Origin of the sequence: Streptomyces sp. RK9 (assembly GCF_045070545.1) — a bacterium.
GTDB classification, from domain to species: domain Bacteria; phylum Actinomycetota; class Actinomycetes; order Streptomycetales; family Streptomycetaceae; genus Streptomyces; species Streptomyces alboflavus.
Genome location: NZ_CP173704.1, coordinates 3991865 through 4049403, shown reverse-complemented (window position 1 = coordinate 4049403; position 57539 = coordinate 3991865). Strand labels below are relative to the sequence as shown.

The 57539-nt window shown below is 72.9% G+C and carries 46 protein-coding genes (2 of these 46 running past the window's edge); 16 read left to right on the top strand and 30 right to left on the bottom strand.

Translation table 11 applies throughout. The features are described 5' to 3' along the window. From AB6L24_RS37605 to AB6L24_RS37555, 11 genes are all read right to left on the bottom strand, one after another. Nucleotides 1-1581: the 5' portion of a PQQ-dependent sugar dehydrogenase gene (locus AB6L24_RS37605; RefSeq protein ID WP_405663146.1), read on the bottom strand. It extends 879 nt beyond the left edge of the window; the window shows 1581 of its 2460 coding nt (coding positions 1-1581); the start codon lies at nucleotides 1579-1581; its stop codon lies off the left edge, out of view. A gap of 243 nt (nucleotides 1582-1824) precedes the next feature. Next, entirely contained in the window at nucleotides 1825-2829 is a 1005-nt protein-coding gene (locus AB6L24_RS37600; RefSeq protein ID WP_405663143.1) for a sugar phosphate isomerase/epimerase family protein, read from the bottom strand. A 12-nt stretch (nucleotides 2830-2841) separates the two neighbouring features. Further along, on the bottom strand, nucleotides 2842-4191 hold the full coding sequence (locus AB6L24_RS37595) for a Gfo/Idh/MocA family protein (RefSeq protein WP_405663141.1): 1350 nt from the start codon (nucleotides 4189-4191) through the stop codon (nucleotides 2842-2844). 120 nt (nucleotides 4192-4311) lie between these two features. Next, nucleotides 4312-5355, bottom strand: coding sequence for a substrate-binding domain-containing protein (locus tag AB6L24_RS37590; RefSeq protein WP_405663139.1), 1044 nt, complete (start codon nucleotides 5353-5355; stop codon nucleotides 4312-4314). 13 nt (nucleotides 5356-5368) lie between these two features. Then, the gene (locus AB6L24_RS37585) at nucleotides 5369-6388 is read right to left on the bottom strand and encodes an ABC transporter permease (RefSeq protein WP_405663137.1); all 1020 of its coding nucleotides are present in this window, start codon (nucleotides 6386-6388) and stop codon (nucleotides 5369-5371) included. After that, a complete protein-coding gene (locus AB6L24_RS37580; RefSeq protein ID WP_405663134.1) occupies nucleotides 6385-7971 on the bottom strand; it encodes a sugar ABC transporter ATP-binding protein in 1587 nt (528 codons plus the stop codon). Before AB6L24_RS37580 ends, AB6L24_RS37585 begins: the two co-directional genes overlap by 4 nt. 192 nt (nucleotides 7972-8163) lie before the next feature. Beyond that, nucleotides 8164-9345: an ROK family protein gene (locus AB6L24_RS37575; protein ID WP_380860019.1), complete on the bottom strand. Its 1182-nt coding sequence runs from the start codon at nucleotides 9343-9345 to the stop codon at nucleotides 8164-8166. A gap of 792 nt (nucleotides 9346-10137) precedes the next feature. After that, nucleotides 10138-10815 carry a GntR family transcriptional regulator gene (locus AB6L24_RS37570; protein WP_405663621.1) on the bottom strand — a complete coding sequence of 226 codons (678 nt, stop codon included), beginning with the start codon at nucleotides 10813-10815 and terminating at the stop codon, nucleotides 10138-10140. A 146-nt stretch (nucleotides 10816-10961) separates the two neighbouring features. Beyond that, entirely contained in the window at nucleotides 10962-11909 is a 948-nt protein-coding gene (locus AB6L24_RS37565) for a beta-ketoacyl-ACP synthase III (RefSeq protein ID WP_405663130.1), read from the bottom strand. Between the two features lie 259 nt (nucleotides 11910-12168). Beyond that, nucleotides 12169-13554, bottom strand: a complete 1386-nt coding sequence (locus tag AB6L24_RS37560; RefSeq protein ID WP_405663128.1) for an OFA family MFS transporter — start codon at nucleotides 13552-13554, stop codon at nucleotides 12169-12171. 149 nt (nucleotides 13555-13703) lie between these two features. Next, nucleotides 13704-14660, bottom strand: coding sequence for a LysR family transcriptional regulator (locus tag AB6L24_RS37555; protein WP_405663126.1), 957 nt, complete (start codon nucleotides 14658-14660; stop codon nucleotides 13704-13706). An 84-nt stretch (nucleotides 14661-14744) separates the two neighbouring features. Between AB6L24_RS37555 and AB6L24_RS37550 the strand changes: the two genes are divergently transcribed. The 8 genes from AB6L24_RS37550 (at nucleotide 14745) to fdhD (ending at nucleotide 24534) form a co-directional block, all read left to right on the top strand. Then, nucleotides 14745-15506 carry a sulfite exporter TauE/SafE family protein gene (locus AB6L24_RS37550; RefSeq protein ID WP_405663123.1) on the top strand — a complete coding sequence of 254 codons (762 nt, stop codon included), beginning with the start codon at nucleotides 14745-14747 and terminating at the stop codon, nucleotides 15504-15506. A 4-nt stretch (nucleotides 15507-15510) separates the two neighbouring features. Next, nucleotides 15511-16056 carry a hypothetical protein gene (locus tag AB6L24_RS37545; protein ID WP_405663120.1) on the top strand — a complete coding sequence of 182 codons (546 nt, stop codon included), beginning with the start codon at nucleotides 15511-15513 and terminating at the stop codon, nucleotides 16054-16056. Nucleotides 16057-16237: 181 nt separating this feature from the next. After that, complete coding sequence (gene rox, locus AB6L24_RS37540) at nucleotides 16238-17665, top strand: rifampin monooxygenase (RefSeq protein ID WP_405663118.1); 1428 nt, start codon at nucleotides 16238-16240, stop codon at nucleotides 17663-17665. 213 nt (nucleotides 17666-17878) lie between these two features. After that, nucleotides 17879-18859 (top strand): 2-dehydropantoate 2-reductase, encoded by a 981-nt coding sequence (locus AB6L24_RS37535; protein ID WP_405663116.1) that lies wholly within the window; start codon nucleotides 17879-17881, stop codon nucleotides 18857-18859. Continuing rightward, complete coding sequence (locus tag AB6L24_RS37530) at nucleotides 18856-20847, top strand: molybdopterin oxidoreductase family protein (protein ID WP_405663115.1); 1992 nt, start codon at nucleotides 18856-18858, stop codon at nucleotides 20845-20847. Before AB6L24_RS37535 ends, AB6L24_RS37530 begins: the two co-directional genes overlap by 4 nt. A 26-nt stretch (nucleotides 20848-20873) precedes the next feature. Further along, nucleotides 20874-22805, top strand: coding sequence for an NADH-ubiquinone oxidoreductase-F iron-sulfur binding region domain-containing protein (locus tag AB6L24_RS37525; RefSeq protein WP_405663113.1), 1932 nt, complete (start codon nucleotides 20874-20876; stop codon nucleotides 22803-22805). After that, nucleotides 22802-23662 (top strand): 2Fe-2S iron-sulfur cluster-binding protein, encoded by an 861-nt coding sequence (locus AB6L24_RS37520; RefSeq protein ID WP_405663111.1) that lies wholly within the window; start codon nucleotides 22802-22804, stop codon nucleotides 23660-23662. Before AB6L24_RS37525 ends, AB6L24_RS37520 begins: the two co-directional genes overlap by 4 nt. Before the next feature lie 5 nt (nucleotides 23663-23667). Further along, nucleotides 23668-24534, top strand: coding sequence for a formate dehydrogenase accessory sulfurtransferase FdhD (fdhD, locus tag AB6L24_RS37515; RefSeq protein WP_405663109.1), 867 nt, complete (start codon nucleotides 23668-23670; stop codon nucleotides 24532-24534). Nucleotides 24535-24636: 102 nt separating this feature from the next. Here fdhD and AB6L24_RS37510 read toward each other — a convergent pair whose 3' ends face one another. Next, complete coding sequence (locus AB6L24_RS37510) at nucleotides 24637-25140, bottom strand: MarR family winged helix-turn-helix transcriptional regulator (protein ID WP_405663107.1); 504 nt, start codon at nucleotides 25138-25140, stop codon at nucleotides 24637-24639. A 115-nt stretch (nucleotides 25141-25255) separates the two neighbouring features. Here AB6L24_RS37510 and AB6L24_RS37505 point away from each other — a divergent pair, with 115 nt between their 5' ends. The 3 genes from AB6L24_RS37505 (at nucleotide 25256) to AB6L24_RS37495 (ending at nucleotide 29629) form a co-directional block, all read left to right on the top strand. Further along, on the top strand, nucleotides 25256-26179 hold the full coding sequence (locus AB6L24_RS37505; RefSeq protein WP_405663104.1) for a zinc-binding alcohol dehydrogenase family protein: 924 nt from the start codon (nucleotides 25256-25258) through the stop codon (nucleotides 26177-26179). 146 nt (nucleotides 26180-26325) lie between these two features. Beyond that, nucleotides 26326-28287: an exo-alpha-sialidase gene (locus tag AB6L24_RS37500; protein ID WP_405663102.1), complete on the top strand. Its 1962-nt coding sequence runs from the start codon at nucleotides 26326-26328 to the stop codon at nucleotides 28285-28287. Between the two features lie 10 nt (nucleotides 28288-28297). Next, nucleotides 28298-29629, top strand: a complete 1332-nt coding sequence (locus tag AB6L24_RS37495) for a DUF4185 domain-containing protein (RefSeq protein WP_405663100.1) — start codon at nucleotides 28298-28300, stop codon at nucleotides 29627-29629. Here the strand turns inward: AB6L24_RS37495 and AB6L24_RS37490 are convergent. Next, complete coding sequence (locus AB6L24_RS37490) at nucleotides 29565-30647, bottom strand: bile acid:sodium symporter family protein (protein WP_405663098.1); 1083 nt, start codon at nucleotides 30645-30647, stop codon at nucleotides 29565-29567. The genes AB6L24_RS37495 and AB6L24_RS37490 overlap by 65 nt on opposite strands. A 172-nt stretch (nucleotides 30648-30819) precedes the next feature. Here AB6L24_RS37490 and AB6L24_RS37485 point away from each other — a divergent pair, with 172 nt between their 5' ends. Continuing rightward, nucleotides 30820-31713, top strand: coding sequence for a LysR substrate-binding domain-containing protein (locus AB6L24_RS37485; protein ID WP_405663096.1), 894 nt, complete (start codon nucleotides 30820-30822; stop codon nucleotides 31711-31713). 66 nt (nucleotides 31714-31779) lie between these two features. Here AB6L24_RS37485 and AB6L24_RS37480 read toward each other — a convergent pair whose 3' ends face one another. Further along, the gene (locus AB6L24_RS37480) at nucleotides 31780-32763 is read right to left on the bottom strand and encodes an Lrp/AsnC family transcriptional regulator (RefSeq protein ID WP_405663094.1); all 984 of its coding nucleotides are present in this window, start codon (nucleotides 32761-32763) and stop codon (nucleotides 31780-31782) included. A 124-nt stretch (nucleotides 32764-32887) separates the two neighbouring features. Here AB6L24_RS37480 and AB6L24_RS37475 point away from each other — a divergent pair, with 124 nt between their 5' ends. Both AB6L24_RS37475 and AB6L24_RS37470 read left to right on the top strand, forming a co-directional pair. Continuing rightward, on the top strand, nucleotides 32888-34420 hold the full coding sequence (locus AB6L24_RS37475) for an MFS transporter (protein ID WP_405663092.1): 1533 nt from the start codon (nucleotides 32888-32890) through the stop codon (nucleotides 34418-34420). Between the two features lie 204 nt (nucleotides 34421-34624). Further along, nucleotides 34625-36448: an AMP-dependent synthetase/ligase gene (locus tag AB6L24_RS37470; protein ID WP_405663090.1), complete on the top strand. Its 1824-nt coding sequence runs from the start codon at nucleotides 34625-34627 to the stop codon at nucleotides 36446-36448. Nucleotides 36449-36473: 25 nt separating this feature from the next. Here AB6L24_RS37470 and AB6L24_RS37465 read toward each other — a convergent pair whose 3' ends face one another. From AB6L24_RS37465 to pqqA, 10 genes are all read right to left on the bottom strand, one after another. Continuing rightward, nucleotides 36474-38060 (bottom strand): glycoside hydrolase family 28 protein, encoded by a 1587-nt coding sequence (locus tag AB6L24_RS37465; RefSeq protein WP_405663087.1) that lies wholly within the window; start codon nucleotides 38058-38060, stop codon nucleotides 36474-36476. A 153-nt stretch (nucleotides 38061-38213) separates the two neighbouring features. Beyond that, nucleotides 38214-39332, bottom strand: a complete 1119-nt coding sequence (locus AB6L24_RS37460; RefSeq protein ID WP_405663085.1) for a PQQ-dependent sugar dehydrogenase — start codon at nucleotides 39330-39332, stop codon at nucleotides 38214-38216. Between the two features lie 50 nt (nucleotides 39333-39382). Then, on the bottom strand, nucleotides 39383-40399 hold the full coding sequence (locus AB6L24_RS37455; protein ID WP_405663083.1) for a chitinase: 1017 nt from the start codon (nucleotides 40397-40399) through the stop codon (nucleotides 39383-39385). A 38-nt stretch (nucleotides 40400-40437) separates the two neighbouring features. Continuing rightward, entirely contained in the window at nucleotides 40438-41232 is a 795-nt protein-coding gene (locus AB6L24_RS37450) for a Tat pathway signal sequence domain protein (RefSeq protein ID WP_405663081.1), read from the bottom strand. A gap of 7 nt (nucleotides 41233-41239) precedes the next feature. Further along, nucleotides 41240-42529 carry a glycoside hydrolase family 105 protein gene (locus AB6L24_RS37445; protein WP_405663079.1) on the bottom strand — a complete coding sequence of 430 codons (1290 nt, stop codon included), beginning with the start codon at nucleotides 42527-42529 and terminating at the stop codon, nucleotides 41240-41242. Next, the gene (gene pqqE / locus AB6L24_RS37440; RefSeq protein WP_405663076.1) at nucleotides 42529-43623 is read right to left on the bottom strand and encodes a pyrroloquinoline quinone biosynthesis protein PqqE; all 1095 of its coding nucleotides are present in this window, start codon (nucleotides 43621-43623) and stop codon (nucleotides 42529-42531) included. Before pqqE ends, AB6L24_RS37445 begins: the two co-directional genes overlap by 1 nt. Next, nucleotides 43620-44039, bottom strand: coding sequence for a pyrroloquinoline quinone biosynthesis peptide chaperone PqqD (gene pqqD, locus AB6L24_RS37435; RefSeq protein WP_405663074.1), 420 nt, complete (start codon nucleotides 44037-44039; stop codon nucleotides 43620-43622). Before pqqD ends, pqqE begins: the two co-directional genes overlap by 4 nt. Next, complete coding sequence (pqqC, locus tag AB6L24_RS37430; RefSeq protein WP_405663072.1) at nucleotides 44032-44862, bottom strand: pyrroloquinoline-quinone synthase PqqC; 831 nt, start codon at nucleotides 44860-44862, stop codon at nucleotides 44032-44034. Before pqqC ends, pqqD begins: the two co-directional genes overlap by 8 nt. Beyond that, nucleotides 44859-45770 carry a pyrroloquinoline quinone biosynthesis protein PqqB gene (pqqB, locus tag AB6L24_RS37425; protein WP_405663070.1) on the bottom strand — a complete coding sequence of 304 codons (912 nt, stop codon included), beginning with the start codon at nucleotides 45768-45770 and terminating at the stop codon, nucleotides 44859-44861. Before pqqB ends, pqqC begins: the two co-directional genes overlap by 4 nt. Before the next feature lie 9 nt (nucleotides 45771-45779). Then, nucleotides 45780-45917 carry a pyrroloquinoline quinone precursor peptide PqqA gene (gene pqqA, locus AB6L24_RS37420; protein WP_063750500.1) on the bottom strand — a complete coding sequence of 46 codons (138 nt, stop codon included), beginning with the start codon at nucleotides 45915-45917 and terminating at the stop codon, nucleotides 45780-45782. Between the two features lie 324 nt (nucleotides 45918-46241). On the opposite strand from pqqA, the gene AB6L24_RS37415 reads away from it, so the two are divergent. After that, a complete protein-coding gene (locus AB6L24_RS37415) occupies nucleotides 46242-47024 on the top strand; it encodes an aldo/keto reductase (protein ID WP_380833484.1) in 783 nt (260 codons plus the stop codon). A gap of 53 nt (nucleotides 47025-47077) precedes the next feature. Here the strand turns inward: AB6L24_RS37415 and AB6L24_RS37410 are convergent, their stop codons facing one another. Genes AB6L24_RS37410 through AB6L24_RS37395 form a run of 4 tightly spaced genes read right to left on the bottom strand, consistent with a single transcriptional unit; the run spans nucleotide 47078 to nucleotide 54785 of the window. Beyond that, complete coding sequence (locus tag AB6L24_RS37410) at nucleotides 47078-51427, bottom strand: SAV_2336 N-terminal domain-related protein (RefSeq protein ID WP_405663067.1); 4350 nt, start codon at nucleotides 51425-51427, stop codon at nucleotides 47078-47080. Continuing rightward, nucleotides 51417-52571 (bottom strand): AAA family ATPase, encoded by a 1155-nt coding sequence (locus AB6L24_RS37405; RefSeq protein ID WP_405663619.1) that lies wholly within the window; start codon nucleotides 52569-52571, stop codon nucleotides 51417-51419. Before AB6L24_RS37405 ends, AB6L24_RS37410 begins: the two co-directional genes overlap by 11 nt. A 7-nt stretch (nucleotides 52572-52578) precedes the next feature. Beyond that, nucleotides 52579-54438, bottom strand: coding sequence for a trypsin-like peptidase domain-containing protein (locus AB6L24_RS37400; protein WP_405663064.1), 1860 nt, complete (start codon nucleotides 54436-54438; stop codon nucleotides 52579-52581). A gap of 8 nt (nucleotides 54439-54446) precedes the next feature. Continuing rightward, nucleotides 54447-54785 carry a CU044_2847 family protein gene (locus tag AB6L24_RS37395; protein ID WP_405663062.1) on the bottom strand — a complete coding sequence of 113 codons (339 nt, stop codon included), beginning with the start codon at nucleotides 54783-54785 and terminating at the stop codon, nucleotides 54447-54449. A gap of 129 nt (nucleotides 54786-54914) precedes the next feature. Between AB6L24_RS37395 and AB6L24_RS37390 the strand changes: the two genes are divergently transcribed. After that, entirely contained in the window at nucleotides 54915-55616 is a 702-nt protein-coding gene (locus AB6L24_RS37390; protein WP_405663060.1) for a bleomycin resistance protein, read from the top strand. Nucleotides 55617-55686: 70 nt separating this feature from the next. Here the strand turns inward: AB6L24_RS37390 and AB6L24_RS37385 are convergent, their stop codons facing one another. Then, nucleotides 55687-56790 carry a class I SAM-dependent methyltransferase gene (locus AB6L24_RS37385; RefSeq protein ID WP_405663059.1) on the bottom strand — a complete coding sequence of 368 codons (1104 nt, stop codon included), beginning with the start codon at nucleotides 56788-56790 and terminating at the stop codon, nucleotides 55687-55689. Nucleotides 56791-56983: 193 nt separating this feature from the next. Then, on the bottom strand, nucleotides 56984-57539 hold the 3' portion of the coding sequence (locus tag AB6L24_RS37380; RefSeq protein ID WP_405663056.1) for a class I SAM-dependent methyltransferase. The gene runs 188 nt beyond the window's last position; 556 of the gene's 744 nt are visible here — the last part of the coding sequence; its start codon lies off the right edge, out of view — the gene reads right to left on this strand; its stop codon occupies nucleotides 56984-56986.

The following is a 57539-nucleotide window of genomic DNA, read 5'->3' as shown; positions in this document are numbered from 1 at the left end:
GCCGTCGGTGTCCGTCGCCTTCGCGGTGAACTTGGTGGCGAGCGGGGCCTGGCCGCTGGTCACGGACGCCTCGGCCTCGACGACCGGCGAGTGGCCGCCGGTGGCGTTCTCGATGCGGTAGAGGGCGGAGTGCTCGTCGCCGTTGAAGAAGCCGGTGCCGTAGTCCAGGACGTACAGGGCGCCGTCGGGGCCGAACTCCATGTCCATCACCTGGGTGCCCTTCCAGGGGAAGGCGTTGATGGACTTCACGGTGCCGTCGGTGCCCTGGTCGATGCGCTTGATCCAGCGGCGTCCGAACTCACCGGCGAAGTAGCTCCCGTCGTAGGCCTGCGGGAACTTGACGGGCGAGTCGAGCTGCGCGTCGTAGCGGTAGACGGGGCCGCCCATCGGCGACTCCGAGCCGGTGCCGAACTCGGGGACCGACCCGCCGTCGTAGGGGATCCAGGCGGGCTGCGCCGGCGGCAGCGCGGTGCGGCCGGTGTTGTGCGGCGAGGTGTTCTTCGGCGCGGCGCAGTCGAAGGCCGAGCCGGAGGCGCCGGTGGCGAAGTCGTAGTCGATGTACGGCTCGTTCTTGCCGGTGCAGTACGGCCAGCCGAAGTTGCCGGGCTTGGTGACGCGGGCGAACTCGACCTGTCCGGAAGGGCCGCGCTTGGGGTCGGCCTTGCCCGCGTCGGGGCCGTAGTCGCCGACGTAGACGATGCCGGTGGGCTTGTCGACGCTCATCCGGAAGGGGTTGCGGAAGCCCATCGCGTAGATCTCGGGGCGGGTCTTCTTGGTGCCCTTCTTGAAGAGGTTCCCGCTGGGCACGGAGTACGAGCCGTCCCCCCGCACCTTGATGCGCAGGATCTTGCCGCGCAGGTCGTTGGTGTTCCCGGCGGAGCGCTGGGCGTCGTAGGCGGGGTTGCGGGTGGCCCGCTCGTCGATGGGGGTGTAGCCGTCGGAGGCGAAGGGGTTGGAGTCGTCGCCGGTCGAGAGGTAGAGGTTGCCCTGCTTGTCGAAGTCGATGTCGCCGCCGACGTGGCAGCAGATGCCGCGGCTCGCGGGGACGTCGAGGACCTTCTTCTCGCTCTTGGTGTCCAGGGTGCCGTCGGCCTTCAGGACGAAGCGGGAGAGCCGGTTGACGCCGTCGAACTTCTTGAAGTCGGCCGCGGTGCCGTCGTTGGGGGCATCACCAGCGGGGGTGCTCAGGGGCGGGGCGTAGTAGAAGTAGACGGCCCTGTTCTTCTTGAAGCCCGGGTCGACGCCGACGCCCTGGAGGCCTTCTTCGTCGTGGCTGTAGACGGGTATCTTCCCGGCGACCTTGGTCTGGCCTGCGGCGTCGGTCAGGCGGACGGTGCCGTCGCGGGAGGTGTGCAGGACGGAGCGGTCGGGGAGCACGGCGAGCGTCATCGGCTCGCCCATCTCCGGCTCGCCCTTGGCGAGGGTGACCTGCTGGAAGTCCTCGGCCTTCGGCTCGGCCCGCGGCTGCGGCTCCGGCTGGGCGCCCGCGTGGGGCGCGGCGAAGGTGAGGGTGGCGGCGGTGAGCAGGGTTCCGGTGAGCAGGGCGAGGCCTCTGCGGTTGCGTGGGCGGAGTCTGTGCACGGGGTCCTCCGGTCGGGGGCCGTTCGCTGTGGGGGTGCGGGTGTGGCGCCCGGGATGCGCCGTCACCCCGGGAGGGGTCTATGTCCTGTACACATCAGGGACGGTAGCCAGGTTTGTCCTCGGCGAAAAGCCTTCGCACAGCCCTTTGGTTGGACTTTTTCCCGCGCGTGGACAAACTCGCTTCCGGGCAGGCCGGTGCACCGCGGAGCCCGGCGGCCGGGCTCCGCGGTCCCCCGTGGTCGGCTACTTCTCGCCGCCGAACGCCGCGTCGAACGACGCCGTCGGAGGCTCGAAGTCGTACGCCTTCACATGCCGCAGGGCCTCAGGAGCGCCCTGCAGCCGGTCCATCCCGGCGTCCTCCCACTCCACCGAGACCGGCCCGTCGTAGCCGATCGAGCGCAGCATCCGGAACACGTCCTCCCAGGGGACGTCCCCGTGCCCCGTGGAGACGAAGTCCCAGCCGCGCCGCGGATCGCCCCAGGGCAGATGGGAGCCGAGCCTGCCGCTGCGGCCGTCGAGGCGCTTGCGGGCCTCCTTGCAGTCGACGTGGTAGATCCGGTCCCGGAAGTCGTAGAGGAAGCCGACCGGGTCGAGGTCCTGCCACACGAAGTGGGAGGGGTCGAAGTTGAGGCCGAAGGCCGGGCGGTGGCCGATGGCGTCGAGGGCCTTGTGCGTCGTCCAGTAGTCGTACGCGATCTCCGAGGGGTGGACCTCGTGCGCGAAGCGGACGCCCTCGGCGTCGAAGACGTCCAGGATCGGGTTCCAGCGCTCCGCGAAGTCCTCGTAGCCACGCTCGATCATCGACTCCGGGGCGGGCGGGAACATCGCCACCAGATGCCAGATCGCCGAGCCCGTGAAGCCGACGACGGTGTCCACGCCGAACTTCGCCGCGGCCCGCGCGGTGTCCGCCATCTCGGCCGCCGCCCGCCGCCGCACGCCCTCGGCGTCGCCGTCGCCCCAGATGCGGGACGGCAGGATCGCCTGATGGCGCTCGTCGATGATCGCGTCGCAGACCGCCTGGCCGACCAGGTGGTTGGAGATGGCCCAGCACTTCAGGCCGTACTTGTCGAGCAGGGCGTGCCGCCCGTCGACGTACGAAGGGTCGGCGAGGGCCTTGTCGACCTCGAAGTGGTCGCCCCAGCAGGCGAGTTCGAGGCCGTCGTAGCCGAAGTCGCGGGCCAGGGTGCAGACCTCCTCCAGGGGCAGGTCCGCCCACTGGCCGGTGAAGAGCGTGAACGAGCGGGGCATCGGCGAGCCTCCTCAGACGAGGTTGACGCTGGCGTTGACAGGGGCGGGCGTGGGCGTGGGGCCGCTCACGGGGGTGTACACGGCGTTCTTCTCGGCGCTCTCCTCGACGGCCGCGAGGACCCGCTGCACCGAGAGGCCGTCCGCGAAGGAGGGCGCGGGCGCGGTGCCCGATGCGATGGCGTGCAGCAGGTCGCGGGCCTGGTGCACGAAGGTGTGCTCGTAGCCGAGCCCGTGTCCCGGCGGCCACCAGGCCTCCAGGTAGGGGTGGCCTGGTTCGGTGACGAGGATGCGGCGGAAGCCGGCGGACGCGGCGGGTTCGGTGTGGTCGTGGAAGGAGAGTTCGTTCAGGCGCTCCAGGTCGAAGGCCAGCGAGCCCGCGGAGCCGTTGAGTTCGAGCCGCAGGGCGTTCTTGCGGCCGGTGGCGAACCGGGTCGCCTCGAAGGTGGCGAGGGCGCCGGAGGGGAAGCGTGCCGTGAAGACGGCGGCGTCGTCGACGGTGACCTCACCGGACCTGGCCCCGGACCCGCCGTCTGCCCGTGCCCCGGCGGCCGGATCCGCCCCGGGATCGGCTCCCGGGTCGGCCCCGGTGCCCGCCGCCGTGATCCCGGTGGAGGACCCCTCGGGCAGCGGCCGTTCGCGTACGAAGGTCTCGGTCAGCGCCGAGACGCCCGCGACGGCCTCGCCCGTGAGGAACTGCGCGAGGTCCACGATGTGCGCGCCGAGGTCGCCGAGCGCGCCGGACCCCGCGCGGTCCTTCTGCAGCCGCCAGGTCAGCGGGAAGGCGGGGTCGACCAGCCAGTCCTGGAGGTAGGTGAGACGGACGTGCCGCAGCGTGCCGAGGCGCCCTTCGGCGACCATCCGGCGGGCGAGGGCGAGGGCGGGCACGCGGCGGTAGTTGAAGCCGACCATCGCCACCTGGCCGCGTGCGGCGGCCCGTTCGGCGGCGGCGGCCATCGCCTCGGCCTCCTCGACGGTGTTGGCGAGCGGCTTCTCGCACAGCACGTGCTTGCCCGCGTCGAGCGCGGCGATGGCGATCTCCGCGTGGCTGTCGCCCGGCGTGCAGATGTCGACGACGTCGACGTCGTCGCGGGCGATCAGGGCGCGCCAGTCGGTCTCGGCGGCGGCCCAGCCGAGCCGGTCGGCGGCGGCGCGCACGGCGGCGCCGTCGCGCCCGCACACGGCGGCGAGCCGCGCGCCCAGGGGCAGGTCGAAGACGTGGCCGACGGTCCGCCAGCCCTGGGAGTGGGCGGCGCCCATGAAGGCGTAGCCGACCATGCCGACGCCGACCCGGCGCTGCCCCACGTCCACCCGACCGTGCCCGGCATCCGCCCCGGGACCGGCCTCGTGCTCCGTCTCACTCATGCGGTAACTCCTCCTCGTCGACGCGTCGACTCAACTCGGCGCTCAGTTCCCGGCGTCCGGCACGGGAGTCCCCGCGTCCGGCACGGGAGCGCTCCCGTGCCGGATGCCGGCCGGGCAGCGTCACTTGAAGCCGGTGGACATGTACTGGTCGACGTTGTCCTTGTCGACGACGGCCGAGTAGAGCGTCAGGGAGGCCGGGATCTCGAACTCGGCCATGCCGCTGACGCCCTTGCCCTGGCCGAGCGCCCGCGCCAGGTCGATCGCGGACGCCGCCATCGTCGGCGGGTACAGGACGGTGGCTTTGAGCACGCCCCGGTCCTGCTTGATCTCCTGGAACGCGGACAGCGCGCCCGCGCCGCCGACCATCAGGAAGTCGTCGCGCCCGGCCTGCTTGATCGCCCGCAGCGCGCCCACGCCCTGGTCGTCGTCGTGGTTCCACAGGGCGTCGAAGTTCTTCTGCGCCTGAAGGAGCTGCGACATCTTCGACTGCCCGGACTCGACGGTGAACTCGGCGGCCTGCCGGGCGACCTTCTCGATGTTCGAGTAGTTCTTCAGGGCGTCGTCGAAGCCCTTGGTGCGCTGCTTGGTCAGCTCCAGGTTGTCCAGGCCGGCCAGCTCGACGACCTTGGCGTTCTTCTTGCCCTTGAGCTTCTCGCCGATGTAGTGCCCGGCGTTCAGGCCCATGCCGTAGTTGTCGCCGCCGATCCAGCAGCGGTACGCCTGCGCGGACGCGAAGATCCGGTCGAGGTTGACGACGGGGATCCCGGCCTTCATGGCCTTGAGGCCGACCTGGGTGAGGGCCTTGCCGTCGGCGGGCAGGATGACGAGGACGTCGACCTTCTTGTTGATGAGGGTCTCGACCTGGCCGATCTGCGCGGCCGTGTCGTTGGAGCCCTCGGTGGCCTCCAGGGTGACGTCCTTGTACTTCTTCGCCCGCGACTTGGCGTTGTCGTTGATGGCGTTCAGCCAGCCGTGGTCGGCCTGCGGCCCCGCGAAGCCGATGGTGACCTTCTTGCCGGGCTTGTCGTCGGCGACGGCCTGGTTGTTGTCGGACGGCGAGTCGTCGTCCTTGGACTCGTTGCTGGTGCAGCCGGTGAGCACGGCACCGGCCGACACGGCGGCCGCTCCGAAGAGCAGTCCTCTGCGGCTCGCGAGATCTGGCATGACAGTGAACCCCTTACGTGGTAGCCGTACGCCGCTGGACGAGGACCGCGGCCACGATGATCGCGCCCTTGGCGATCTGCTGGACGGCGGTCTCCAGGTTGTTGAGCGCGAAGATGTTCTGGATCGTGATGAAGATCAGGACGCCGAGCACGGAGCCCGTGATGGTGCCCCGGCCCCCGCTCAGCAGCGTGCCGCCGATGATCGCGGCGGCGATGGCGTCCAGCTCGTACAGATTGCCGTTGGTGTTCTGGCCCGAGCCCGCGAGCACGATCAGCAGGAACGCCGCGATGCCGCAGCACAGCCCGGAGAGGAGGTAGAGGTAGAGCCGCTGCCGCCGGACGTCGATGCCCGCGAGCCGCGCCGCCTCGGCGTTGCCGCCGACGGCCACCGAACGGCGGCCGAACGTGGTCCGGTTCAGCAGCAGCCAGCCGACCACCGTCACGGCCGCGAAGACCATCACGAGCGGCGGGATGCCGAGCACGTAGGAGTCGCGCTCGCCGAGCTTCAGGACGCTGTCGACGGTGACCATCTGCGTCTTGCCGTCGGTGATCTCCAGGGCCAGGCCGCGGCCCGATGCGAGCATGGCGAGGGTGGCGATGAACGGCACCATGCGCCCGTACGCGATGAGCAGGCCGTTCACGAGACCGCACCCGAGTCCGACGACGACGGCCGTGAAGAGGATGCCCGCGAAGCCGTACTCCTGGGTGGCGACCGTCGTGGCCCACACCGACGCGAGCGCCACGATCGCGCCGACCGACAGGTCGATGCCACCGGAGATGATCACGAAGGTCATGCCGACGGTGACCACGCCGATGACGGATGCCTGGGTGAGGACGAGCTGCAGGTTGTCGGTGTCGAGGAACGCGTCGGGCTCCGTGACACCGCCGATCACGACGAGGGCGGCGAGCACACCGAGCAGCGAAAGGGTGCGCACGTCGACATGGGTGACGAGGGACCGCCACGGGCTCTTGTGGTCGTCCGCCGGCGGGCTCTTCTCGGTGACGGGCCGGGCGGGCGATGCGGGCTGCGTCATGACGCCGGGCTTCCTTCCGTGGTGGCGGGGCCGTGGGGGCCCTCGGTGAGGGTCGGTCCTGGCGTGCTCGACGCCAGGACGAGGTCGAGCACGCGGTGTTCGTCGAGGTCGTGCGCGGGGGCGGTGTGGACGACCCGGCCCTCGCGCAGGACGAGGACGCGGTCGGCGAGGCCGAGGACCTCCGGCACCTCGCTGGACACGAGGAGGACGGCGAGGCCCTCGTCGGCGAGCCGCCGGATGACGGTGTACAGCTCGGCGCGGGCGCCGACGTCGACGCCGCGGGTCGGCTCGTCGAGGAGCAGGACGCGGCAGCCGCGCAGCAGCCACCGGGCGAGGACCGCCTTCTGCTGGTTGCCGCCGGAGAGGGTGCGCACGGGCACCGAGGGGTTGTCGGGCCGCAGCGACAGCTCACGCGTCGCGGTGCGGGCGGCCTCGCGCTCCTTGGACCGGTCCAGCCAACCCCCGTACGAGAACCGGGACATGGAGGACACGGACACATTGCGGGTGACCGACTCCAGCATGAGCAGGCCCTGGGCCTTGCGCTCCTCGGGGGCCAGGCCGAGCCCGGCACGCACGGCGGCGCGGACGCTCCCGGGCCGCAACAGCCGCCCGTCGACCCGGACGTGACCACTCGTCGGCTTGCGGGCGCCGTAGATGGTCTCCAGGATCTCCGAGCGTCCGGAGCCGACGAGCCCGGCGAGGCCGACGATCTCGCCGGGCCGCAGTTCGAGGTCCAGAGGCGCGAACTCGCCGTCGCGGGCGAGGCCTTGGACCACGAGCACGGGATCGGGCCGCGGGGTTCCCTCCTGATCGCGCCGCGCCCGCTCCGGGAAGACGTACTCGACGTTGCGGCCCGTCATCAGCGCGATGACCTCGCGCGTCGGTGTCTCCTTGGCGGGCAGGCCGACGGCGACGGCGCGGCCGTCCTTGAGGACGGTGACGCGGTCGCCGATGCGGCGGATCTCCTCCAGGCGGTGCGAGATGTAGACGACGGCGACGCCGTCGGCCGTCAGGTCGCCCACGATGCGGAAGAGGTTGTCGACCTCGTCGGGGTCGAGGGCGGCGGACGGTTCGTCCATGACGATGAGCCGTACCTCGTGGGAGAGCGCGCGGGCCATCGACACGATCTGCTGCTGGGCGGCGGACAGGTCCCCGACGAGCCGCGCCGGGTCGATCTCGCTGTGCCCGAGGCGCCTGAGCAGTGCGGCGGTCGAGGCGCGTGCGTCCCGGCCGCGGACCACGAAACCGGCGGCGGTCGGCTCGTGCCCGAGGTAGACGTTCTCGGCCACGGACAGGCCCTCCACCAGGTCGAGTTCCTGGTAGATGGTGGCGATGCCGAGGCGCATGGCGGCGATCGGCGAGCGCAGGGTGACCTCGTCGCCGCGCCAGACGATGGTGCCGTCGTCCGGCTGGTGGGCGCCCGCGAGGACCTTGATGAGCGTGGACTTGCCGGCGCCGTTCTGGCCGAGCAGGCAGTGCACCTCACCGGCCTGGACATGCAGGTCGACGCCGTCGAGCGCGCGGACGCCCGGGAACGACTTGGTGATGCCGGACATGGTGAGCAGGGGTGGTTCTGGTGCCATGACGGTTCCCTCGGGGGGTGCGGCCGGTTTCAGGGCAGAGCAGGGCGAAGCGGAGGGTGGTGGGAGGGGGCTGGCGGAGCTGAGGGAGCTGAAGGAGCCGGTGAAAAAGGGCAGGCCGATCTTGTAAAGAGCATGACAATATTGATCAAGGCGCCGCGGTCCGGCGCTCGCGCGTACGGGCGTCCGGGGCCGCTAGGCCGGGGAGAACAGGTGGTCGCTGATGAGGCGGGCGCCGCCGATGACTCCGGCGGTGGGGCCCAGTTCACCGAGGACGATGGGGAGGTTGCCGGTCGCGAGGGGCAGCGACTGGCGGTAGACCTGGGTGCGGATCGCGGCGAGCAGCGTGTGGCCGAGGCCGGTGACGCCGCCGCCGATCACCACGAGACCGGGGTTGAAGAAGCTGACGAGGCCCGCGATGACCTGGCCGGTGCGGTTGCCGCCGGCGCGGATCAGGTCGAGGGCGGTGGCGTCACCTGCGGCGGCGGCCGCGGCGACGTCGACGGCGGTGAGCGCGCCGGAGTTCTCGAATCGGGTGCAGAGCTCCGGTGAACTCCCCTGGTGGGCGGCGTCCTCGGCGTCGCGGGCGAGCGCGGCGCCGCTGAAGTACGCCTCCAGGCAGCCCTTGTTGCCGCAGGCGCACGGGCGGCCGTCCGGCTCGACCTGGATGTGGCCGATGTCGCCCGCGCTGCCCGTCGTGCCGCGGTAGACCTCGCCGCCGACGACGATGCCGCAGCCGATGCCCGTGCCGATCTTGACGCACAGGAAGTCGGCCACGGAGCGGGCGACGCCCGCGTGCTGCTCGCCCATCGCCATCAGGTTCACGTCGTTGTCGACCATCACCGGGCAGCCGAGGTCCTGGCTGAGCGCCTCCCGCACGGGGAAGCCGTCCCAGCCGGGCATGATCGGCGGTGCGACCGGGACGCCCTCGGGGAAGCGGACGGGGCCCGGTACGCCGATGCCGGCGCCGTCGAATCCCTCCGCGAGCCCGGAGGCGCGCAACTTGGCCGCCATGGCGAGGACTTGCTCGAAGACCGCGACCGGGCCCTCGCGTACGTCCATGGGCTGGTTGATGTGGCCGAGTACCTCCAGCTCGGCGTTGGTGACGGCGACGTCGACCGAGGTCGCGCCGATGTCCACGCCGAGGAAGCGGAGGGCCGGGGCCAGGCGGATGTTGTGGGAGCGGCGGCCGCCTCGGGACGCCGCGAGGCCGTCGGCGACCACGAGTCCTGTCTCCAGGAGGCGGTCCACCTCCACGGCCAGTTTGGACCGGGAGAGGTCGACCTGGTCGCCCAGTTGGGCGCGGGAGTTGGGCCCTCCGTCGCGCAGCAGCCGCAGTAGCCGCGCCTGGTGCGCGTTGGCGGGTCGAGCCGTCATACGTCTCACGCGCCCCTCCCCGCCTGTTCGGCCGAATCCCGTGTGTGTTCGTTGGGCTTTCGAGGGGAACGTAGCAGCGGTTGCCGGGGCTGGGAAGAAGTTGCGTACGAATTCCCTCCGACTTTCTCCAGTCCGAGGACAAAGGGGGGTGGGTGGCCTCGCGGGGCGCCCCAGTCCCACCCCTTCACCGAAACCGGGGCTCCGCCCCTGGACCCCAGGGATGGGTGTCCCGTGCGGGTAGGCCAGTCCTCCCCCGAATCGGCGCTCCGCGCCTCGTCCTCAAACGCCGGACGGGCTGAAAACCACTGCCCCGGGGCGGGCCGGAAAGGTGCCGCGGGGTGAGCCGTTTCGGGGCCGAAGGTGCCGGGCTGCTGCACAGCCGAAGCAATGGTGGGGGCGGGCGGGTGGGAAAGAGCCCGTCCGGCGCTTGAGGACGAGGCGCGAAGCGCCGATCAGGGGCGACCCCCGCGGGGCTGAAGGTGCCGGGCTGTCGGGCAAGCCCGTGCAAGCTCGGGCGGGCGGGTGGGAGAGAGCCTGTCCGGCGTTTGAGGACGAGGCGCGGAGCGCCGATACGGGGTGCCCCCGGCGGGGCTGAGGGTGCCGGGCTTTCGGGCAGGCCGGTGCAAGTCCGGGCGGGCGGGTGGGAGAGAGCCTGTCCGGCGCTTGAGGACGAGGCGCGGAGCGCCGATTCGGGGGTGACCCCGGCGGGGCCGAGGGTGCCGGGCTGGTGCTCGGCTGGGCCGAGGTCGGGCGGGTGGGTGGGAGAGAGGCCGGCGCAGGTGAAACGCCCGGTCAGGGCTTCTCGCGGTCGTGGTACGTCTTCCGCGTATGCTCCGTGTGCGCCCGCATGACCTCCGTCGCCCCCGCCTCGTCCCGCGCGGCGATCGCCGCGATGAGCGCGCGGTGCTCGATCCAGGACTGCTTGCCCCGCTGCCGGGCCACCGGCGTGTAGTACCAGCGGACACGCCGGTCGACCTGGGCGGCCAGCTCGGCGAGGACGACGTTCCCGGCCAGTTCCATCACCTTGGCGTGGAACGCGGCGTTCGTGGCGACGACGAGGTCCACGTCGCCGTCCGCGACGGCCGCCTCCCCCTTGGCGCACAGCTCCTCGAGCGCGGCGATCCCGGCCGACCCGGCGTTCGCGGCGGCGAGCCGCGCGGCCTCGGCCTCCAAGAGGGTGCGGACGGTGAGGAGTTGGTCGGCCTCCTCCTCCGTCGGCTCGTGCACGAACGCCCCCTGCGCGGGCCGCAGGTCCACCCACCCCTCGGTGTTCAGCCGCTGCAGCGCCTCACGCACGGGCTGCCTGGACACGCCCAGGTGTCCGGCGAGTTCGCTCTCGACGAGGTGCTGGCCGGGGCGCAGGGCGCGGGTGGTGATGAGTTCGAGCAGCGCCTCGTACACCCGCTCGCGCAGCGGGCCCGGCCGCTCCAACTTGGGCACTGTCCCCTGCGGCAGTCCTGCGGACAACATCCCGGCCCCCTCTTGGACGACGTCGAGCCACGTCAAGCCAAACAGATTGGCTTTTGTCTACAGTTTACCGAGCACAAGGGCCAGCACCAGGGGCAGTTGGACGCGTCACAACGGCCGACCGCCTCCCGGCACGGCGACAGCGCACCTCACGGACAGCGCACGACCTGCCCCGCGTACGACAGGTTCCCCCCGAACCCGAACAGCAGCACCGGATCCCCCTTGGAGATCTCACCCCGCTCGACCAGCTTGGACAGGGCGAGCGGCACCGACGCGGCCGAGGTGTTGCCGGAGTCCACGACGTCCCGGGCGACGACCGCGTTGACCGCGCCGATCCGGTCGGCGAGCGGCTCGACGATGCGCAGGTTGGCCTGGTGCAGGACGACCGCAGCGAGGTCGGCCGGGGCCAGACCGGCCCGTTCGCAGGCCGCGCGGGCCAGCGGCGGCAGCCGCGTGGTGGCCCAGCGGTAGACGCTCTGCCCCTCCTGCGCGAACCGCGGCGGCGTCCCCTCGATGCGCACCGCGTGCCCCATCTCCGGCACCGAGCCCCACAGGACCGGACCGATCCCGGGCTCCTCCCCCTCCGCGCACGGCTCGACGACGGCCGCGCCCGCGCCGTCGCCGACGAGCACGCACGTCGTGCGGTCGGTCCAGTCCGTGACGGCGGACATCTTGTCGGCGCCGATGACCAGGGCCCGGGTCGCCGCCCCCGCCCGTACGGCGTGGTCGGCGGTGGCGAGCGCGTGCGTGAAGCCCGCGCAGACGACGTTGACGTCCATCGCGGCGGGCGAGACGAGGCCGAGGCGGGCGGCGACCCGCGCGGCCATGTTCGGCGAGCGGTCGATGGCCGTGGACGTGGCGACGACGACCAGGTCCACGGACGACGGCGCGCTGCCCGCGGAGGCGAGCGCCTTGGCGGCGGCGTGCGCGGCGAGCTCGTCGACCGGCTCCTCCGGGCCGCCGATGTGGCGGGTGCGGATGCCCACCCGGGAGCGGATCCACTCGTCGCTGGTGTCGACCATGCCCGTCAAGTCGTCGTTCGTGAGGATCTTGGCGGGCTGGTAGTGGCCGACGGCGGCGATGCGTGAGCCGGGCATGGGCGGATCCCCTCGTGGTGCAGGCAGTGCGGGACGTACGGGAAGTGCGTGACCGTCCAGTCTGCTCAGCGACTCACGGGTAACAGGTGACGTAATGCGACAGGAAAGGGGCGCCCGCTTTGGATGCTTCGCCACATCGTGTCACCCGGTGAAGAGCTGTTTGGCCTTGTGTACGAGCTCGTAGACGCCGTACGCGAGGGGCAGCCCGACCCACAGCCAGGCCCCGACGATCAGCGGGCGGCGGCGCGGCAGGTCCCGGTCACTTGCCTGCGGCTGAATCGGCGGCGTCGGTGGCGTCGGCTGTGTCGGCGGCCTCGGCGTCATCGGACAGCTCCTTCGGGGCGGAGAGGTGGTGGCGGGGGTGCACGGGACGTACCAGCTCATTGGCCACGAACCCGATGACGAGCAGACCGATCATGATGGACAGGGAGAGGCCGTAGAGGCCGGGGCCGTGTTTGCCCGCCTCCTCCTGGCGGTCGGCCACCCAGTTCACGATCAGCGGGCCGAGCACCCCGGCGAGCGACCAGGCGGTGAGCAGCCTGCCGTGGATCGCGCCGACCTGATAGGTGCCGAAGAGGTCCTTCAGGTACGCCGGGATCGTCGCGAAGCCGCCGCCGTAGAAGGAGAGGATGACCAGCGCGCAGACGATGAACAGGGGCTTGGAGTCGTCGCCGAAGCGGGCGATGAGGAAGTACATGAGCGCGCCCGCGCCCAGGTAGAGGCGGTAGACGTTCTTGCGGCCGACGAGGTCGGACGCGGACGACCAGCCGATGCGGCCCGCCATGTTCGCCGCCGAGAGCAGCGCGACGAAGCCCGCGGCGGCGGACGCGGAGACGGGCGTGGAGGTGTCCGCGAAGAAGTCGGTGATCATCGGCGCGGCCTTCTCCAGGATGCCGATCCCCGCGGTCACGTTCATGCACAGGACCACCCACAGGCACCAGAACTGCGGGGTGCGGATCGCCTGCCTCGCCGACACCTGCGGCCCTGCGGGGGCCGGGCGCGCGGCGGAGCCGCCCGGGGACACGGCCCCGCTCCCCGCGGAGACGTTCGGCACCCGCACCAGCAGCACACCCAGGGTCATGAAGACGGCGTACGACAACCCGTGGACGAGGAACGCGAGCGCGATGCCGGAGGAGTCGTCGCCGAACGTCTCCAGCATCTGCGCCGACCACGGCGAGGCGATCAGCGCGCCGCCGCCGAACCCCATGATCGCGATGCCGGTGGCCATGCCGGGCCGGTCGGGGAACCACTTGATGAGCGTGGACACCGGGGAGATGTAGCCGATGCCGAGCCCGATGCCGCCGACGAAGCCGTAGCCGAAGACGATCAGCCAGTACTGGCTGGTCGCGGCGCCGAGCGCGGCGATCAGGAAGCCGGAGGAGAAGCAGACGAGCGCGACGGACATCGCCCAGCGCGGCCCGTTGCGCTCCACGAGGGTGCCGCCGAACGCGGCGGACAGGCCGAGCATGACGATGCCGAGCTGGAACGGCAGCGCGCTCTGGGTGCCGCTCAGGTCGAGCGCGGACTCCAGGGGCGGTTTGAACACACTCCAGGCGTAGGCCTGGCCGATCGAGAGATGCACCGACAGGGCTGCGGGCGGCACGAGCCAGCGGCTCCAGCCGGGTGGCGCTACGGGGGGCCTCATGATCCCGAACGGTAGGAATCCAGGAGGCCGTTGGGAAGGGGGCGGACCGGGATTGGTCGACGGTATGCAATGTTCGGGTGCGCTGTTTGGGTGCGCTCTGAGTGCGGTGGGTGTTCTGTGCGGATGAGTCGCCCGGGTACGCGGACCGGCTACGGGCCGGTCTCCCCGTCCTCCCGGCCGACCGCCACCGCCGCGTCCCCGCAGCCGGACGCCCCCTCCGCAAGGGCCGCCCGGCGCAAGTGCTCGGCCAGTGCCCGCGTGGCCGCCGACGCGGACCCGTCCCTGACGCCCCACGCCAGCAGGTGGTGGCGGCGCGCCCAGGGCTCACGGAGCGCGGACACGGCGAGGGGAAGGCGGGGGTCGACGGCGCGGCGGGGCACGACGGCGAGCCCGACGCCCGCGGCGGCGAGGGAGACGAGGACGTCGAGGTCGGACGCGGTGGTGCGGTGGCGTACGACCGGCGCGTGCGGGCCGAGGTGGCTCTCGATCCAGCGGCGCAGCGAGGAGCCCGCGTCGAGGCCGACGAGCGGGTGCTCGGCGACCTCGCCGTAGGTCAGCCCGGCCCGCCCCGCGAGCACCCCGCCCGCCTGGCCGATGACCACCAGCGAGTCGTCCCCGAGGGGTTCGGTGACCAGGCCGCAGTCGCGGGCCTCGTCGTCGACCACGACGCCCAGGTCCGCCTTGCCGTCGGCCAGGCGCCGCAGGGTCTGCGGGGTGCGGTGCTCGGACACCGTGACGTCGACGTCCGGGTGGGCGCCGAGGAACGTGACGAGGGCCTGCGGGACGAGCCGGTAGCGGGCGGAGCCGCCGCAGAGCAGGGTCAGCGCGGCGGCCGGGGCCCGGGTGTAGCCGGCGACGGCGCTGTCGAGCCGGGCCGTCTGGACCAGGACCTCGCGGGCGTGCCGGGCCAGGGTCGCGCCCGCCGGGGTGGGCCGCACGCCCCGTCTGCCGCGGATCAGGAGCGGCACCCCGGCGTGGTGTTCGAGGGCGCGCACCCGGGCGCTGGCCGAGGGCAGGCTGAGGTGCACACGCCGTGCGCCCGCCGTGATGGAGCCCTCCGTCACGATGCCGAGGAAGAGCCGCAGGTCGTCCAGGTCGTAGCGCACCCGATTCAGCCTATGTCAGGGCCTGAGGCTGGGTACGCGGATCGCGCATTGTGGGTGTACCGCTCGGGGGTCGATGCTCGGCAGATGTCCGAGACGCTGTGGGTCCTGCTCGCCGGGTTCGCCGCCGGTGGCCTGAACGCGCTCGGCGGCGGGGGCACGTTCGTGGCACTGCCCGCGCTGGTCGCGGCCGGGGTGCCGCCCGTGACGGCGAACGCGTCCTCGACCGTCGCGCTGGTGCCGGGCGCGGTGGCGGGCGCCTGGGTCTACCGGCGTGAACTCGGCCCGGTCGGCGCGGTGTCCACGCGGGCCCTCACCGGCGTGAGCGCGCTCGGCGGCGGCATCGGCGCCGGACTGCTGCTCACGCTGCCCGCGGCGTCGTTCGAGGCGGCGGTGCCGTGGCTGCTCGCCTTCGCCACGGTGCTCCTGGTCTGCGGTCGCCGTGTCATCAGCGCCTTGAGCAGGGGCCCGGGAGGCCCGGTCGCCCTGGGGCCCCGGGCCGTCCTTGCCGCGCAGTTCGCCCTCGCGGTGTACGGCGGATACTTCGGCGGAGCCGTAGGCATCATGATGCTGGCCCTGTGGAGCGTCGGCCTGGGACTCGACGCCGCGGCGGGCAACCCGATGCGGATCGCGCAGGTCGCCGCGGTGTACCTGACGGCGGCGGCGCTGTTCCTCGTGGCCTCGGACGCCCTGGACACCCCGCTGGTCCTCGGCGCCCTCCTGACGGGCGCGGTGGCCGGCGGCTTCGGGGGCGCCCATCTGGCCCGCCGTCTCCCGGCGCGGGTGCTGCGCGCCGTCGTGCTGACCACGGCGGTGACGATGACGGTCCTGTACTTCGTCCGGGGGTGACGCGATGAGCACGGGTGACCCGGCGGCCGCCGCACCGTGGGCGGAGGCGGCGCGCGCCCGCGTGGCCCTGGCCTACGAGGCCTGCGAACTGTCCGAACTCGCCCGCGCCGCCGTCGCCGTCGGCCCGGACGAGCTGCGCGGGGACGGCACGTCGACGGCCCCCGGCAGCGCGCTGGCCGACGCGGTCCACCTCCTCGCGGCGGCGCACCGGTTGCTGGCGGCCGCCGCCGTGTACGAGCGGGCCGCCGGGGCGGACTGGCAGGTGGTCGGCGCCGCGCTGAACGTGTCGGCGGGGGCGGCCCGGCAGCGTTTCGTGGCGGCCGAGGCCCGCTTCCGCGAGGGGCCGCGCTCCCCCGGCGACGCGTGCGACGCGACAGGCACAGCCGTCGGCGAGCCGGACGGGTGGCGGTCGTACCTGCTCAGGGAGCCGCTGGAGGCCGCGCGTGACCTCGACGACTGGGTCCTGCGGCACCAGGACGGCGACGGCGACCTCGGGGACGCGCCGGTGTCCGGCCCGCTGCTGCGCCCCACGCCCCCCAGCGGCCCGTAAAGCCGCGAAAACACGAAGGGCAAGGAGCGAAACGTCTCCTTGCCACTCTCAAGGTATAGCGCACGAGGGGGCTTGCAGCAAGGCCCAGGTCATGCCGCACAATGACCGACCCAGGCCAGGACCTGCGGAAATCAAGAGTTCGCGAAGTACCTATGCATGTGTTTGCTTCATGGGGGGTTTCATGTTTGACGTGATCATCACCGGCGGCGGTCCGACCGGTCTGATGCTGGCCGCCGAGCTGCGCCTGCACGACGTGCGGGTGGTCGTCCTGGAGAAGGAGGCGGAGCCGACCGAGCAGTCCCGCGCGCAGGGGCTGCATGTGCGCAGCATCGAGCTGATGGACCAGCGCGGCCTCCTCGAGAAGTTCCTGCCGCTCGGGAAGCAGTTCACGGTCGGCGGCTTCTTCGCGGGTCTCGGTGCGTCGTGGCCCGAGGACCTCGACACGGCGCACTCGTACGTCCTCGGCATCCCGCAGGAGATCACCGAGCGGCTCCTCACCGAGCGCGCCGTCGAGTCGGGCGTCGAGATCCGGCGCGGCTGCCAGGTGGTGGCGCTGAGCCAGGACGAGGACGGGGTGGAGGTCGAGCTCGCCGACGGCACGCGGCTGCGCTCGCGGTATCTGGTGGGCTGCGACGGCGGGCGCAGCACCGTGCGCAAGCTGCTCGGCGTCGACTTCCCCGGGGAGCCCGCGCGGGTCGAGACGCTGCTCGGCGCGATGGAGCTCGGCGTGTCGCAGGAGACGCTGATGGAGGTGGTGGCCGAGGTCCGCAAGACCCAGCAGCGGTTCGGCGCCATGCCCATGGGGGACGGTGTCTACCGCGTGATCGTGCCCGCCGACGGGGTGTCCGAGGACCGGACGACCCCGCCGACCCTGGAGGAGTTCAAGCAGCAGCTGCGGGCGTTCGCGGGGACCGATCTGGGCGTGCACTCGCCGCGCTGGCTGTCCCGCTTCGGCGACGCGACGCGGCAGGCCGAGCGCTACCGGGTCGGCCGGGCGCTGCTCGCGGGCGACGCGGCGCACATCCACCCGCCGACCGGCGGGCAGGGCCTCAACCTCGGCATCCAGGACGCGGTCAACCTCGGCTGGAAGCTGGCCGCCGCCGTGCGCGGCTGGGCGCCCGAGGGGCTGCTCGACAGTTACCACGCCGAACGGCACCCGGTGGCCGCGGACGTCCTCGACAACACCCGCGCGCAGATCCACCTGATGTCCGACGACCCGGGCGCGCTCGCGGTGCGCCGGCTGCTCGCGGAGCTGACGGGCTTCGACAACGTGAACCGGCGCCTGATCGAGAAGATCACCGCGATCGGGATCCGCTACGACTTCGGCGACGGGCACGAGTTGCTCGGACGGCGGCTGCGGGACGTGGAGTTGAAGCGCGGCCGGCTGTACGGGCTCATGCACGGCGGCCGCGGGCTGCTGCTCGACCAGACCGGCGGCCTTTCGGTGGCGGGCTGGGCGGACCGGGTCGACCACGTCGTCGACACGAGTGAGGAACTGGACGTGCCCGCCGTGCTGGTGCGGCCGGACGGACACGTGGCGTGGGTCGGCGAGGACCAGCGGGAGCTGGAGGGCGCGCTGCCCAAGTGGTTCGGGGCCGCAGTGAACTGACGCACACGCCGACTGACCCACCGCGAACCGACGTACACACGAACTCACGCTCGGTCGGGCGAGAGAGGGCTCGCCCGACCCCTTGCTGCCCCAACTTCCATACTGTAGACAATATTCCATCTACCGTGTGTGGCTTCTCGGCCGCCCACGACCAGCGCAGCCTGAGAGCGCTGCCGGTCCGTCGGAACCCTCAACCGAACGGAGCGCCCCATCGTGAAAGTCGCAGTCCTGGGCGCCGGTGCCATCGGCGCCTACGTCGGAGCCGCCCTGCACCGCGCGGGAGCGGACGTCCATCTCGTGGCCCGCGGACCGCACTTGGCGGCCATGCGGCAGCACGGCGTACGCGTGCTCAGCCCGCGCGGTGACTTCACCGCGCGGGTCCACGCCACCGCCGAACCGGCCGACATCGGCCCCGTCGACTTCGTCTTCCTCGGCCTCAAGGCCACTTCGTACGCGGCGTGCGGGCCGCTCATCGCACCCCTGTTGCACGACCGGACGGCCGTGGTCGCCGCCCAGAACGGCATCCCCTGGTGGTACTTCCACCGGCACGGCGGGCCGCACGACGGGCACCGCCTTCAGAGCGTGGACCCGGGCGGCGCCGTCAGCGCGGTGCTCGCCCCGCACCGGGCCGTCGGCTGCGTGGTGTACGCGGCGACGGAGCTCGCCGAGCCGGGCGTCGTACGGCACTTGGAAGGCACCCGCTTCTCCGTCGGCGAGCCGGACCGCACCCGGTCGGCGCGCTGCCTCGACTTCAGCGCGGCGATGCGCGCGGGCGGCCTGAAGTGCCCGGTGGAGCCGGACGTGCGCGCCGACATCTGGATCAAGCTGCTCGGCAACATCTCCTTCAACCCGATCAGCGCCCTCGCCCGCGCCACCATGCGCGAGATGTGTCTGCACGGCGGCACCCGCCGCGTCATCGAGATCATGATGGCCGAGACCCTGGCCGTCGCCGCGGCCCTCGGCTGCCGGCCGGACATCTCCATCGAGCGGCGGCTCGCGGGCGCCGAGCGCGTCGGCGACCACCGCACCTCCACGCTCCAGGACCTGGAGCGCGGCAAGCCCCTCGAACTCGACGTGCTGCTCGCCGCCGTCGTGGAACTCGCGGAGATCACCGGTGTGCGCGTGCCCACCCTGCGCACCGTGCACGCCCTCTCGGACCTGCTCGCCCACGGCATGAGGAGCGCCGTAGCGTGACCAAGCCAGACCGCACCCGAACCCGGCAGGACCGTGCCGGGGGCAGCCGCGGGCGCGACCGCGCCCCCAAGTCGTACACCCGCCTGACCCAGCCCCTCGTCCGCGACCGCCGCGACGGGCCGCTGCGCCCCGCCACCTGGGACGAGGCCCTGGCCCGTGCCGCCGACGGCTTCCGGCGCGCCCGCGCGGACCACGGCCCCGACGCCTTCGCGATGCTGTCCTGCGCCCGCGCCACCAATGAGATGAACTACGTGGCGCAGAAGTTCACCCGCGTCGTCATGGGCACCAACAACGTCGACTCCTGCAACCGCACCTGTCACGCCCCGAGCGTCGCGGGCCTGTCGGCCGCGTTCGGCTCCGGCGGCGGCACCTCGTCGTACGCGGAGGTCGAGGACACCGACCTCATCGTGATGTGGGGCTCCAACGCCCGCTTCGCGCACCCGATCTTCTTCCAGCACGTCCTGAAGGGCATCCGGAGCGGGGCCCGGATGTACGCCGTCGACCCGCGCCGCACCTCCACCGCCGAGTGGGCGGAGAGCTGGCTCGGCCCGAACGTGGGCACCGACATCGCCCTCGCGCACGCCGTCGGCCGCGAGATCATCCACGCGGGCCTGCACAACACGCTCTTCGTCGAGCGCGCCACGTCCGGCTTCGCGGAGTACGCCGCGCTCGTCGAGCCGTGGACGCTCACGCTCGCCGAGAAGGTGACGGGCGTGCCCGCGGCCGCGATCCGCGACCTCGCGCACGCGTACGCCACCGCCGAGCGCGCCCAGCTGTGCTGGACGCTCGGCATCACCGAGCACCACAACGGCACCGACAACGTCCGGGCGCTCATCAACCTGGCGCTGCTCACCGGGCACGTCGGCCGCTACGGCGCCGGGGTGCAGCCGCTGCGCGGGCAGAACAACGTGCAGGGCGGCGGCGACATGGGCGCCATCCCCAACCGCCTGCCCGGCTTCCAGGACATCCTCGACGACGGCCACCGGCAGAAGTTCGAACGGGCCTGGGACACCGTCATCCAGCCGCGCCACGGCATGACGCTCACCGACATGTTCGAGGCCATGGAGAGCGGCGAGCTGCGGGCGGTGTACTGCATCGGCGAGAACCCCGCCCAGTCCGAGGCCGACAGCGAGCAGGCCGCGCGGCGGCTCGCCGCCCTCGACCATCTGGTGGTCCAGGACATCTTCCTGACGAAGACCGCCGAGATGGCCGACGTGGTCCTTCCCGCCACCGCCGCGTGGGCGGAGACCGACGGCACCACCACCAACAGCGAACGGCGGGTGCAGCGGGTGCGGGCCGCGCTCACGCCGCCCGGCGCGGCCCGCGAGGACATCGACATCATCTGCGAGGTCGCCGCCCGCCTCGGCCACGACTGGAAGTTCGCCGACTCCCAGGCCGTCTGGGACGAGCTGCGGTCCCTCTCGCCCGACCACTTCGGCATGACGTACGACCGTCTCGACGAGCACCACGGCCTCCAGTGGCCCTGCCCCGATCTCGACCGGCTGCCCTCCAGCTTCCTGCACGGGCGGCTGTGGGAGGCCGACCCCGACCTGCGCGGGCCGCGCGCCCCCTTCGGGCTCGTGCACGACGACCCGCCCGTCGACCTCACCGACGAGTCGTTCCCGCTGCGGCTCACCACGGGGCGGCGCCTCGACTCCTACAACACCGGTGTGCAGAGCGGGAGTTTCGCCTCCCCGCTGCGGCGCGGCGAGTACGTCGAGCTGTGCCCCGAGGACGCCGAGCGGTACGGGGTCGTGGTCGGCGAGGAGGTGCGGGTGTCCTCGCGGCGCGGGGCCGTCGTCGCGCCGGTGTGGGTCGACCCCGGTCTGCGGCCCGGGCTCGCCTTCATGACCATGCACTTTCCCGACGAGGTGGACACCAACCAGCTGACCATCGAGGCCAACTGCCCGATCGCGGGGACCGCCGAGTTCAAGGCGTCCGCGATCCGCATCGAGAAGCTGGCCGCCGTGGGCGGCGAGCACCTGTGACTCTGACTGTGGGGAGTTGACGGTACGTGGACCTGCGCTTCGGCGACAGCAAACCGACCGACGAGGAACGGGACGCGGTGGACGCGCTCCTCGGGCCGCCCGAGTCGGCCTGGGAGGGCGCCGACGACCGCTCCGACGCGGACCTGCGGTGGGCCAGGGGCGGGCGGGCCGCCCGGGGGCGGCGGGATCTGCTCCTGCCCGGGCTGCACGCGCTCAACGACCGCGTGGGGTGGATCAGTGAGGGCGGCCTCGACTACCTGTGCCGACGGCTCACCGTGCCGCCCGCCGAGGCGTACGGCGTCGCCACCTTCTACTCCATGTTCTCGCTGAGGCCTCGGGAGCGGACCGTGGTGCGGGTCTGTACGGATCTGGCGTGTGCGGTGCGCGGCGCTGTGCCTTCGGCGGAGCGGGGCGGCGGTGTCGACGGGGTGACCGTCGAGGACAGCCCGTGCCTGGGCTTGTGCGAGCGGGCACCTGCGGTGCTGACGATGCGGGCGGGGGGCCCTGCGGGGCTTTCCCCGATCCCGCCCCTTCCCGAAACCGGGGGCTCCGCCCCCGGACCCCCGGATCGGCGCTCCGCGCCTCGTCCTCAAACGCCGGACGGGCTGAATGCTTCCCGGAACGTCACAGTTCCGGCCCGCCCCGGCGAAATTCCAGCCCGTCCGGCGTTCGAGGACGAGGCCGAAGGCCGATCGGCGGCGGACCGTCCCACGGAAAGAGCCGTCCCCCAAGCAGGCGGCCCCGACCTGATCCTCCTGCGCCGCATAGGCCTCGTCGACCCGTCCTCCCTGGACGACTACCGCGCGCACGGCGGCTACACGGCCCTGCGCCGAGCCTTCGCCCTGGGCCCGGCGGCCGTGATCCGCGAGGTCACGGACGCGGGCCTGGTGGGCCGGGGCGGCGCCGCCTTCCCGACGGGACGGAAGTGGCAGGCGACGGCGGCACAGCCGGACCACCCGCACTACCTGGTGTGCAACGCGGACGAGTCGGAGCCGGGCACGTTCAAGGACCGCGTGCTGATGGAGGGCGACCCGTACGCGCTGGTGGAGTCGATGACGATCGCGGCGTACGCGGTGGGCGCGAGGCACGGCTACCTGTACCTGCGCGGCGAGTACCCACGCGCCCTGCACACCCTGGAACACGCCCTCACCCAGGCCCGCGCCCGCGGCCTCCTCGGCGAGAACATCCTCGGCCAGGGCTTCTCCTTCGACATCGAGATCCGCCGCGGCGCGGGCGCGTACATCTGCGGCGAGGAGACCGCGCTGTTCAACTCGATCGAGGGCTACCGGGGCGAGCCCCGCTCCAAGCCGCCGTTCCCCGTGGAGAAGGGCCTGTTCGGCAAGCCCACGGCCGAGAACAACGTCGAGACGCTCGTGAACGTCCTGCCGATCCTGACCATGGGAGCGGCGGCGTACGCGGCGATCGGCACGGCCGAGTCCACGGGCCCCAAGCTGTTCTGCGTCTCGGGAGCCGTGACCCGCCCGGGGCTGTACGAGCTGCCGTTCGGCGCGACCCTCGGCGATCTGCTCGGCCTCGCGGGCACGCCGGACAACCTGCGGGCGATCCTGCTGGGCGGCGCGGCGGGCGGCTTCGTGCGGCCGGACGAGCTGGACATCCCGCTGACGTTCGAGGGCACGCGGGAGGCGGGGACGACCCTCGGCTCCGGGGTCGTGCTCGCGATCGACGACTCCGTGCCGCTGCCCCGGCTGCTGTTGCGCGTCGCCGAGTTCTTCCGCGACGAGTCGTGCGGCCAGTGTGTGCCCTGCCGGGTCGGCACGGTCCGGCAGGAGGAGGCGCTGCACCGCATCGCCGACCGCACGGGCGCGGCCGCGGCCGCCGACATCGCGCTCCTGCGGGACGTCGGGCAGGCCATGCGGGACGCCTCGATCTGCGGCCTGGGCCAGACCGCGTGGAACGCCGTGGAATCCGCCATCGACCGCTTGGGGGCGTACGAATGACCGCCATCCCGCTGCAACCGCCGCGCCGTCTGGTCGAGTTCACGCTCGACGGCGAGCCCGTGCGCGTACCGGAGGGCGGCACGGTCCTCGACGCCTGCCGGGCCGCGGGCAAGGACGTGCCGACGCTGTGCGAGGGCGACACGTTGAAGCCGAAGAACGCCTGCCGGGTGTGTGTCGTGGAGGTCGAGGGCGCGCGGACGCTCGCCCCGGCCTGTTCGCGGCGCGCCGAGCCCGGGATGGAGGTGCGCACGGACACCGAGCGGACCCGGCACAGCCGCCGCCTCGTCCTCGAACTCCTCGCGTCGTCGGTCGACTTGTCGACCACGCCGCGCGCGGCCGAGTGGCTGAAGGAGTACGGGGCGAAGCCCGACCGGTTCGGCCCGGACGCGGCGCGCCTGAATGAGGAACCCAAGGTCGACAACGATCTGTACGTGCGCGACTACGACAAGTGCATCCTCTGCTACAAGTGCGTGGACGCGTGCGGCGAGCAGTGGCAGAACAGCTTCGCGATCTCCGTCGTGGGGCGCGGCTTCGACGCCCGCATCGCCGTCGAGCACGACGCGCCGCTGACCGACTCGGCGTGCGTGTACTGCGGCAACTGCGTGGAGGTGTGCCCGACGGGCGCCCTCAGCTTCAAGAGCGAGTTCGACATGCGCGCCGCCGGGACCTGGGACGAGGCCGCACAGACGGAGACGACCACCGTGTGCGCGTACTGCGGAGTCGGCTGCAACCTCACCCTGCACGTGCAGGACAATGAAATCGTGAAGGTCACCTCGCCGCACGACAGCCCGGTGACCCACGGCAACCTCTGCATCAAGGGCCGCTTCGGCTACCAGCACGTACAGAACCGGGACTGATCGACATGGGACGAGTCACGGAACGCCGCCGCGTCATCCGCATCCGCGACGGCGCGGTCAGCGAGCGGCCGGACACGCTCGTCGCCGAGGAACCCCTTGAGATACGTCTCAACGGCAAGCCGCTCGCCATCACCATGCGCACGCCCGGCGACGACTTCGCGCTCGCCGCCGGGTTCCTCGTCAGCGAGGGCGTGCTCGGGGCCGCGGACGAGCTGCGGAACATCGTGTACTGCGCGGGGGCGACGGCGGACGGGTCCAATACGTACAACGTGGTCGACGTGTCGACCGCTCCCGGTGTCGTCGTTCCGGACATCACGCTGGAGCGCAACGTCTATACGACCTCGTCCTGCGGGCTGTGCGGCAAGGCCAGCCTGGACGCGGTCCGCACCACGGCCCGCTGGGCCATCGACGACGCCCCCGGGGGGCTCGGCGCTCCCCCGGTCCGGCTGACGCCCGAGCTGCTCGCCCGCCTCCCCGACCGGCTGCGCGCGGCCCAGCGGGTCTTCGACCGGACCGGGGGGCTGCACGCGGCGGCCCTGTTCACCGAGGACGGCGAGCCGATCGACGTGCGCGAGGACGTGGGCCGTCACAACGCCGTCGACAAGCTGGTGGGGCGGGCCCTGCAGGACGGCCGTCTGCCGCTGTCCCGCACCGTCCTGATGGTGTCGGGGCGTGCCTCCTTCGAGTTGGCGCAGAAGGCCGTGATGGCGGGCATCCCGGTGCTCGCGGCGGTGTCCGCGCCGTCGTCGCTCGCCGTCGACCTCGCCGCCGAGACCGGCCTGACCCTGGTCGGCTTCCTGCGCGGCTCCTCCATGAACGTGTACGCGGGCGAGCACCGCCTGGCCCTGCGGACCGCGGCCGCCCGGACCTGACCGGCGCTCCCGCCGCGACACGGCGACGGGGTCCCGGCCCGGCGGGGAGCGCCCCCTGCGCCGGCCGGGCCCCAGCGCCGACCCCGCCCCCGGCGCCCGGGTTCATCCGTCGACCCGCGCGACCCTCTCCAGCATGTCCAGGAACGCCTCGCGCTCGGCAGCCGACAGGGGCCCGAGCAGGTCGGCGTTGGCGGCCCGCGCCGCCGTGGCGCACCGGCGCAGCAGGGCGCGCCCGTCGGCGGTGAGCGTGACGGCGTTCTTGCGGCGGTCCTTGGGGTCGGGCGTGCGCTCCACGAGTCCGGCCCCTTGCAGGTCGTTCAGGACGCCGACGAGGTCCTTGGGGTCGAGCTGGATGCCCCGGCCGAGGTCGGCCTGCGCCACCGGGCCGAGGTCGGCGACGGCGGCGAGCACGACGTGGTGCCACATCTTCATGCCCTCGGCGGCGAGCGCGTCGGCGACCAGGGCGCGGCCACGGGCGGCGGCCCGGCCGAGCAGCCAGCTGGGGAGGGTGCGGATGGCGGAGGGCGCGGTGGGGGCGGGGGGCGCGGGGGACGCGGCGGGGGTGGTCGGCGCGGTCGGCGTGCGCCTCGGCTGGGTTGCGGGCATGGCGTGAGCCTATCCAAGAATCGTTGGACTTCCCCATGAGTTTCTGATTACCGTTGGGGCTCCCAACGATCCCCGGCGCTTCCCAGGGATCCCCGACCAGCGCGTGGAGGTGCGGATGCGTCGCGTCCGGTACGAACGGCAAGGCGGCCCCGAGGTCCTGTTCGTCGAGGAGGCGCCGATCCCCGAGCCCGGCTCGGGCGAACTACTCGCCCGGGTCGCGGCCGTCGGCGTGACCCTGCCCGTCGTCCGCAAGGTGCGCGAGTCCGCCGAGCCCGTCCCCCTCGGCGGCGAGATCGCGGGCGAGGTGGTCCGCACGGGGGACGGCGTGACCGGCTTCGCGGCCGGCGACCGGGTCACGGGCCTGGTCTTCGGGCACGGCTACGCGGACTACGCCCTGCTGCACACAGCGATGGCCTCCCCCGTGCCGGACGGCGCGAGCGCGGTCGACGCCGTGACCCTGGTCCGCAGCGGACTCGTCGCCCGCGGAGCCCTGGAGGCCGCCCGCCCCGTCGCGGGCGAGACCGCGCTGATCACGGCGGCGGCGAGCGGCGTCGGCCACCTGGCCGTGCGCCTGGCGAAGCTGCGCGGCGCCGGGCGCGTCGTCGGCGCCGTCTCGGACCCCGCGAAGGCCGACTTCGTGCGCGGCGCCGGCGCCGACGACGTCGTCCGCTACGACGCGGCGGACTGGGGCGGGCCCGCCGACTACTGCCTGGACGGCGTGGGCGGTGAGCTGCTCGGCCCGGCCGTCGCCGCGCTCGCGCCGCACGGCAGGCTGGTGGCGTACAGCTCGGGCGGTGGCGCCCTGTCGGCCTACGATCTCCTCGTCGGGGCCAAGTCGGTGACGGGCTTTCAGATGGGCCTGATCGCGCGGGGGCGGCCGGAGCTGTACGAGGAGTGGCGCCGGGACCTGTGGCGGCTCTTCCACTCGGGTGAGCTGCGGCCCGCCGTGCACGCCCGGTTCGACCTGACGGACGCGGCCGCGGCACACGCGGCAATCGAGTCGCGCGTCAACACCGGAAAAGTCGTACTTACCCCGTAATCTTGCGACATCCGCGCCCGGCGCCCCGCCGGGATTCCGTTACGCGCACGCTTCTTGTGTTGCTCCAAGGCCCCCAAGTAGCTTCAGTGACGCGCACGTTGGACGTGGGATGTCCGAATGTCCGGTCGACATGAAGGGCCCGCACCATGCCGTCGAGACTCCGTGTACGCCTCAGATCCCCCTGGTCCCCCTGGTCCCCCCGGTCCCCCCAGCTCCTGCGGTCCCCCAGGCGGCGTACCGTCGCCGCGCTGACCGCCACCGCGCTCGCCGCCCTCGCGCTGCCGCCCGCGCTCGGCGGCGCGGCCAGTGCGGCGGCCGGGGCGAAGGCTCCGTTCGAGCAGCAGATCCTGTTCAAGGCTTCCCAGGATCCCGGCTACTCGTGCTTCCGGATACCAGCGATCGTGAAGACGACGAAGGGAACGCTGCTCGCCTTCGCCGAGGGACGCGTCAACGACTGCAGCGACGCCGGTGACATCGACCTGGTCCTCAAGCGCAGCCACGACGGCGGCCGGACCTGGGGACCGATGCGGGTCATCAACGAGGGCGGCGGCGACACGCACGGCAACCCCGCGCCCGTCGTCGACCGCGAGACGGGCCGCATCGTGCTCGCCGAGACGTACAACCGGGGCCGCACGGACGGCAAGAACTGCGAGGTGCCGTGCGAGCGCACGCCCCATCTGCAGTACAGCGACGACGACGGCCAGACCTGGTCGAAGCCGCGCGACCTGAGCGACGAGATCCTGCCCGACTCCTGGAACTCCTGGTACGCCACCGGTCCCGTGCACGGCATCCAGCTCAGCCGCGGCCGGCACAAGGGCCGCCTGGTCCTGACCGTCAACGCCGAGTCGTGGAACGGCAGCCGCGTCACCGAGAACCACGCCTCGCTGGTCGTCAGCGACGACGGCGGCGACAGCTGGCGGATCGGCGCGACCGACTCGTACCCGATCTCCGCGAGCGACGGCACCTTCCGGCAGAAGCCGTCGGAGATGACCCTCGCGGAGCGCGCGGACGGCACGATCTACGTGTCCGGGCGCGAGCAGGACGGCACCGACCTCGGCCACCGCGACCACGTCGTCAGCCGTGACGGCGGCGAGAGCTTCTCCGGCTCCTTCGAGGCGAGCCCCGACCTGTACACCCCGCAGGTGCAGGGCTCCACGCTCCGGTTCGGCGGCAGGCTGCTGCTCGCCGCCCCCGGCGACCCCGACCGGCGCCGCACCATGACGATCCGCTCCTCCTACGACGGCGGCCGCACCTGGGACAGCTTCGACCGCTCCACCGTCGTCACCACCGACTGGTCCGGCTACTCGGACATGGTGGCCGTCGACGACGAGCGGGTGGGCCTGATGTACGAGGGCGGCGCGGTCGACGCCCGCGACGAGATCCGCTTCGCCCGCTTCACCGAGGAGTGGCTGAAGCCGCGCCGCGGCCCCGACCCGCGCACCAGCGACTGGGCGCCGGGCGCTCCGGACGCGACCGTGCTCGGCGGCGCCCGTCCCACGGAGGGCGTGTTCGGCGGCCGGGCGCTCGCCTTCGACGGGGTCGACGACGCCGTGCGGCTGCCCTACAGCCCCCGGCTCCCGCTGCACAGCCGGGACTTCACGGCCACGCTGTGGTTCCGCTACTCGGCGACGAGCGGTGAGCAGCCACTGCTCTGGATGGGCGGGGTCGGCACCGGCCAGCCGCAGGTGTGGCTGCGCGGGGAGCCCGCGAACAACCGCGTCACGGGCCTCATCACCACCCGCGACGGCGGCAGCCCGCCCCGCTCGGTGTCCCTGAGCACCGAGGGCGCGTACAACGACGGCCAGTGGCACCACATCGCGCTGCGCCGCGGCGGCGGGGAGCTGTCCCTGTTCCTCGACGGCAACCGGCTCTCCCGGCCCGACGTCCCGGGCAGCGTCAGCCGCAACTCGCCGTTCGGCGTGCACATCGGCCAGCGCATGGACAGCCGGGCCCACTTCACCGGCGCCATCGACCAAGTGGGCGTGTTCGAGCGGGCGCTGAGCGACGAGGAGGTGACGCGGCTCGGCTCGGACCGGGCCCCGTCGTCCGCTGTGAAGTGGAACACCGTGACCTGGCTGCCCATGGACCGGGTGCGTCCGGGGAACTAGCGTCCCCGGGGTGTCCGCAGCCACAGAGCCGTACGCGGCGCCGTCCACCACGGGCGGGCCGCCGCCGGGCCGGGGCGCGCGCAGGACCTGGATCGTCCTGCTGCTCGCCCTGGCCTGCGCCGCCGTGCTCCTGACCGCTCTCCCGGACGGCAAGGACGACCGGGAGAGCGGTCCGGCGTGCGCGGCCACCACCGTCGCATCGGCCGCGCCCGAGCGTGCCCTCACCCGCGCGTTCGCCTCGTACGGCGACGACGGCGCCCGCACCGACGACTGGACGGGCGGCGACGGCACGCACTCGGTGAAGCTGCCGGACGGGCGGGTGCTCTGGCTGTTCTCCGACACCTTCCTCGGGCAGGTGCACGCGCCGCCGAACCCGCAGGGGCAGCCGCACGCGTGGCGCGACACGAGCGCCCCGATGGTGCGCAACTCCGGTGTGGTGACAGACCGTTCGGGCGCCCTGGAGCGCACGCTCGGCACCCCGATGTTCGCCGATCCGGCGCCGGGGCAGTGGCGCTGGCCGGTCGCCGCGAAGGTCGAGCCGCGCTCGCCCGGAGCCGACGAGGACGTCCTGCGGGTGCTCCTGTGGACCCGCGCGACGGGCACGGGCCCGTGGATCTACGGGGTGCCCGCCGCCACGGAGGTCGCCACGCTGTCCCTGCCGGACCTGCGGGTCGAGAACATCACGCAGATCTCCGACCAGCGGGACGTCGCCGACCCCGAGAAGCGGGTCCTCTACGGCACGACGACCGTCGACGACGGCGAGTGGACGTACGTCTTCGGCGGCACCGACGCGCAGGCCGCCGCCCGCCCCTCCTCGCACGCCTACGTCGCCCGCGTCCGGCACGGCGGCCTCGCCGACCCCACCGCCTGGGAGTACTGGGACGGCCGGGACTGGACCCGCACGGGCAAGCCGCGCCCCGTGCTCGGCGACGGCGACCACAAGGGCGTGGGCAGCGCCTTCACCGTCGTCCGCACCCAGGGGACGTACGTCCTGCTCACCATGGCCGCGGGCACCGAGGGCCTGACGAACGTCACGTCGTACTGGTCGTGCTCCCCCACCGGACCCTGGCACGGGCCCGCCAAGGCGTTCGCGCCGCCGCTGCCGAAGGACAGCGCGGGCGCCGGGGGCAGCGGAAGCGGCGCGGGCGCCCCGGGCACGGCCGCCGCCGCGCCCTACAACCCGCAGGCCCACCCGGCCGTCAGCGGCGACGGGCGGCTCGTGCTGAGCTACGACGTCAACTGGCTGGACCCGGCCGCGGCGAACGCGCAGGCGCACATCAACCGGAACGTGGAGCTGTACCGGCCGCGGTTCGTGACGCTGCGCTTCCAGCGCGAGAGCTGACCGCGCCGGGCCCGGCGCCCCCCGTGGCCACCTCGCGCGCCTCCGCCGTCTCCAGGTCGTGGGAGCGGCGCTTGGCGATCACCGCGCAGACCATGAGCTGCATCTGGTGGAACAGCATCAGCGGCAGGACCGCGAGCGAGGCCTCGGCGCCGAACAGGACGCTCGCCATGGGCAGCCCGGCGGCCAGCGACTTCTTGGACCCGGCGAACTGGATCGCGATCCGGTCGGCCCGCCCGAACCCGAGCTTCTTCGCGCCGTACCAGGTCAGCGAGAGCATCACGGCGAGCAGCACCGCCTCGACGCCGAGCAGCGCGCCGAGCCGGGCCGGGGTGACCTGGTTCCAGACGCCCTCCACCATGCCCTGGCTGAACGCGGTGTAGACGACGAGCAGGATCGAGCCCCGGTCGACGAAGGAGAGCACCTTCTTGTTGCGGGTGAGGAAACCTCCGACCCAGCGCCGCAGGAACTGGCCTGCCAGGAACGGCACGAGCAGTTGCAGCACGATCTTCAGGAGCGAGTCCGCGGAGAACCCGCCCGCGCTGTGCCCGAGCAGCCAGGCCGCGAGCAGCGGGGTGAGCACGATGCCCGCGAGCGAGGAGAACGAGCCCGCGCAGATCGCCGCGGGGACGTTGCCGCGCGCCATCGACGTGAAGGCGATGGACGACTGGATCGTCGAGGGCACGAGCGTCAGGAACAGCAGGCCGCTGTAGAGCGCGGGCGTCAGGACGTACGGCACGAGCCCCTTGGCGGCGAGGCCGAGCAGCGGGAAGACCGCGAACGTGCAGAGCAGCACGGTGAGGTGGAGCCGCCAGTGGCGCAGGCCGTCCATCGCCTCACGGGTGGACAGGCGGGCGCCGTACAGGAAGAAGAGGAACGCGACGGCGGCGGTCGAGGCGCCCGACGCGACATCGGCGGCGGTGCCGCGGGCGGGCAGGAGCGCGGCGAGTCCCACGGTGCCGAGCAGAGCCGCAATGTACGGGTCGATCGGCATCCAGGACGGCCAGGACGGGCGTTTCACAGTGCTCCATGCGCTCGGGTCCGCACGGGGCGGTGCGGCCTCCGTGCTCTTCGTCGTACGCCCCGCCCGCTCGGGGCGGCACGTGCCCTCTCCATGCTCCTCCTCCCCGCCGCGATCGGGAATCCCACATACCACTCTGACTGTCATCACGTTCCGCGATAACCTGAGGAGCGTGTACGACCCCGCTCAGCTCCGTACGTTCCTCGCGGTGGCCCAGACCTTGAGCTTCACGCAGGCCGCGCGCCGCCTCGGTCTGCGCCAGTCGACGGTGAGCCAGCACGTGCGGCGCCTGGAGGAGGCGACGGGGCGGCCGCTGTTCACGCGCGACACCCACAGCGTGGAGCTGACGGAGGCCGGTGAGGCGATGCTCGGCTTCGCCCGCCGCATCCTGGAGGTGCACGAGCAGGCCGCCGCGTACTTCACCGGGGCGCGCCCCGGCGGGCGGCTGCGCTTCGGCGCGTCGGAGGACTTCGTCCTGACCCGGCTCACCGACATCCTGGAGTCCTTCCGGCGCGGCCACCCCGAGGTCGACCTGGAGCTGACCGTCGAGCTGTCCGGCACGCTGCACGAGCGCCTCGACGCGGGCAAGCTCGACCTGGTCCTCGCCAAGCGCAGACCCGAGGACCCGCGCGGTGAACTGGTCTGGCACGACGACCTGGTGTGGATCGGCGCGCCCCGGCTCCGCCTCGACCCGGACCTGCCGGTCCCCCTCATCGTGTACCCGCCGCCGGGCATCACCCGCGCCCTCGCCATGGAGGCCCTGGAGCGCAGCGGCCGCCCCTGGCGCGTGGCCTGCACCAGCGGCAGCCTCAACGGCCTGGTGGCCGCGGCCCGCGCGGGCCTCGGCGTGATGGCGCACTCGCGCGGCCTGATCCCCCCGGGCCTGGCCGGACTCCCGGACCGGGCGGGCCTGCCGGAACTGGGTTCGGTGGACTTCGTGCTGCGGCACGGGGAGCGCGGGGCCGCGCGCGGTGACCGGCGTGGGCAGGGCGCCGCCAGCGCGGCGGACGCGCTGGCGGCGGCGATTCTGGCCGGTGGGGACCGGCTGCAGCGCGGACCAGGTTGAGCGGCTCCGGTCCGCTGCGGGCGCGTCGTGGCTGGTCGCGCGGTTCCCCGCGCCCCTACGGGGCGCTCAACGCCCCGGGCGGTACGTCAACTGCTTCACCCGCCGCAGGAACGGCGCCGTCTCCACATGCTGGACCCCGTCCAACTTCCCCAGCCTGCCGCTGATGTAGCCGTAGAGGCCGGCCGTGTCGCGGGCGACCGCCGTCGCGACGAGATTCGAGGGCCCCGCCGTCGCCGAAGCGAAGGCGATCTCGAAGTGACCGGCGAGCGCCTCCCCCACGGAGTGCAGCGCACCCGGCGCGGCGGTGATCCACAGGATCGCGGCCGTGTGGAAGCCGAGCATCTCCGGGCTGTACTCGACGTCGACGAAGACACCCCCCGCGTCCAGGAGCGCCGCGAGCCTCCGCTTCACGGCGGACTCGGACAGCCCGGTGGCACGCTGGAGCTGGGGGTACGTGGCGCGCCCGTCCGCTTCGAGGGCCTTCACCAGGGCCTCGTCCTCGGGCGCGATCCGGGCCGGACCCCGGCCGGGCCGCGGGTGGTCCGGGGTGAGCGCGGCCCGCTGCTCCTCGGTGAGCGGCGCGAGTTTCCCGAGCCAGCCGCGCGGGCCCCCGAAGAAGCTGTGCAGGAGCTGGTGCGCGCGGATCTCGACGATGCTCGGGGTGCGCGGCAGCTTGCCGAGCAGCAGGTCCTCGCGGTCGCCGGGGGTGCGCGGCCGGGTCAGGCAGACCACCTCGGTGCCGCCGGAGGTGAGTCCCACCCAGAACGTGTCGGGGCGCCGCGCCAGGGCGCCCGCGATGGTGGTGGCGCCGTCGGGGGCGCAGCGCAGCCGCAGGATCCAGTGGTCGCGGCCCAGGCGTTCGGCGTTGCGCATGCCGACCACGCGCAGGCCGCCGTCGGCGGTGAGCCGTCGGTAACGGCGGGCGACGGTCTGGTCGGAGACGCCGAGGACCTTCGCGATCTTGCTGAAGGACGCCCGGCCGTCGGTCTCCAGGGCCTGGAGCAGCTTCATGTCCAGCTCGTCCGCGCCGTCCGGGGTGTGGCTTTCCATCGGCTGGGGCCTCCCTGATGTCGGATTCGGACGCGACGCGGCCGACGGCCACCGCGATCGTCCGGCTCTGACGGATCGTACGACGTCGAACGAAGCACCTCACACAATCGCTGGGAGAACGAAGATGCGCACATGGGGGCCGCTGACCGCGGTGTGCCTGGGCACATTCATGCTGTTGCTGGACGTGACGATCGTGGTGGTGGCGCTGCCCGACATGGCGCGGGCGCTGGACGCGTCGCTGAGCGATCTGCAGTGGGTGATCGACGGCTACGCGCTCGCCCTCGCCGCGCTGCTGCTCGGGGTCGGCGCCGCCGCCGACGTCCTGGGGCGGCGGCGGATACAGATCGCGGGCACCGTCGTGTTCGCGCTGGCGTCGCTGGGCTGCGGGCTCGCGTCGAACGCGGAGGTCCTGGTGGCGGCCCGCGCGGTGCAGGGGCTCGGCGCGGCGGCGATGTTCGCGACGACACTGCCGCTGCTCGGGGCCGCCTACCAGGGCAAGCAGCGCTCGGTGGCGCTCGGCGTGTGGGGCGCGGTCAGCGGGGGCGCCGCCGCGCTCGGGCCGATCGTCGGCGGGCTGCTCACGGAGGGGCCCGGCTGGCGGTGGATCTTCTTCGTGAACCTGCCGGTGAGCGTGGCCGCGGTGTGGCTGACGCTGCGCTGGGTGCCCAAGCCGGCGCGGGCGGGGCAGCCGGGGCAGGCAGGACAGGCGACGGGGGCCGCGGCGCGGCGCGTGGACTGGGCGGGCACGGTCACCTTCGCGCTGTTCGCGGGGGCGCTGACGTACGGCGCGGTGCGGGCGTCGGCCGAGGGCTGGACGTCGGCGCGCACCGGCGTGACCTTCGCCGTCGCGGCGCTCGCGCTGCTCGCGTTCGTGGCCGTCGAACGCCGCGTCACGCACCCGCTGATCGACCTGCGGCTGCTGCGCAAGCCCGCGTTCACCGGCGTCCTGATCGGCGCGATCGGCTACAACGCGGCCGCGTTCGGCGTCATCCCCTACCTGTCGATCTGGCTGCAGACGGTGCTCGGCATGAGCCCGGTGCGCGGCAGCCTGGTCCTGCTCCCGCTCGCGGCGACGTCGTTCGTGGTGGCCGCGATCAGTGGCCGGCTGCTGCACGGAGCGCCCGCGCGGTACGTCATCGGCATCGGGCTGGTCCTCATCGGCGCGGGCGGCCTGGCGATGGCGGTGCTCGACGCCGGTTCCTCGTGGAGCGCCCTGGTGCCGGGGCTGACCCTGGCGGGCATCGGGACGGGCCTGGTCGCGCCGGGGCTCGCGGGGGCGGCGCTCGCCGCGGTGCCGCCGAAGGACGCGGGCATGGCAGGCGGTGCGGTCAACACGTTCCGGCAGCTCGGGTACGCCCTCGGCGTCGCGGTGTTCGGCACGGTCCTCACCTCCCGGATGCAGGACTCGATCGGGCAGGACGCGGCGCACACGGCCGCCGGGGGCGGGGCGTCCGCGCTCGCCGGGCAGGTGTCCGCGCACGACGTGCGGGAGGCCTTCGCCGCCGGGCTCAACGGGGCGTCCCTGACGGCCGGTGCGGTGGGGGTCGCGGCGGGTCTCGCGGTGCTCCTGATGGTCCGGACCAAACCCGGGTCCGGCGCAGGTCAGGCCCCGTCGACGACCCCGGAGCCGGCGCCCGTGAAGCAGCTCCAGGGGTAATCGCCCGGTACAGATTCGGTGGAGATTGCGCCACCGAAACTTACTCAGCCGTAAGTAATCTGTCCCGCCCTTACCCTTGTGGCCGCATTTCACCGGCTGACCTGTGACGATCGTGCGCCTATGGGCGCTTCCCACCCCCCTCCCGCAAGGGATCGGGGTGGGGTACCGTCACCGGCGCTGTGCGGAGCGCCACAAGGAGCACCATTGCGCGAGTTCACGAACCCTCCCATGGCGTCGGCGCCACGGGTGGGCGGTCTTGCCGACGCCGTGTTCGACCATGCCCTTGAGGATCCGGTCCGCGTCGTCCTCGGCCGCAAGCGCGACGGGCTCTGGCAGGACGTGACGTCCGCGGAGTTCCGGGACGAGGTCCTCGCGCTCGCCAAGGGACTGCTCGCGCAGGGCGTGCGGTTCGGCGACCGGGTCGCCATCATGTGCCGCACCCGCTACGAGTGGACGCTGTTCGACTTCGCCCTGTGGACCGTGGGCGCGCAGGTCGTGCCCGTGTATCCGACGTCGTCGGCCGAGCAGGTCTTCTGGATGCTGCACGACGCGCAGGTGTCGGCGGCGATGGTCGAGCACGAGGACCACGCCATGACCATCGGCTCGGTCGTCGACCGGCTGCCCCAGCTGCGCCGTCTGTGGCAGCTCGACGGCGACGCGGTACGCGAACTCTCCGAGGCCGGGCGGGACCTGGACGACGAGGTGGTGCACCGCCATCGCCGCGCGGTCACGCCGGACTCCGTGGCCACCGTGATCTACACCTCCGGCACCACGGGCCGCCCCAAGGGCTGCGTCCTGACCCACGCGAACTTCATGTTCGAGGTGGACACGCTCGTCGAGCGCTGGGAGCCGGTGTTCCGCGCGAAGCGCGGCGACGAGCCGTCCACCTTGCTGTTCCTGCCGCTCGCGCACGTCTTCGGCCGCATGGTGCAGGTCGCCGCGGTGCGCGCCCGCGTCAAGTTCGGCCACCAGCCGAGCCTGAACGCCGCCGCCCTGATCCCCGACTTCGCCGCGTTCCGGCCGACGTTCATCCTGGCCGTGCCGTACATCTTCGAGAAGGTCTTCAACGCCGCGCGCCGCAAGGCCGACCGGGAGGGGAAGGCGGGCCCGTTCGACAAGGCGGTGGAGGCGGCGGTGCGGTACGCCGACGCGATGGAGGCCAAGGCCTTCGGCACCGGGCCCGGCCCCTCGACGGCGCTGCGCATGCAGCACCAGGTCTTCGACAAGCTCGTCTACGCCAAGGTCCGTGACGCCATGGGCGGCCGGGTGCGGCACGCGATGTCCGGCGGCTCCGCGATGGACCGGCGCCTCGGCCTGTTCTTCGCGGGCGCGGGCGTGCAGGTCTTCGAGGGGTACGGCCTGACCGAGTCGACGGCCGCCGCGACCGCCAACCCGCCCGAGCGGACCCGCTACGGCACGGTCGGCCAGGCGATCCCCGGCACCACCGTGCACATCGCCGAGGACGGCGAGGTGTGGCTGCGCGGCGGCCATGTCTTCCAGGGCTACCTCAACGACCCCAAGGCCACCGACGCGACCCTGCACGACGGCTGGCTCGCCACCGGCGACCTGGGCACCCTGGACGACGACGGCTACCTGACCATCACCGGGCGCAAGAAGGAGATCCTGGTGACCTCCGGCGGCAAGAGCGTGTCGCCCGCGCAGCTGGAGGAACGCGTCCGCGACCACCCCCTGGTCGCCCAGTGCATCGTCGTCGGCAACGACCGCCCCTACATCGCCGCCCTCGTCACCCTCGACGCGGAAGCCGTCGAGCACTGGCTCTCCATGCGCAACAAACCCCCGATGCCCCCCGGTGACCTGGTCCGCGACCCCGACCTGGAGACCGAGGTGCGGCGCGCCGTGGTGGCCGCCAACACCCTGGTCTCCCAGGCCGAGTCGATCCGCACCTTCCGGATCCTCGCCCACCAGTTCACCGAGGAGCACGGCCTCCTGACGCCCTCGCTGAAGCTCAAGCGCAAGGCCATCGAGCAGGCGTACGCGGACGAGGTCGAGGCGCTCTACCACACCTGACCCGTGCCGCACGCGGTGCGGGACATCAGCCGCAGTCCTGGCTCGACCCGCTCTGGCTGATCCGCAGGGCGCCGCCGCCGGTGTCGGCGCTGTCGCGGACGCAGTAGCCCCGGGTCTTCTGGAAGACGAGGTCGGCGGGGCTCGACGAGCCGCGCTGTGCGGTGAAGGCGGTGAAGCGGATGCCGGTGCTCTCGTTGGCGATGACGGCGGGCCGTCCGTCGTCCGACGCGAAGCGGACCTCGCTGTCGACGAACGTGACGCGGTCGGCGCGGCGGATGTACCAGCCGTAGGCGGGCCGGGTGCCGATGCTCTTCGGGTTGTAGTCGGTGGACTTGTTGCTGGGGACGCCGGTGGACATGGCGCCGTTGCCGCCGGGCACCGTGAGGTCGACGTCGGTGAAGGTGACGTCCTTGATGCGGCTCTGCCCGGACTCGCCCCACAGCGTCGGCGAGAAGGACGGGCTCGCGCCGGTCGCCTTGATGTCGGTGTACGTGACGTCGCTGATCGAGCCGACGCCCGGGTTGTTGCCGCAGCGTTTGCGGTTGCCGATCTTCTGCATGATCGGTGAGCGCACGCCGGTCATGGTGATGTCCTTGTAGTGGACGTCGGAGATCTTCGAGCCGTCCATGGACACCATGCCGAGTCCGGACTTCTCCGAGCCCTCGATCCTGATCCGCTCGAAGCGGTAGTCGGTGAAGTCGCCGCAGGTCTCGGAGCCGAACATGAGGGCGTTGCAGCATCCGGCGGAGAGGTAGGAGTCGCTCACGCGCACCCGGCCGTTGGACAGCTTCGCGCCGAGGGCGTAGTCGCTCTTGAACGCGAGCGCGTCGTCGTTGGCGTCCAGGTGGGCGTTGGTGATGGTCACGTCGGTGGTGTTGATGACGTTCCAGCCGTCGCGGTCCATCGCGGTGTCGATGGTGAGCCGGTCGGAGACGACGTCGTCGCAGCCGTTGATGAGCGCCGCGAAGTGGCCGCCCTCGCGCAGCGTGAGCCCGTCGCCGATGCGCAGGCCCTTGCAGCGCGTCAGCGAGATGATCTTGTCGGCCTCGCCGGACTTCGGGTCGCCGGTGATCAGGGCGCCGTCGCCGTCGATGACGCCCTCGCCGACGAACGCGATGTCGCTGAGGCGGTCGCCGTGGATCATGGCGTTGTGGAAGTGGCTGTGGCCGTAGTCCTGGTAGTCGTCCCACTCGTTGGGCTCGGGCGGGTCGTAGTCGTCGGCGCCGTTGCCGGAGAGCGTGGCGCCCTTGTCGATCTGGAGGGTCACCCCGCTCTTCATGTGCAGGGTGTTCTTGGACTCGTACGTCGCCCTGCCGTCCCCGGGCAGGCGCACGGTGCCGCCGCCCGCGGCGGCGGCCGCGTCCACGGCCTTCTGGAGGGCGGGGGTGTCGTTGCTCGATCCGTCGCCCTTGGCACCGTAGTCACGGACGTTGAACTCGGCCGCGGGCAAGGGCTGTCGCGGTACGGACGATCGGGCCGTGCCGGTCGCTCCTTCGTGGACCTGCGTGGCTCCGGCGGGCTGCCCGTCGAAGACCGCGAGCACCGCGAGCGCGGCGAGGCCCGCGGCCAGGGCTCCGGTGCGTGTGCGTGATCTGCTCGTCGATCTGCTCATGTCCCGTCCCCTCGCTGTGCGTCGGCGGCCCGGGGCCCGTGCGGCCCCGGGCCGTTCTCGCCCCGGCCGGGCCGACGGTGACCGCCCGCCCCCACGGCGTGCGGCCACCGCCCGCCCGGCCGGTGGTCGTGCGGCCGGCCGGGGTCGCTCCGGCTAGCCGATGGTCACGCGGAAGATCTTGTCCGCGCCGTCCGGCTGCCCGCCGTTGCCGTCCGCGTTGGTCGTGGACAGCCACAGCGCCTTCGCGCCCGGCACGGTGGTCACCGAGCGCAGCCGGCCGTACTGGCCGACGTAGAAGGCCTTGGCCGTGCCGACGTTCTCGTTGTCGGCGTTGATGGGGATGCGCCACATGCGCTGGCCCTTGAGGGCCGCCATGTAGACCGCGCCGTCGACGATCGCCACCCCGCTCGGGGAGGCCTCGGCGACGCCCCACGTCTTCTTCGGGTTGGTCATCCCGGCGACGTTGCAGTTGCCCTCGCAGGTGGGCCAGCCGTAGTTCTTGCCGGGCTTGATGAGGTTCAGCTCGTCCCTGGTGGCATCGCCCAGCTCGGCCTCCCACAGGCGGCCCTGCGGGTCGAAGGCGATGCCCTGCGGGTTGCGGTGGCCGAGGCTGTAGACGTGGTTGTCGAAGGGGTTGCCGGGGGCGGGCTTGCCGTCCCGGGTCATCCGCAGGATCTTGCCGTTCAGCGAGTTCTTGTCCTGCGCGAGCGGCTTGGACTGGGCGTCGCCGGTGGTGGCGTACAGATAGCCGTCGGGGCCGAAGGCGAGGCGGCCGCCGTTGTGGTACCTGGCCTTCTTGATGCCCTTGAGCAGCACGGTGTAGCCGCTGAGGGAGGAGCCGTCGTACGTCATGCGCGCGACGCGGTTGCCCTCGGACGAGGTGTGCATGAAGTACACGTAGTGGTTCGTCGCCCACTGGGGGTCCACGGCGACGCCCATGAGGCCGCCCTCGCCGCCCGTCGTCTGGGACTCGGGCACCGTGCCGACCTGCTTCTTCGTCGCGCCGTCGGCCGAGATCGACCAGACCCGGAAGTCGTCGCGCTCGGTGACGAGCGCGGACTTGCCGTCGGGGAGCCAGGACGTGCCCCAGGGTATGGTCCAGCCGCTGGAGACGGTCTTGATGTCGGTGGGCTCGCCCGCGGGCGCGGCCGGGGCGGCCGACACCGACGGGACGTACACCACGAGCCCCGCCGTCAGCGCGGCCGTCGCGGCGAGCGCCGCCTTCCGGGCCAGACGGCTTCTGCTCCTGCTGTCGTGCACGAGAACCTCCATGGGGGGATTGCGGATGTGGGGGGTGCAGCTGTGCGGGGTTGGCGGGGGTGTCAACCCCCGTACTGGGCAACGATCTTGGTGAATTCGTAGGGCTGCTGGCTGATGCCGCTGCACGAGTCGCCCGGTGACCCGCCGCCCGCGCAGGACCGGTCGCGGTTGACGGCCCAGAAGGCGAAGCGCGCGATGTGGTGCTGGCGCGCGTAGCCGAGGATCTTCTTGAAGTCGGCGGTGGTGACGGTCTCCCCGGCGACGTCCGTCCTGCCGTTCATGGACGAGACGCCGATGCGCCGGTAGGCGTCGGTGTCGCTGTAGCCGTAGGCACTCTTGACGGTGGCCTTCAGGCCTTCGAGCGCGCTCACCGAGGCGTCGCCCATGGTGCCGCTGTGGCCGTCGAAGTCGAACGGCATGATCACCCAGGCGTCGGCGGCGAGCCCGGCCCTGGCGCCGCGCTGGATGAGGTCCTTGCCGGTGGCGTCGGGCCCGCTGGGAGTGGTGCCGAGGGTGACGTAGGTGACGATGCCCGGGTTCTTCTGCTCCACGATCTTCAGCGCGTCCACGACGCGCTGGCGGACGGTGGGGTTGTTGAACTCGGTGTTCTCGATGTCGACGTCGAAGGCCTTCACCTTGTAGGCGTCGATGACCTTTTGGTACGCGGCGGCGAGCGCGGTGGCACTGGAGCACTTCTCGCCGAGCTTGGCGCCGCTCCAGCCGCCGACGGACACGACGATGTCGCCGCCCGCCGCCCGGATGGACCTGATGGCGGACTCGTCGGAGCCGCCCTTGAGCGGCCTGCTGCCGTCCCAGGCCGGGTTGCAGCCGCCGTCGGACAGGACGAACGCGAGCGTGAACCACTTCACGCCGGTCGCGGCCATCACGTCGGTGGGCTTCTGCGGGTTGCCCCAGCCCAGGTACTCGTAGGGGGCGGCGTGAATGGTGCCCGCGGCGCGGGGCGCGGCGGCGGCCAGGGGAGCGGACCCGGCCCGGGGAGCGGCCGCGGTCGCGGGCAGTTGGGACAGTCCGAGGACTGCGGCGAGGGCGAGTCCGCCCAGGCCCAGGAGTCGGCGCACGAGGATTCCCTTCAGGTGGTGCACACGAGTCGGCCGGTTCACACGAGTTGGTAGCCGCGCATGCCCGTCAGGAGCATGTACGTGTTCTGCAGCGAGCCCGAACTGTCGCCGAGGGAGCGGTAGATGCCCCACTTGGGCCGCACCCGGTCGGCAAGGAAGGTGTCGACGCCGGACTTCGACTTGTCGACGACGGTCGTGCCGCCGCTCTTGAGGATCCAGCGCACGGACCCCGACGAGCCGTCGCCGATCTTGATCTGGAAGTCGACGTCGGTCCACTTGTCGTGCAGCGGCGCCAGATCGGTGCGGCCGACGAGGATGTCCTGCTCGAAGATCTTCAGCTCGATGGTCTGCTTGCCGTCGACCCGGCGCAGCGACTGCACGACGATCGGCGCGCTGCCCGCGCCGGGCTGCTTCATCTGCATGATGTGCGTGAAGCTCGTCGTCGCCTTCAGCGAGCTCGGTATGAACATGCGGTACGTGACCCGCCAGGTCTGGCCCTTCTGCCACTTCAGGAACGAGTCGCCGGTGCGCAGCCCCGTGACCTCGTGGCGCTGCCGGTCGGTGCTGGTGTCGCGGTCGACGGTGTGCATCTGGAAGCGGAAGTTGTCGCCCTCGGCGAAGATGTGCGGCTTCGCGGCGGGATGGGAGTTCGCGCGGTCGTCCTCCAGGGTCTCGAAGGCGCGCAGGCCGACGTCGCGGGCGGACGGCGACCAGCGCAGCTGCCAGTCCACGGCGGGCGCGGCGGCGGCCGGCGCGAGTCCCGCCGCGGTGGCGGCCGCGCCCGCGCCGGTGCCGAGCGCGGCGGCCAGCAGGGCTCTGCGGGAGGGGGTCATGAGGGGCTCACCTCTTCTTCCTGAGTTGCTCGTTCATGATCAGAAAGGCCCCGAGGCCGTGGAAGTCGTTGGTCTGCCGGGGCCGGGCGATGTAGAAGGCGTAGTCGCCGACGTTGGTGCCGATGGAGATGTCCGTGAGGTCGGTCAGACCGTCGGAGCCGAGCGAGATCTTCTTCAGGACGCCCGCGTGGCCGCGGCGCGCGACGCTCCGGTACGAGGGCGCGACGTAGCCCTTCTCGGCGGCGCGCGACAAGGCGAAGGTGAACATGCTGGAGCAGGACGTCTCGGTCCAGTTGCCGCTCTCCGTCCCCTTGTCGACGACCTGGAACCAGCGTCCGGTCGCCGGGTCCTGGGCCCGTGCGATTCCTGCCGCCAACTTCCGTACGTGGCCGAGCAGTTCGGGCCTCCCTGGGTCGCTGCGCGGGGTGGCGTCCAGAACGTTCACGGCGGCCATGGAGTACCAGCCGATCGCCCGGCACCACTGCTCCGGCGCCCGCCCGGTGTCCTTGTCGGCCCAGGTCGCGGTGCGCGACTCGTCGTAGGCGTGCTGGAACAGACCGTTGTCCGCCTGGAGATGGCGCGCGTACACGTTCAGCTGCTCCACGGCCTCGCGGTCGGTGTACGTCTCGTCGTCGAACTCCTTGCCGTACTCCACGAGGAACGGCGTGACCATGTAGACGCCGTCCGACCAGAGTTGGTGCGCGCGGCTCGCGGTGTCGGCGTGCCAGAAGCCGCCGTCCTCGGTGCGCGGGTAGGTCTTCAGGCGGTCGCGGATCTTGCGGGCGGCGACGCGGTAGCGGTCGTCGCCGGTCTCGTGGTGCAGGATCACCAGGAGCCGCCCGGCCTGGATGCTGTCGAGGTTGTTGAACTTCTGCCCGATGTTCCCCTCACTGTCGACGAAGCGGTCGACGTAGCTCTTGATGTACGTCAAGTAGCGCTCGTCGTGGGTGCGTCGGTACGTCTGGTACTGGCCGAAGAGGTAGAGGCCGACGGGGTAGGACCAGCCGCCGATGGCGGCGGGCGTGAACCGGGTCGTCGTCGACTCGACCATCGCGACGGACCAGTCGGTGCCCTGGGGACGCGCGGCGGGCGCCCGGTCGGCGGCGGGCGCGCCGTCGGCCGACGCGGGGGCCGTCTGCGCGGTCAGGGCGGCGCACCCGGCGAGCAGTGCGGCGAGGACGGCGCGGGCCGCCCTGCGGTGCGGCCTCGCGGGTGGTGTGCCGGGGCCGGGCGGAGCGGACGCGGCGGGCTCCGGTCGGGCCGGTGTCGGTGAGGTGGGTGAGCCGGGGCGGCGCATCAGGTTCCTCCCTCGCGGTAGGCGTAGCCGGGGTGGTCCGGTGCGGGCCCGCGCGCCGCGTCGACCAGGGCGCGCACCACGCCGTGGTCGGGTGAGCGGTGGCAGGCGGGGTCGGTGCGGGCGGCGTCGCCGGTCAGGGCGTGGGCCTGGCAGCGGCAGCCGCCGAAGTCGACGGTGCGCAGCTCGCAGGAGCGGCAGGGCTCGCGCATCCAGTCCTCGCCGCGGTAGCGGGTGAACGCGGGCGACTCCCGCCAGATCCAGTCGAGCGGCCGGTCCCGTACGTTCGGGGCGTCCGCGCCGAGCAGGTCCGCCGCGGCCGGGCAGGGCAGCACCGTGCCGTCCGGCGCGACGGTCAGGGACACCGCGCCCCAGCCGCCCATGCACGGCTTCGCGGTGGCGTCCACGTAGTCGGGCGCGACCCACACCAGCTCCATCCGGTCGCCGAGCCGGACCCGCCAGCGCTCCAGGGTCACCCGGGCACGGGCCACCTGCTCCGGGTCCGGCAGGAGCGCGCCGCGGTTGCGCAGCGCCCAGCCGTAGAACTGGGTGTTCGCCAGCTCGATCCGGTCGGCGCCCCAGGCCAGGCCCAGCTCCACGAGGGCGTCGAGGGAGTCCAGGTTGGCGCGGTGCAGGACGGCGTTCAGGCCGAGCGGAAGGCCGGCCTCGCGGACGAGGCGGGCGGCGCGCTCCTTGGCGTGGGTGGCGCGGGCCCCGGCGATGAGGTCGGCGCGGGCGGGGTCGGCGTGCTGCACGGACAGCTGGACGCTGCGCAGGCCCGCGTCGACGAGCCCGACGAGGCGCGCCTCGTGCAGGCCGACCCCGCTGGTGACGAGCTGGGTGTGGATGCCCGCCGCGTCCGCCGCCGCCACGATGTCGCGCAGATCGCGGCGCAGCAGCGGCTCGCCGCCCGACAGATGCGTCTGGACGACGCCCAGGTCAGCGGCCTGCCGCAGCACGTCGGCCCACTCGTCGCCGGACAGTTCGGCTGACCGACTGTTCAGTTTGACCGGGTTGGAGCAATACGCGCAGCGGAGCGGGCAGCCGTGGGTCAGCTCGGCGAGGAGGGCCCAGGGCGGTTCGGGCGCGGGGCTCATCGCAACCACCTCTGCGCACGCAACCGGCCGAGGAACACCGGGACTTCGGCGCCGACCGGCGCGCCCGGGTGGCGCCGCTCCAGCTCCGCGACGATCCCGGCCACGTCCCGCTCCCCGTCGCACAGCGCCACGATGCTCGCGGCCGCGCCCCGAAGGACCACGACGCGCTCGGGCAGCAGGAGCAGGTCGGCGCCGCGCACCCGGTCGCGGCGCAGGACGACGGAGCGGGCGAGGACGGGTCGCCAGTCGGGGGGCACTGGCTCGGGGGCGACGCCGGGGCCGACGGCCGCCGGACCGACCGCGCCCGGGCGGTCGGGGTCCGGACGGACGGCGCCCGGGCTGCCCGCGGCCGGACCGCCCGCGCCGCCCAGGTCGTCGGCGACCGGCGCACCTCCGTCCACCAAGGCCTCACGCATCACCGACCCCCTCCCCCGCACCCGCACCCGCACCCGCACCCGCACCGTAAGCCCCGCCTGTGGCCCCGCCGGGCGACCCGCCGGACACCTCATCGGAAGCCCCGTCGACCGCGTCGAGCAGCGCCCACAGCACATCGCACTTGAAGGCGAGCGCCGCCACGGCCCGCTCCTGCTCCTCGCGGGTGCGGGCCCAGGAGCGCACCAGGCCGAGGGCCTCCTGTCCGTCCCTGCCGCCCTGGCCGACCCGGCCCCGGAAGTAGGTGAGGCCCTCGGTGTCGATCCACGGGTAGTGCCGCTCGAAAGCGGCGATGCGGGTGCGCATGAGGTCGGGCGCGGACAACTCGGTCAGCGAGGCGGCGACGGCGTCGAGTGCGGGCCGCAGCCGGCAGAAGTTGACGTATCCGTCGACGGCGAGGCGCACCCCGGGCAGCACTCGGGAGGTGTCCCACAGCTCCTCGCGAGGGATCCCCGCGGCCTCGCCGAGGCGCAGCCACCGCTCGATGCCGCCCTCGCCGGGGCGCTCCCCGTCGTGGTCCCTGATCCGCCGCGACCAGCCGCGGCGCAGCGCGGGGTCGTCGAACTTGGCGAGGATCAGGGCGTCCTTGACGGGGATGTGCCGCTGGTAGTGGAAGCGGTTGGCGATCCAGCGGCGCAACTCGGCCCGGGTCAGGGTGCCTTCGTGCATGCGGACGTTGAAGGGGTGGCGGTCGTGGTAGCGGGCGGCGGAGACGGCGCGCAGCCGCTCGGTGAGTTCGTCGGGCGTCCAGGAATCCCGGTCGGCTCCTGTCCTGGACTCCGCGTCGGTCTTGACGGTCGTGGTCACAGCTCGATCACCATCCGGTCCTGCGCGACTTCGAGCCCCCAGTCGGCGAGTTGCTTGTGCTGTTCGGCGCTCGGGTCGCCGAGCGGGTTGGTGTTGTTGAGGTGCGTGTACAGGCACCGTCCGGGCAGCCCGGCGAGCCGGTGGGCGGTGCCGCGGGGTCCGGCGATGGGCAGATGGCCCATGCCGGTGGCCGTGCGGTCGCTGAATCCGGCCCGTCGGGGTTCCTCCTCGTCCCAGAAGGTGCCGTCGACGAGGACGACGTCCGCCTCGCGGGCGGCCTCCTCGAAGGCGTCGGTCCAGGCGGCGAGCGCCGGGGCGTACAGGACGGTGCGGCCCGTCCCGGTGTCGTGCAGGCGCAGGGCGACGGACCAGGCGGCGTCGCGTGGGCCGAGGCCCTCGGCGTAGCGCGGCCGCTTGGCCGAAACCCGCACCGCGGCGACCCGCACTGCTGAATGGTCGTTCAGTTGCCGCCCCGCCCCCGTGAGTTCGTGCCAGCGCGTGGAGGTGTACGGGCCGAGCACGGCGCCGAGTCCGAGGCGGTCCCGGACGGCGCCGAGCACGGGCGCGGTGGCGAGCACGTCGACGCCGTCGCGGGCCTCCCGCAGCCGGGCGATGCCGAGGGTGTGGTCGAGTTCGGCGTCGGTGAGGACGACGCCGGCGAGCGGGGAGAGCCGGGTGTCGGCGGCCGGACCCGCCTCGGGGAGCAGGCCGGGGCAGGCCTCGATCTGCTCGCCGATGTCGGGGGTGGCGTTGATGACGTACCAGCGGCCGGGGCTCGCGCGCAGGGCGAGCGAGGCGTGCAGGCGGCGGCGTTCCGGGTGGGCGCGTGCCCCGGCACAGCCGGGGCACGCGCAGTTCCACTGGGGGAGTCCGCCGCCCGCCGCGGTGCCGAGCACCTGGAGCAGCATCGGGCGGGTCTACCGGTCGGCGAGGCGGTACGCGGTGACCTCGAGCGAGGTCTCCACGACCGTGTACTCGGGGGTCTGCCAGCCGGTGGGCCCGGTCTCGGGAGAGCCCGAGGTGACCTCCGACGTCTCCATCTCGTGAGTGTTCATCTGCGTGTGCCTACCTTCCTGAAAAGTGGGGGTTCAGGAGTCGCTGGGACGACGTGCCACGCATGTGCCTATGGTGTTCACATGGATGGCCTGCGTTCAGTGACGTGCAACAGAGTTGCGTCATGGCGGGACGCGGTCAATGGTTCGGACCGATAAGGTCGGAGCTATATCTAGCCATTCTCGGGGCGCCGGACAGCGGGAACGCCACGCCAGGAATGCGGTCCGGGTCCTGATCGTTGACCATGGATGTACCACCCGACGACGTATAAGGATCGAGAGCTCGTGAGCAAGGTCCCCCCGATCATCCTGAACAACGGCATCGAGATGCCGCAGCTGGGCTTCGGTGTCTGGCAGGTGCCGGACGACGAGGCGGAGCGGGCCGTGGCGACGGCCCTGGAGTCCGGGTACCGCAGCATCGACACGGCGGCCGTCTACGAGAACGAAGTGGGCACCGGCAAGGGCATCGCCGCCTCCGGAATCGACCGCGACAAGCTCTTCGTCACGACGAAGCTCTGGAACGACAGCCAGGGGTACGATTCGACGCTGCGCGCGTTCGACGCCTCCCTGGAGAAGCTGGGCCTGGACTACGTCGATCTGTATCTGATCCACTGGCCGATGCCGTCCGCGGACACCTACATCGACACGTACAAGGCCTTCGAGAAGATCCTCGCCGACGGCCGCGCCAAGTCCATCGGCGTCTCCAACTTCCTTCCGGAGCACCTGGACCGTCTCATCGACGCCACGTCGGTGATCCCGGTCGTGAACCAGATCGAGCTGCACCCGCACCTCCAGCAGCGCGCATCCCGTGCCTACCACGGCGAGCAGGGCATCGCCACGGAGGCCTGGTCGCCGCTCGGCCAGGGCAAGGGCCTCCTGGAGGTCCCGGCGATCATCGCCATCGCCCAGAAGCACGGGCGCACGCCCGCGCAGATCGTGCTCCGCTGGCACATCCAGCTCGGGAACGTGGTCATCCCCAAGTCGGTGACCCCCTCCCGCATCAAGGAGAACATCGACGTGTTCGGCTTCGAGCTGGACCCGGAGGACATGGCGGCGATCAGCGCCCTGAACGAGGACCGGCGGCTCGGGCCCGACCCGGCGGAGATGTAGTCCTGGCCGTCCTGACGGACAGGTGAGCCCTGTGGACCACCTGCGCCGGCCGTTCAGCGGCGGCGCAGGTGGTCCAGCTCTTCCCGGATCCGCACGGTCTCCGGATGGTCGGCGCCCAGCGCGGGGGCTACGTGCTCAGCGGCCCACTCCAGCAGAGCGACCGCCTGCCAGACGTCGCCCACGGTGGCGCAGTGGTTCACGGTCCTGCGGTACGTCAGGACCGCGCTTGGGGTGTCACCCGCCTCCGCGTACAGCCAGGCGACGCGGCGGACCGCGGCGAGTGTGTCGGGGTGCAGCTCGCCCTGCGCGCCGCGCCGCAGCTCCAGCGCCTGCGTGTACGCGTCGAGGGCCAGGTCCTGCTCGTCGGCGTCCAGGTGCACGCGGGCCAGTGCCTCCAGGGTCGCCACGCTGTCGGGGTGCTGCCTGCCCAGCGCCGCCGTCCTGAGGTTCAGAACCGCCTCGTACAGCACCACCGCGCCCCCGATGTCTCCGACCTCGCGCAGGGCGCCCGCGAGCCGGTCGTACGACGGCCAGGTGTCGACGTGCCCGTCCCCCAGCGATCTGATCTGGGCGTCGAGGACGCGTTCGTGCAGCCCGATGGCTCTGGCCCAGGCCCCGGAGGAGCTGTGCGCCTCGGCGAGGAGTGCCACCGTACGCAGGGTCTCCGGGTGGTCGTCGCCCAGCTCGGCGGTACGGACGGCCAGCGTCTCCTCGTACAGTGCGATCGCGCGCTGCCAGTTCGCCGCCCGCGCGTGCACCGCCGCGAGCCGGTCCCGCAGGGTCAGGGTCTCCGGGTGCGTCGTGCCGCGCACCGCCGTGCTCTGCGCCAGCGCCTCCTCGTACGCCTCGATCGCCCAGGGCAGGAGGCGCTCGGAGCCCTCGTGCACGTACGCCAGATCGCTCATGGCCCTGATGGTCCGCGGGTGGTCGTCGCCGAAGACGCGTCGGCAGGCGGCCAGCGTCGACTCCGCCGTGCTCTGCGCCCGCGCGTGGTCGCCCGCCCTGTGGGCGGCGGCGGACAGCTTGCCGCGCACGTCGATCGTGAGGGGGTGCTCGTCGCCCAGCATCCTGCGGCACTCGGCCAGGGTGTCCTCGTATATGGACACCGCGCCCTGCGCGTTGTCCGCCAGCCGGCTGTCCGCGAGGCCCGCGCGTGCGGCCAGCGCGTACTGGTCGTCCTGCGGGTACCTCTCCGTGCTCAGCCGGAACACCACGTCGAACTGCTGCCGGGCCTCCGTCACGAACCCCACTTCCAGGTACGTCGCCGCGAGTTCGAGGCGGAGCGCCAGGGTCTTGCTCTGCCCCGCACCCAGCACCCGGCCCAGCTCGAGGACCGTGCTCTCGTACAGCGCGACGGCCCGGTGCGCCTGTCCCGCCGTGCGATACGCGCCCGCGAGCCTCCCGGCCGCGTCGAGGGTCATGGGCGCTCTCTCCCCGGACGTCCTGTCCAGGCTCTCGACCGCTCGCTCCAACATGCTGACGGCCTGGTCCGGGTGGCCTTGGGTGAGGACGAATCCCGCCGCCTCCCTGATGAGGTAGGCGAGCAGCTCGGTGTCCTCCTCCGAGGGGACGCGTGCCACCAACTCCAGGATGTGCGGCAGGAGTTCGCGCCAGCGGATCCAGGTGGCGGGAGCGTCCGAATTGCGCGGCAGGGCATCCGCGAGGCAGGCGGCCGCCTCGTCCCTGGCTTCGCGGACGGCCTCGCGGCCCCGGGACGGGGTGGAGTCGTCCGGCGCACGAACGACGGACTGGACCCACGGGTGTATCCGGACTGCCCCCTCGTCGAGATCGACGAGGCCGTTCATCTCCATGAGCCGCAGGGCTCTGTCAAGGCCCAGGGGGCTCGCCATGCGGGACAGGACCGCGTGCGGGACGGGCTCGGGCGCCAGCCAGGCGAGCACGTTCAGGATCCGCGCCCCCAAGGGGTCTTGGAACGCGTGCACCAACTGACGCAGGAGGGAACGCTCGCTGCGGCCCACATGACGGCCGATCAGCCTCCGGTACTCCGAGACGGACACCCTCATACGGGCGATGTTCGCGGCGGCCTGCACCAGTGCGGCCGGATGGCAGTGGAGCTCCTTGCAGAGGGCCGCCGCGCCGTCAAGCACCACCCCCGCGCCCGCCCGGATCGTCAACAACGAGACGGCCTCAGGGAGTTGGAGCGCACCGAGCGGCATCACGGTCAGGACGGCGACCTGGCCCGCGAAGAGCGTCGGTTCCCATCCGGACGCGATCCGCGTGGTCACCAGGACTCGTCCGCTGGAGCCGAGTCGGGACAGGAGCGCCCGTACGTCGTCAGGGTCGCGCACGTCGTCGAGAACGAGCACCCAGTCCGCGTGCGAGGCCAGCCACCTCACAGCCCATTCGATGCCCGCGCTCCGGGGCAACGCGCCCACGACAGGCGGGTTCAGTGCGAGAGCCATCGCGAGCAGACCCTCGTCGATGTCCTCCCGCGAGCCCGCACGTACCCACCACCGGGAGCCCTCCAGGCAGCCCCCCACCCACGTCGCCGCGAGCTCCGTCTTGCCCACGCCCGCCATCCCGTGGACGACGACCACACGCAGCCTGTCGGACGAGGCGTCGGCGCGGAAGAAGTCCGCCTCCAGGCGCTGGAGTTCGTTCGCACGGCCGACGAACGACTGGCTTCGCAGCGGGATGTTGGACACCACCGGACAGGCGGGCGGGAGCGGCACGGCGGCCGACTCCTCTTCCGCCGCGGACGCCTCTTCCACCACCGGCCGCTCCACCACCGGTATCGCCCGCCCCCGCAAGAACCCCAGCGCCTCCTCACTCACCAACGCGAACGGCTCCCCCGCCACCCCGAGCCCCCGGCTCCCCGCCCCCTCGGCCACCGCCACCACCGCCTGGAACGCCCGGGTCGCCGAGCCCGCCCGGGACTCGATCTCCGCACCGATGCGGCCGAGGAGTTCGGCGACGGCCAGGGACTCGGGGCGCGGCAGGGTCTGGAGGAGGGCGCTGCGGGCTCCCGGGACGAAGTCGTAGAGGCCGCGGGCCGGGTCGACGGGCTCCAGGAGGCCGCTCAGGAGCACTTCGGCGAGGTCGCTGGGCCGGGAGCCGGGGGTGACGCGCTGCTGGATGAGGCGCATGACCGGCAGGGCGGGGACGGAGAGGGCGACGTGGGCCGCGAGGTCGGCGGCCGTGGGTGAGGCGGCCGACTGGAAGCGGAGGATGCGTTCGGTGATCGGCAGGTCGCCCTCGTCGGCGACGGGTTGTTCCTGCGGGCGGGAGTCGCCGGTGACGTACGTGACGGCGGTGTCGCGGGGGTGGTCGCCCTGGGCCATGAGGAGTCCGGCCCAGTCGGCGAGCCACTCGGGGGCGAGTTCCAGGACGGGGACCGGGACGGCTCCGGCGGGGCGGCGGGTGTGGCCGTCGTGCGGGGTGAAGCGGAGGGCCGTGTTGGGGGCGCCCGCGCGGGAGGCGATGGCGCGGCCGGGGACCGCGGGGGCCGCGGTGCGCCGCCAGAGGCGTTCGGGGAGCGGCTGGAGGAGGGCGGTGGGGCCGCGTCCGGCCCACAGGTGCAGGGCGGGGCCCGCGCGGCCGCCCCACCAGTGCGGGCCCGAGCAGTCGCTGAGGACGAGGACGACCTGACGTCCCGTCGGGTCGATGACGGCCGCGGGGGCGATGGCGGGGCCGTGGGGCGAGGAGCGCACGCCGACGCGCGTCCCGGTGTCGGCGAGGTGCCAGACGCGTACGTCACGGAACGCGCCGGTGCGCTGCATGGCCTCGCGCAACTCCCGCACGAGGGGCCGCCACACCGCCATCGCCGGGCCGGTGTCGACGACGAGGGCGAGGCTGAAGAGGCGGTCGGTGGCGGGCACGAGGACCGGGGCCCACGGGAGCGAGCCGGGGTGTTCCGCGGCGCGCGCGGCCGTCGCCGCCTCGTCGAGGACGCGGCGGCGCCGGTCGGGGACGCGCTGCTTCAGGGGGCGCAGGGCGCGTTGGACGGCCAGCTCGTGGCGCAGGGCCTGCGGGGCGGGTACGAGGACGTCGTCGGCGTCGGCGCCGGGGTGGGCGCGGCCGCGCGGGAGGTGGAGGGCGGCTCGGGGGGTGCGGGGCGCGCTGTCGGTGGTGGTCGCGTCGGCGTCGGCGGTCGCGTGGGCGTCCGCTGGGGCCGGTTCGGGGCCGTCGTGGCCGGGGGCGCCGCCTTCGCAGGCGCCGGGGCCCTCGGCTCCCCCGGCTCCCGGGCCGTGACCGCCGGGACGCCCGAGCGTGGAAGCACCGCCGGGCGCGCTCCCCTCGCCGAGCGGCGACAGGGACCCGCCGCCGGCACTCTCCTCGTCCGGCGGCAGCCGCTCCGCGAGCCACAGCATCTCGGCGAGGTCCAGCGGCGTGACCGGTGGCCCGAGGGCGGTAAGGAGGCCCCGCAGCCGGTCAAGCGTCATCGGACCGCGCCGCTTCGGCGGTCAGGAACGGCATCACCTGGTCCGCCAGCTTCGCGACGCTCTCGGGAGGCTCCGTGAGGGCCGCGTGGTGGCACATGTAGATGGCGTTGAGGAGCTGGTCGTTGGCGAGCAGGCCGCCGCTGCGCCGGTCGAAGAACCGCTGGATGACGTCCTCGATCCCGGCCGGGAGCGCGCCGTCCGCGTCCGCGACGACGGGGTCGAGGTGCTCGCGGACGATGGCGGTCAGCTCGTCGAGGGTCGCGGGCTGCTTGAGGTCCACGGTGACGCAGCGGCGCAGGAACGCGGGCGGGAACTCGCGTTCGCCGTTGCTCGTCATGACGACGAGGGGGAAGGCACGGCAGGTGACGGTGCCGTCGCGGATCTCCACCCGGTCCTTGGTGCTGTCGGCCGTCATGACGCGGGCGGTGGGTGCCGCGCGGCGGGCCAGCTCGACGAGTTCGTAGGAGCCCTTCTCGAAGATGGTGAGCAGGTCGTTGGGCAGGTCGATGTCGCTCTTGTCGATCTCGTCGACGAGCAGGACGCGGGGCCGGGCGAACGGCAGCAGGGCGGTGCCGAGGGGGCCGAGGCGGAGGTAGTCGCCGATGTCGTCGCCCGCCGGGCCGTCGCCCGCCCCGGCGCTCGCCGCTCCGCCGCCGTCCGCCCCGCCGCTCCTCGCGTCGCCCGCCCCGTCGCCGCCCGTTCCGCCGTGGCGTGCGCGTTCGGCGGCGTAGAGGCGGGTCAGGGGGTCGTACGCGTAGAGGCCGTCGCGGAGCGTGACGCGGCTGGTGATCGGCCAGTGCAGGACCTTGCCGAGGCCCAGTTCGTGGGCGACGGCGTAGGCGAGGGAGGACTTGCCGGTGCCGGGGGCGCCGGTGACCAGGAGCGGCCTGCGGAGGTAGAGGGCGGCGTTGACCTGGCGGACGGCGTCGGCGCTCGGGCGGTAGCTGACGGCCGCGTGCTGGTTGCCGGAGTCGCCGGGCGGGACGGACAGGGGCGGGCCGCCCTTGAAGGTGCGCCAGGGCGGCGGGGCGGGGAGGCGTGTGATGCCGTCGTGCGGGGTGCGGGTGCCGGAGTAGATCTGCCAGGAGGTCGGGGGGCTCGCGGCAGGCGGTGGGTCGGACGAGGCCGGCGTCGGCGGCGGCATCGGCATCTCAGGCGCTCCCTTTGTTCCCCATCGGGCTCCCCATGGCGTTCCCCATGGCCAGCGGTGGATCAGGCATGCGCTCCGGGTCGTCCCAGAACAGCGTCAGGCGGTGCCCGCAGTGATCGGCGTACCCCTTGTGCGGGGACCGCGCCTCCTTGCGCAGCTTCATGACTTCCAGCGGCAGTCGGTCGGGCTCCAGGGTGGCGACGGCCTCGGTGAGCCGGTCCAGGAACGCCTTGGGCGCGCACGCCGTGTGGCCGTCGTCGGCGCAGTCGTGCCGCCGCCACAGCATGATGGGCACGCCGGTGTCGAGGGCGGCCGAGAGCCAGTCGTCGACGGGCCGGGCGGCGTAGGCGAGGGCGCACAGGTCGTCGTCGGCGTCGAGCCAGCCGTAGAACTGCTCGTAGCCGTAGGACAGTCCGCAGTCGACGGGCTCGGGCCGGGTCTCGCCGCGGGCCCGGACGGTCGCCCAGCGCTTGCGGGTGAGCCGGGAGACGGTCAGCGGCTTCAGGCGCTCCACGTGCCGGACGACGACGGGCACGGTGCGCATGGGGCGGGGCCTCGCGGCGCCCGGCTCGCGGATGTGCCACTCCTCGTACGGCTCGCTCATCAGCCCGGGCGGCACGACGAACTCCAGCATCCAGTCGAACTCGTGGATCCTGCCGACCTGTTCGGCGAGCAGCGCCTCGACCCGGGCCTGCAGGTGCTGGCGGCGGATCCGCACGGGCCCGGCCCGCCCGACCGGCACGCCGTCGACGACGGTGCACACGGACAGCTCCAGGCTGCCGCCGCGGGTCATGGGCTCGGCGCGGAACATGACGGAGCCTGCGGGAGGCGGCGCCTCGGCCGGAGCGCACCCACCCGGCCCTTCGCCCGGCCCTTCGCCCGCCCCTCGGCCCGGCCCTCCGTGCGGCGCACCGTGGAACCCGGCGTGGAAACCCCCGTGCAGCCCCCCGTGCAGCCCCGCACCGGGCTCCCCCTCCCCCGCCCCGGGCGTCCACCGCCGCGTCCAGGCCGCGACGCCCGGCCCGCTGCCGCCCGGCGACCACCGCCCGACCTCCCCGAGGAGCCGGGCGAGCCGGTCCTCGCCGGTCAGCTCCTCGGCGACGTACCGGATCGCCTGCCACACGGACCGCAGGGGCGGCGGATCGCGCCGCAGCGTGGGAAAGGCCCGCCGCACCGCCAACTCCAGGACGCCCGCCTCGACTTCGACGCCCTCGAAGAGGGCGCGCAGCTCGCGGCGCGGTGCGGTCGGCAGCCAGTCGAGGGGCAGCAGGTCGTCCAGGCCCTCCCAGTGGCGGCGGATGACGTCGAGGGAGAGCATCCGGCCCAGATAGCCCTCCTGGTCGCCGGCGAGGACCGCGTCGGTGACGATGCCGACGACCTGGCAGGACTCGATGTCGTACACGGCGGCTCCGCTGAACCCCTCGTCCAGGCGCTGGAGATGGGCCTGCTCGACGTCCATCTCCAGCCATTCGCTGCTCAGTTGCCGGTCCTCGCTGGTGCGCAGCGTGACGTGGGTGCCGTTCTCCTCGTGCCCGCGGGGGAAGCCGAGGGCGCGCAGCGCGTACGCGGTGTGTCCCGCGCGCGGCCGCAGCGTGCCGAGCGGTGCGAACACGCAGGCCGGTACGCGCAAGGGTTCGTCGAGCGTGAGCACCGCGATGTCGCCGGTGTCGCCGATGCGCTCCCAGTCGCCGGACCAGGACACGGTGGCCCGCAGTCCGTCGGCGCGGCCGGGCAGCGACACGCGGATCTCGCGCAGTCCGTCGACGACGTGGGCGCAGGTGATCAGCCGGGTGCTGTCGACGAGCACGCCCGCGCCCAGCGGCGCACCGCCGACCGCGCCGATGCGGGCACGCCAGTGCATGTCCGCCATTATTCGCCTTGCGCGCCCTCGCGGGACCAGGTCAGTGTGACGGTCAAGTGCCCCTCGGCGGCGGTCTTGGCGATGACGGCTCCCGCGGCGGCGCTCAGCTTGACCCCGAACTCCAGGGAGATCTCATCGGGGTCGAGCGCCTGCGTGCGGAAGGTCCGCAGGGCGGAGAGCGCGGCGCCGCGCACGTTGTCGAGCGCCGACTCGAACCGGCCCTCCACGTCGTGGATCTCGCCGTTGCCGTCCCGCCGCGCCACGGACTTGTACCCCGGGTCCCTGGAGTCCACCTCCACGACGACGGGCCCCTCGTCCGACTCCCACCGCATCAGCTCGTTCGCCATGCACGCCCCCCTGGGTCAGGTGTCCCGTTCCCTTCCCCCCACCATCCCTCAACACGACCGCCGATACTCCAGAAGTGGGCAGATACGCCCCCTCTCCCACTCTATTCAACTTTGACTAGAATGGCGCGCATGGCCGAGAAAACCATCCCGCTCCTGCCCTGCGTCACCGTCCAGCCGATCGTCGACTTCTACACCGCCCTGGGGTTCGAGACGACCTACCTCCAGAAGAGTCCGTACGCGTACGCCGTCGTCGAACGCGGCACCGTGGAGCTGCAGTTCTTCGGCATGAAGCAGTACGACCCGGCCGGGTCGATCTCCGGCTGCTACATCCTCACGGACGACGTGGACTCCCTGCACACCGCGTTCCGCGCGGGGCTCAAGGCCGCGTACGGGAAGATCCCGAGCCGGGGGCTGCCGCGCATCGGACCGCTGAAGGACATGTCGTACGGAGTGCGGCAGTTCCTGATGACCGACCCGGCGGGGAACAGCATCCGCGTCGGCCAGCAGATCAGCGAGGACCAGGCGCACCGGCCCGCGCCGAAGGAGACCTTCGCGCGGGCCCTGCACCTCGCGGACGTCTTCGTCGACTCCAAGGAGGACCTCGCGGGCGCCGCCAAGGTCATCGACCGCGCCCTCGCCCTGACCGACGAACGGCCCACGCCCGCGCAGCACCTGCGGCTCCTGGTGCTGCGCGGCGACATCGCCCAGCGGCTCGGCGAGGACGCGTTCGCGGGGCGGCTCCTGGAGCAGGCCGCCGGGGTCGAGCTGACGGAGGCGGAGCGGGCGGAGGTGCGGGACGCGTTGGTGCGGTTGGAGGAGTTGCGGGGGTGACACCCGGGGGGTGAGGGGCGGGGTGTCCCCGGTAGCCCTCACCCCCAGGGTCACCCGCCCTCCGGGGGCCTCACGCCTCCCGGACCGCCACGTGCACCGTGTGCGCCGTCAGCAGGAACAGGTCGGCGCGCCGGTGCAGGCTCTCGGGGTCCTGCGGGTCGAGGAGGCGGTCGAGAGTGGCGCGGTCGTCGGCGTCGAGGACCGGGTCGTCGGCGCCCTCGGCGAAGTCGCGGTAACGGCCGAAGGTGGTGACGACGTGGTCCCGGGCCGCGTCGTCGAGCGGCGCGGGCAGGTCGACGAGGAAGCTGCGCGTCGCCACATGCCGCAGGCCGGCCGCCGTGAGCAGCGCGGCCCAGTCCTCCGTCGCCTCCTTCGCGCCCGGCAGGTCGGCCCGCATCCGCGCGAACCACTCCTCGTTGGCCGCGTCCAGGCGGGCCTGGAGGCCGGGCCGGCCGATGCCGAAGTCGCGCGGGAGACTGCGCGGCGCGAGGCCCCCTTCGAGGATCGCGAGCGTGCCGCCCGGCGCGAGCCGGTCCGCGAGCGCCGTCAGCGCGGCCACCTGGTCGCCCACGTGGTGCACGGAACGGGCCGCCCAGATGAGGTCGGCGGGCGGCACCTCGCCCAGGCCGTCGGGGAGTTCCGCTCGGTGCGTGCGCACCCGGTCCGCGAGGCCGAGGCGCGCCGCGCGCTCCACGGTGCGCGCGAGCAGCGCCTCCTCGGGGTCCGCCGCGATCACCTGCGCCTCCGGGAACACCTCGGCGAACAGACAGGTGACGACGCCCGGGCCGCTGCCCGCGTCGACGATCAGGGACGGGTCGACGGCGGCCGGAGCCTGGTCGACCGGAACCTCGTCGGCGGAGGCCGCGTCGGCAGGGCCTCCGACGGCGGCGGGGCGGCCGCCCTCGTGTCCCGCGCGCAGGTCGCGCAGCCAGGCCGCCACCTCGCGGTACACGGGGGCCGTGACCTCCGCGTTCTGTTCAAGCACGGGCGCCATGACGGCCCAGTCGATGTCGGTGTGCCCGTGGCCGTGCCCATGGCCATGACCGTGGCCGCCCCCGTGGCTGTGCCCCTCACCGTGCCCGTGGCCGCCGTCGTGACCGCCGCCGCGCCCGGCCCCGTGCCCCTGCTCCCCGTCCGCCCCGTGCGCCGCACCCTCGTGCTCTGCCACCGTCACCGCCGCCTCTCCTGCGCTCTCAGCGCTGCCGCGCCCGTTCGTGGTTACGTCGCCAGCCTGCGCCCTCTCCAACGGATACGGCCAGCCGTGTTGCCGTTTCGGCAAAGAGGTGGGGCCGGGGTGACGGCTGTCCCCGGGCGCCTGTGCCCGACCCCGGAGGGAAGGCGTGCGGGCCTTGTCGGCGCCCGGCCCTTCAGCCCAGCGGCTTGCGGAACGCCCGGAGTGCGAACTCCGGGTCGGGGCGCCGGACTTCCTGGTCCGGGAGCTCCGTGAGGCGGCGCGCGAAGCGGTCCGCAAGGGCGCCGTCCGGCGGGACACTCGTGAACCAGCCCCGGCGCAGGTCCTCGACCGTGCTGCGAGGGCTGCGGCCCTGCCCGTGGCCCCGGAAGCGGGCCCCGCCCGCCCGGGTGAGGCCGTACGCGGCCGCGTACTGCTCGACGCGGGCCGCCCCGTCCACCGGCGACCGGACGGGGCGGCCCGCGAGCGCCGCGTCGATGTCGCTGCCCACGTTGTGCGAGGCGGCCTTGTCCACGGTGGTGACGAGGACCCCGCCGGGCCGGAGCACCCGCGCGCACTCCCCGACGACGGCCGCCGCCTCGTCCGGGTCGGACAGCAGGTGCAGCAGCCACACCGCGGTCGCCGCGTCGAACGTGCCGTCGCCAAACGGCAGCCGCCTGCTGTCCCCGAGCACGACGGCACCGGGCACCCGGTCGGCCGCCATCCGGGCCATGCCGTACGCCGCGTCCACG

Bases quoted from the DNA above. Each gene is read 5' to 3' on its own strand.
- AB6L24_RS37585 (WP_405663137.1), bottom strand. From the start codon at position 6,388: ATGACGCAGCCCGCATCGCCCGCCCGGCCCGTCACCGAGAAGAGCCCG.
- AB6L24_RS37475 (WP_405663092.1), top strand. From the start codon at position 32,888: ATGCGCACATGGGGGCCGCTGACCGCGGTGTGCCTGGGCACATTCATG.
- AB6L24_RS37550 (WP_405663123.1), top strand. From the start codon at position 14,745: ATGTCCGAGACGCTGTGGGTCCTGCTCGCCGGGTTCGCCGCCGGTGGC.
- AB6L24_RS37450 (WP_405663081.1), bottom strand. From the start codon at position 41,232: ATGACCCCCTCCCGCAGAGCCCTGCTGGCCGCCGCGCTCGGCACCGGC.
- AB6L24_RS37560 (WP_405663128.1), bottom strand. From the start codon at position 13,554: ATGAGGCCCCCCGTAGCGCCACCCGGCTGGAGCCGCTGGCTCGTGCCG.
- AB6L24_RS37565 (WP_405663130.1), bottom strand. From the start codon at position 11,909: ATGCCCGGCTCACGCATCGCCGCCGTCGGCCACTACCAGCCCGCCAAG.
- AB6L24_RS37415 (WP_380833484.1), top strand. From the start codon at position 46,242: ATGCCGCAGCTGGGCTTCGGTGTCTGGCAGGTGCCGGACGACGAGGCG.
- pqqE (WP_405663076.1), bottom strand. From the start codon at position 43,623: ATGAGCCCCGCGCCCGAACCGCCCTGGGCCCTCCTCGCCGAGCTGACC.
- AB6L24_RS37500 (WP_405663102.1), top strand. From the start codon at position 26,326: ATGCCGTCGAGACTCCGTGTACGCCTCAGATCCCCCTGGTCCCCCTGG.
- AB6L24_RS37410 (WP_405663067.1), bottom strand. From the start codon at position 51,427: ATGACGCTTGACCGGCTGCGGGGCCTCCTTACCGCCCTCGGGCCACCG.
- pqqD (WP_405663074.1), bottom strand. From the start codon at position 44,039: ATGCGTGAGGCCTTGGTGGACGGAGGTGCGCCGGTCGCCGACGACCTG.
- pqqA (WP_063750500.1), bottom strand. From the start codon at position 45,917: ATGAACACTCACGAGATGGAGACGTCGGAGGTCACCTCGGGCTCTCCC.
- AB6L24_RS37510 (WP_405663107.1), bottom strand. From the start codon at position 25,140: ATGCCCGCAACCCAGCCGAGGCGCACGCCGACCGCGCCGACCACCCCC.
- AB6L24_RS37570 (WP_405663621.1), bottom strand. From the start codon at position 10,815: ATGTTGTCCGCAGGACTGCCGCAGGGGACAGTGCCCAAGTTGGAGCGG.
- AB6L24_RS37480 (WP_405663094.1), bottom strand. From the start codon at position 32,763: ATGGAAAGCCACACCCCGGACGGCGCGGACGAGCTGGACATGAAGCTG.
- AB6L24_RS37395 (WP_405663062.1), bottom strand. From the start codon at position 54,785: ATGGCGAACGAGCTGATGCGGTGGGAGTCGGACGAGGGGCCCGTCGTC.
- AB6L24_RS37400 (WP_405663064.1), bottom strand. From the start codon at position 54,438: ATGCACTGGCGTGCCCGCATCGGCGCGGTCGGCGGTGCGCCGCTGGGC.
- rox (WP_405663118.1), top strand. From the start codon at position 16,238: ATGTTTGACGTGATCATCACCGGCGGCGGTCCGACCGGTCTGATGCTG.
- AB6L24_RS37390 (WP_405663060.1), top strand. From the start codon at position 54,915: ATGGCCGAGAAAACCATCCCGCTCCTGCCCTGCGTCACCGTCCAGCCG.
- AB6L24_RS37520 (WP_405663111.1), top strand. From the start codon at position 22,802: ATGACCGCCATCCCGCTGCAACCGCCGCGCCGTCTGGTCGAGTTCACG.
- AB6L24_RS37600 (WP_405663143.1), bottom strand. From the start codon at position 2,829: ATGCCCCGCTCGTTCACGCTCTTCACCGGCCAGTGGGCGGACCTGCCC.
- AB6L24_RS37460 (WP_405663085.1), bottom strand. From the start codon at position 39,332: ATGGAGGTTCTCGTGCACGACAGCAGGAGCAGAAGCCGTCTGGCCCGG.
- AB6L24_RS37595 (WP_405663141.1), bottom strand. From the start codon at position 4,191: ATGAGTGAGACGGAGCACGAGGCCGGTCCCGGGGCGGATGCCGGGCAC.
- AB6L24_RS37575 (WP_380860019.1), bottom strand. From the start codon at position 9,345: ATGACGGCTCGACCCGCCAACGCGCACCAGGCGCGGCTACTGCGGCTG.
- AB6L24_RS37580 (WP_405663134.1), bottom strand. From the start codon at position 7,971: ATGGCACCAGAACCACCCCTGCTCACCATGTCCGGCATCACCAAGTCG.
- AB6L24_RS37505 (WP_405663104.1), top strand. From the start codon at position 25,256: ATGCGTCGCGTCCGGTACGAACGGCAAGGCGGCCCCGAGGTCCTGTTC.
- fdhD (WP_405663109.1), top strand. From the start codon at position 23,668: ATGGGACGAGTCACGGAACGCCGCCGCGTCATCCGCATCCGCGACGGC.
- AB6L24_RS37445 (WP_405663079.1), bottom strand. From the start codon at position 42,529: ATGCGCCGCCCCGGCTCACCCACCTCACCGACACCGGCCCGACCGGAG.
- AB6L24_RS37545 (WP_405663120.1), top strand. From the start codon at position 15,511: ATGAGCACGGGTGACCCGGCGGCCGCCGCACCGTGGGCGGAGGCGGCG.
- AB6L24_RS37465 (WP_405663087.1), bottom strand. From the start codon at position 38,060: ATGAGCAGATCGACGAGCAGATCACGCACACGCACCGGAGCCCTGGCC.
- AB6L24_RS37590 (WP_405663139.1), bottom strand. From the start codon at position 5,355: ATGCCAGATCTCGCGAGCCGCAGAGGACTGCTCTTCGGAGCGGCCGCC.
- pqqB (WP_405663070.1), bottom strand. From the start codon at position 45,770: ATGCTGCTCCAGGTGCTCGGCACCGCGGCGGGCGGCGGACTCCCCCAG.
- AB6L24_RS37405 (WP_405663619.1), bottom strand. From the start codon at position 52,571: ATGCCGCCGCCGACGCCGGCCTCGTCCGACCCACCGCCTGCCGCGAGC.